Annotated in this window: 64 protein-coding genes and 2 riboswitches (2 of these 66 cut by a window edge); of the genes, 17 read left to right on the forward strand and 47 right to left on the reverse strand. The window is 41.4% G+C overall.

Translation table 11 applies throughout. The annotated features are described in order from the left end of the window. Nucleotides 1-355: the beginning of a bifunctional homocysteine S-methyltransferase/methylenetetrahydrofolate reductase gene (locus tag D0469_RS17410; protein ID WP_117327993.1), read on the reverse strand. Its footprint begins 1,499 nt before the window's first position; 355 of the gene's 1,854 nt are visible here — the first part of the coding sequence; the start codon lies at nt 353-355; its stop codon lies off the left edge, out of view. A gap of 376 nt (nt 356-731) precedes the next feature. Further along, nucleotides 732-830: riboswitch (SAM riboswitch) on the reverse strand. Nucleotides 831-1,067: 237 nt separating this feature from the next. Between D0469_RS17410 and D0469_RS17415 the strand changes: the two genes are divergently transcribed. Continuing rightward, entirely contained in the window at nt 1,068-1,691 is a 624-nt protein-coding gene (locus D0469_RS17415; RefSeq protein ID WP_117327994.1) for a class I SAM-dependent methyltransferase, read from the forward strand. 22 nt (nt 1,692-1,713) lie between these two features. Here the strand turns inward: D0469_RS17415 and D0469_RS17420 are convergent, their stop codons facing one another. The 3 genes from D0469_RS17420 to D0469_RS17425 form a co-directional block, all read right to left on the reverse strand. Beyond that, nucleotides 1,714-2,370: an MOSC domain-containing protein gene (locus tag D0469_RS17420; protein ID WP_117327995.1), complete on the reverse strand. Its 657-nt coding sequence runs from the start codon at nt 2,368-2,370 to the stop codon at nt 1,714-1,716. 181 nt (nt 2,371-2,551) lie between these two features. Beyond that, entirely contained in the window at nt 2,552-2,641 is a 90-nt protein-coding gene (locus D0469_RS22175; protein WP_407675752.1) for a putative holin-like toxin, read from the reverse strand. 346 nt (nt 2,642-2,987) lie between these two features. After that, nucleotides 2,988-3,254: a phage holin gene (locus D0469_RS17425; protein ID WP_117327996.1), complete on the reverse strand. Its 267-nt coding sequence runs from the start codon at nt 3,252-3,254 to the stop codon at nt 2,988-2,990. A 475-nt stretch (nt 3,255-3,729) separates the two neighbouring features. Between D0469_RS17425 and mscL the strand changes: the two genes are divergently transcribed. Then, the gene (mscL, locus tag D0469_RS17430; RefSeq protein ID WP_199478561.1) at nt 3,730-4,188 is read left to right on the forward strand and encodes a large conductance mechanosensitive channel protein MscL; all 459 of its coding nucleotides are present in this window, start codon (nt 3,730-3,732) and stop codon (nt 4,186-4,188) included. Between the two features lie 159 nt (nt 4,189-4,347). On the opposite strand, the gene D0469_RS17435 is transcribed toward mscL, so the two are convergent. Beyond that, a complete protein-coding gene (locus D0469_RS17435; RefSeq protein WP_117327998.1) occupies nt 4,348-5,040 on the reverse strand; it encodes a phosphatase PAP2 family protein in 693 nt (230 codons plus the stop codon). Between the two features lie 318 nt (nt 5,041-5,358). Next, nucleotides 5,359-6,216 carry a non-homologous end joining protein Ku gene (ku, locus tag D0469_RS17440; RefSeq protein WP_117328064.1) on the reverse strand — a complete coding sequence of 286 codons (858 nt, stop codon included), beginning with the start codon at nt 6,214-6,216 and terminating at the stop codon, nt 5,359-5,361. 205 nt (nt 6,217-6,421) lie between these two features. On the opposite strand from ku, the gene D0469_RS17445 reads away from it, so the two are divergent. Further along, the gene (locus tag D0469_RS17445) at nt 6,422-8,263 is read left to right on the forward strand and encodes a DNA ligase D (protein WP_117327999.1); all 1,842 of its coding nucleotides are present in this window, start codon (nt 6,422-6,424) and stop codon (nt 8,261-8,263) included. 290 nt (nt 8,264-8,553) lie between these two features. Here the strand turns inward: D0469_RS17445 and dapF are convergent, their stop codons facing one another. Continuing rightward, nucleotides 8,554-9,540, reverse strand: a complete 987-nt coding sequence (gene dapF, locus D0469_RS17450; RefSeq protein WP_117328000.1) for a diaminopimelate epimerase — start codon at nt 9,538-9,540, stop codon at nt 8,554-8,556. A 98-nt stretch (nt 9,541-9,638) separates the two neighbouring features. On the opposite strand from dapF, the gene D0469_RS17455 reads away from it, so the two are divergent. Then, the gene (locus D0469_RS17455; protein ID WP_117328001.1) at nt 9,639-9,929 is read left to right on the forward strand and encodes a hypothetical protein; all 291 of its coding nucleotides are present in this window, start codon (nt 9,639-9,641) and stop codon (nt 9,927-9,929) included. Nucleotides 9,930-10,289: 360 nt separating this feature from the next. Here D0469_RS17455 and D0469_RS17460 read toward each other — a convergent pair whose 3' ends face one another. Then, entirely contained in the window at nt 10,290-11,549 is a 1,260-nt protein-coding gene (locus D0469_RS17460; RefSeq protein ID WP_117328002.1) for an EAL and HDOD domain-containing protein, read from the reverse strand. Nucleotides 11,550-11,770: 221 nt separating this feature from the next. Between D0469_RS17460 and D0469_RS17465 the strand changes: the two genes are divergently transcribed. Next, entirely contained in the window at nt 11,771-12,223 is a 453-nt protein-coding gene (locus D0469_RS17465; RefSeq protein WP_117328003.1) for a DUF2269 family protein, read from the forward strand. 60 nt (nt 12,224-12,283) lie between these two features. Here D0469_RS17465 and D0469_RS17470 read toward each other — a convergent pair whose 3' ends face one another. The 4 genes from D0469_RS17470 to D0469_RS17485 all read right to left on the reverse strand — a co-directional run bounded on the left by D0469_RS17470 (nt 12,284) and on the right by D0469_RS17485 (nt 15,865). Next, nucleotides 12,284-13,585: an NCS2 family permease gene (locus D0469_RS17470; RefSeq protein ID WP_117328004.1), complete on the reverse strand. Its 1,302-nt coding sequence runs from the start codon at nt 13,583-13,585 to the stop codon at nt 12,284-12,286. Between the two features lie 404 nt (nt 13,586-13,989). Next, nucleotides 13,990-14,556 (reverse strand): beta-class carbonic anhydrase, encoded by a 567-nt coding sequence (locus D0469_RS17475; RefSeq protein ID WP_117328005.1) that lies wholly within the window; start codon nt 14,554-14,556, stop codon nt 13,990-13,992. A 71-nt stretch (nt 14,557-14,627) separates the two neighbouring features. Next, complete coding sequence (locus D0469_RS17480) at nt 14,628-15,440, reverse strand: hypothetical protein (protein ID WP_117328006.1); 813 nt, start codon at nt 15,438-15,440, stop codon at nt 14,628-14,630. A 104-nt stretch (nt 15,441-15,544) separates the two neighbouring features. Further along, a complete protein-coding gene (locus D0469_RS17485) occupies nt 15,545-15,865 on the reverse strand; it encodes a DUF4870 domain-containing protein (protein WP_117328007.1) in 321 nt (106 codons plus the stop codon). A gap of 157 nt (nt 15,866-16,022) precedes the next feature. On the opposite strand from D0469_RS17485, the gene D0469_RS17490 reads away from it, so the two are divergent. Together D0469_RS17490 and D0469_RS17495 are read left to right on the forward strand one after the other, a co-directional pair. Beyond that, complete coding sequence (locus D0469_RS17490) at nt 16,023-16,805, forward strand: undecaprenyl-diphosphate phosphatase (protein ID WP_117328008.1); 783 nt, start codon at nt 16,023-16,025, stop codon at nt 16,803-16,805. 706 nt (nt 16,806-17,511) lie between these two features. Continuing rightward, nucleotides 17,512-18,072: a GNAT family N-acetyltransferase gene (locus D0469_RS17495; protein ID WP_117328065.1), complete on the forward strand. Its 561-nt coding sequence runs from the start codon at nt 17,512-17,514 to the stop codon at nt 18,070-18,072. A 120-nt stretch (nt 18,073-18,192) separates the two neighbouring features. Here D0469_RS17495 and D0469_RS21415 read toward each other — a convergent pair whose 3' ends face one another. From D0469_RS21415 to D0469_RS17505, 3 genes are all read right to left on the reverse strand, one after another. Further along, complete coding sequence (locus D0469_RS21415; protein WP_199478557.1) at nt 18,193-18,351, reverse strand: hypothetical protein; 159 nt, start codon at nt 18,349-18,351, stop codon at nt 18,193-18,195. A gap of 128 nt (nt 18,352-18,479) precedes the next feature. Next, on the reverse strand, nt 18,480-18,629 hold the full coding sequence (locus D0469_RS17500) for a YflJ family protein (protein ID WP_117328009.1): 150 nt from the start codon (nt 18,627-18,629) through the stop codon (nt 18,480-18,482). A 65-nt stretch (nt 18,630-18,694) separates the two neighbouring features. Continuing rightward, on the reverse strand, nt 18,695-19,774 hold the full coding sequence (locus D0469_RS17505; protein WP_117328010.1) for an undecaprenyldiphospho-muramoylpentapeptide beta-N-acetylglucosaminyltransferase: 1,080 nt from the start codon (nt 19,772-19,774) through the stop codon (nt 18,695-18,697). Nucleotides 19,775-19,953: 179 nt separating this feature from the next. On the opposite strand from D0469_RS17505, the gene D0469_RS17510 reads away from it, so the two are divergent. Together D0469_RS17510 and D0469_RS17515 are read left to right on the forward strand one after the other, a co-directional pair. Continuing rightward, complete coding sequence (locus tag D0469_RS17510) at nt 19,954-21,072, forward strand: mechanosensitive ion channel family protein (protein ID WP_117328011.1); 1,119 nt, start codon at nt 19,954-19,956, stop codon at nt 21,070-21,072. 274 nt (nt 21,073-21,346) lie between these two features. Beyond that, complete coding sequence (locus tag D0469_RS17515) at nt 21,347-22,705, forward strand: MATE family efflux transporter (RefSeq protein WP_117328012.1); 1,359 nt, start codon at nt 21,347-21,349, stop codon at nt 22,703-22,705. 114 nt (nt 22,706-22,819) lie between these two features. On the opposite strand, the gene D0469_RS21925 is transcribed toward D0469_RS17515, so the two are convergent. The 4 genes from D0469_RS21925 to D0469_RS17530 form a co-directional block, all read right to left on the reverse strand. Continuing rightward, nucleotides 22,820-22,954: a hypothetical protein gene (locus D0469_RS21925; protein ID WP_267897320.1), complete on the reverse strand. Its 135-nt coding sequence runs from the start codon at nt 22,952-22,954 to the stop codon at nt 22,820-22,822. Nucleotides 22,955-23,088: 134 nt separating this feature from the next. After that, a complete protein-coding gene (locus D0469_RS17520) occupies nt 23,089-23,862 on the reverse strand; it encodes an SDR family oxidoreductase (RefSeq protein WP_117328013.1) in 774 nt (257 codons plus the stop codon). Between the two features lie 323 nt (nt 23,863-24,185). Beyond that, a complete protein-coding gene (locus tag D0469_RS17525; RefSeq protein WP_117328014.1) occupies nt 24,186-24,929 on the reverse strand; it encodes a CAP domain-containing protein in 744 nt (247 codons plus the stop codon). Between the two features lie 372 nt (nt 24,930-25,301). Continuing rightward, nucleotides 25,302-25,586, reverse strand: a complete 285-nt coding sequence (locus D0469_RS17530) for a hypothetical protein (protein ID WP_233523102.1) — start codon at nt 25,584-25,586, stop codon at nt 25,302-25,304. A 92-nt stretch (nt 25,587-25,678) separates the two neighbouring features. Here D0469_RS17530 and D0469_RS17535 point away from each other — a divergent pair, with 92 nt between their 5' ends. Then, complete coding sequence (locus tag D0469_RS17535; protein WP_117328015.1) at nt 25,679-25,927, forward strand: DNA alkylation repair protein; 249 nt, start codon at nt 25,679-25,681, stop codon at nt 25,925-25,927. 73 nt (nt 25,928-26,000) lie between these two features. On the opposite strand, the gene D0469_RS17540 is transcribed toward D0469_RS17535, so the two are convergent. Further along, complete coding sequence (locus D0469_RS17540; RefSeq protein ID WP_117328016.1) at nt 26,001-26,912, reverse strand: CobW family GTP-binding protein; 912 nt, start codon at nt 26,910-26,912, stop codon at nt 26,001-26,003. Nucleotides 26,913-27,152: 240 nt separating this feature from the next. Between D0469_RS17540 and D0469_RS17545 the strand changes: the two genes are divergently transcribed. Together D0469_RS17545 and D0469_RS17550 are read left to right on the forward strand one after the other, a co-directional pair. Beyond that, on the forward strand, nt 27,153-27,872 hold the full coding sequence (locus tag D0469_RS17545; RefSeq protein ID WP_117328017.1) for an AlbA family DNA-binding domain-containing protein: 720 nt from the start codon (nt 27,153-27,155) through the stop codon (nt 27,870-27,872). Between the two features lie 236 nt (nt 27,873-28,108). Beyond that, nucleotides 28,109-28,384, forward strand: coding sequence for a GNAT family N-acetyltransferase (locus tag D0469_RS17550; protein WP_233523103.1), 276 nt, complete (start codon nt 28,109-28,111; stop codon nt 28,382-28,384). A 250-nt stretch (nt 28,385-28,634) separates the two neighbouring features. On the opposite strand, the gene D0469_RS17555 is transcribed toward D0469_RS17550, so the two are convergent. The 18 genes from D0469_RS17555 to D0469_RS17635 form a co-directional block, all read right to left on the reverse strand. After that, on the reverse strand, nt 28,635-29,567 hold the full coding sequence (locus tag D0469_RS17555) for an LCP family protein (protein WP_117328019.1): 933 nt from the start codon (nt 29,565-29,567) through the stop codon (nt 28,635-28,637). A 182-nt stretch (nt 29,568-29,749) separates the two neighbouring features. Continuing rightward, nucleotides 29,750-31,222, reverse strand: coding sequence for a lmo1851 family serine protease (locus D0469_RS17560; RefSeq protein ID WP_325048976.1), 1,473 nt, complete (start codon nt 31,220-31,222; stop codon nt 29,750-29,752). Nucleotides 31,223-31,282: 60 nt separating this feature from the next. Further along, nucleotides 31,283-32,143, reverse strand: a complete 861-nt coding sequence (locus tag D0469_RS17565) for a M15 family metallopeptidase (protein ID WP_117328020.1) — start codon at nt 32,141-32,143, stop codon at nt 31,283-31,285. 26 nt (nt 32,144-32,169) lie between these two features. After that, on the reverse strand, nt 32,170-32,871 hold the full coding sequence (gene deoD, locus D0469_RS17570) for a purine-nucleoside phosphorylase (RefSeq protein WP_117328021.1): 702 nt from the start codon (nt 32,869-32,871) through the stop codon (nt 32,170-32,172). 546 nt (nt 32,872-33,417) lie between these two features. After that, nucleotides 33,418-34,188 (reverse strand): sporulation protein, encoded by a 771-nt coding sequence (locus D0469_RS17575; protein WP_117328022.1) that lies wholly within the window; start codon nt 34,186-34,188, stop codon nt 33,418-33,420. Nucleotides 34,189-34,439: 251 nt separating this feature from the next. Further along, entirely contained in the window at nt 34,440-34,610 is a 171-nt protein-coding gene (locus tag D0469_RS17580) for a YozD family protein (protein ID WP_117328023.1), read from the reverse strand. 105 nt (nt 34,611-34,715) lie between these two features. Further along, on the reverse strand, nt 34,716-35,417 hold the full coding sequence (locus D0469_RS17585) for a hypothetical protein (protein WP_117328024.1): 702 nt from the start codon (nt 35,415-35,417) through the stop codon (nt 34,716-34,718). Nucleotides 35,418-35,652: 235 nt separating this feature from the next. Then, entirely contained in the window at nt 35,653-35,874 is a 222-nt protein-coding gene (locus tag D0469_RS17590) for a YozE family protein (RefSeq protein WP_117328025.1), read from the reverse strand. Nucleotides 35,875-36,223: 349 nt separating this feature from the next. Further along, a complete protein-coding gene (locus D0469_RS17595) occupies nt 36,224-36,415 on the reverse strand; it encodes a hypothetical protein (protein ID WP_117328026.1) in 192 nt (63 codons plus the stop codon). A gap of 118 nt (nt 36,416-36,533) precedes the next feature. Then, entirely contained in the window at nt 36,534-36,809 is a 276-nt protein-coding gene (locus tag D0469_RS17600) for a YokU family protein (RefSeq protein ID WP_117328027.1), read from the reverse strand. Beyond that, nucleotides 36,799-38,256: a lysine 2,3-aminomutase gene (kamA, locus tag D0469_RS17605; RefSeq protein WP_117328028.1), complete on the reverse strand. Its 1,458-nt coding sequence runs from the start codon at nt 38,254-38,256 to the stop codon at nt 36,799-36,801. Before kamA ends, D0469_RS17600 begins: the two co-directional genes overlap by 11 nt. A gap of 169 nt (nt 38,257-38,425) precedes the next feature. Then, entirely contained in the window at nt 38,426-39,865 is a 1,440-nt protein-coding gene (locus tag D0469_RS17610) for a sigma-54 interaction domain-containing protein (protein WP_117328029.1), read from the reverse strand. Nucleotides 39,866-40,350: 485 nt separating this feature from the next. Continuing rightward, nucleotides 40,351-41,196, reverse strand: coding sequence for a putative beta-lysine N-acetyltransferase (gene ablB / locus D0469_RS17615; protein ID WP_117328030.1), 846 nt, complete (start codon nt 41,194-41,196; stop codon nt 40,351-40,353). Continuing rightward, complete coding sequence (locus tag D0469_RS21215; RefSeq protein WP_158553561.1) at nt 41,193-41,366, reverse strand: hypothetical protein; 174 nt, start codon at nt 41,364-41,366, stop codon at nt 41,193-41,195. The genes ablB and D0469_RS21215 overlap by 4 nt, the downstream gene beginning before the upstream one ends. 16 nt (nt 41,367-41,382) lie before the next feature. Then, on the reverse strand, nt 41,383-42,654 hold the full coding sequence (locus D0469_RS17620) for a peptidase (RefSeq protein ID WP_117328031.1): 1,272 nt from the start codon (nt 42,652-42,654) through the stop codon (nt 41,383-41,385). 38 nt (nt 42,655-42,692) lie between these two features. After that, nucleotides 42,693-43,358 (reverse strand): 3-oxoacid CoA-transferase subunit B, encoded by a 666-nt coding sequence (locus D0469_RS17625; protein WP_117328032.1) that lies wholly within the window; start codon nt 43,356-43,358, stop codon nt 42,693-42,695. Then, on the reverse strand, nt 43,337-44,038 hold the full coding sequence (locus tag D0469_RS17630) for a CoA transferase subunit A (protein ID WP_117328033.1): 702 nt from the start codon (nt 44,036-44,038) through the stop codon (nt 43,337-43,339). The genes D0469_RS17625 and D0469_RS17630 overlap by 22 nt, the downstream gene beginning before the upstream one ends. A 14-nt stretch (nt 44,039-44,052) precedes the next feature. Next, the gene (locus D0469_RS17635) at nt 44,053-45,408 is read right to left on the reverse strand and encodes an aspartate aminotransferase family protein (protein ID WP_117328034.1); all 1,356 of its coding nucleotides are present in this window, start codon (nt 45,406-45,408) and stop codon (nt 44,053-44,055) included. Nucleotides 45,409-45,723: 315 nt separating this feature from the next. Here D0469_RS17635 and D0469_RS17640 point away from each other — a divergent pair, with 315 nt between their 5' ends. Further along, entirely contained in the window at nt 45,724-45,906 is a 183-nt protein-coding gene (locus tag D0469_RS17640; protein ID WP_117328035.1) for a hypothetical protein, read from the forward strand. An 86-nt stretch (nt 45,907-45,992) separates the two neighbouring features. On the opposite strand, the gene D0469_RS17645 is transcribed toward D0469_RS17640, so the two are convergent. Further along, nucleotides 45,993-46,442 carry a hypothetical protein gene (locus D0469_RS17645; protein ID WP_117328036.1) on the reverse strand — a complete coding sequence of 150 codons (450 nt, stop codon included), beginning with the start codon at nt 46,440-46,442 and terminating at the stop codon, nt 45,993-45,995. A 126-nt stretch (nt 46,443-46,568) separates the two neighbouring features. Further along, nucleotides 46,569-46,697, reverse strand: coding sequence for a YjcZ family sporulation protein (locus tag D0469_RS17650; RefSeq protein WP_117328037.1), 129 nt, complete (start codon nt 46,695-46,697; stop codon nt 46,569-46,571). 434 nt (nt 46,698-47,131) lie between these two features. Between D0469_RS17650 and D0469_RS17655 the strand changes: the two genes are divergently transcribed. Together D0469_RS17655 and D0469_RS17660 are read left to right on the forward strand one after the other, a co-directional pair. Then, nucleotides 47,132-48,235: an SGNH/GDSL hydrolase family protein gene (locus tag D0469_RS17655; protein WP_117328038.1), complete on the forward strand. Its 1,104-nt coding sequence runs from the start codon at nt 47,132-47,134 to the stop codon at nt 48,233-48,235. A gap of 28 nt (nt 48,236-48,263) precedes the next feature. After that, the gene (locus D0469_RS17660; RefSeq protein WP_117328039.1) at nt 48,264-48,836 is read left to right on the forward strand and encodes a DUF502 domain-containing protein; all 573 of its coding nucleotides are present in this window, start codon (nt 48,264-48,266) and stop codon (nt 48,834-48,836) included. Between the two features lie 180 nt (nt 48,837-49,016). Here the strand turns inward: D0469_RS17660 and D0469_RS17665 are convergent, their stop codons facing one another. Next, on the reverse strand, nt 49,017-50,138 hold the full coding sequence (locus tag D0469_RS17665; RefSeq protein WP_117328040.1) for a 5-methyltetrahydropteroyltriglutamate--homocysteine S-methyltransferase: 1,122 nt from the start codon (nt 50,136-50,138) through the stop codon (nt 49,017-49,019). Between the two features lie 72 nt (nt 50,139-50,210). Continuing rightward, nucleotides 50,211-50,323: riboswitch (SAM riboswitch) on the reverse strand. Between the two features lie 525 nt (nt 50,324-50,848). On the opposite strand from D0469_RS17665, the gene D0469_RS17670 reads away from it, so the two are divergent. Beyond that, nucleotides 50,849-51,763, forward strand: a complete 915-nt coding sequence (locus tag D0469_RS17670; RefSeq protein ID WP_117328041.1) for a TIGR01777 family oxidoreductase — start codon at nt 50,849-50,851, stop codon at nt 51,761-51,763. 281 nt (nt 51,764-52,044) lie between these two features. Here D0469_RS17670 and D0469_RS17675 read toward each other — a convergent pair whose 3' ends face one another. Genes D0469_RS17675 through msrA form a run of 3 tightly spaced genes read right to left on the reverse strand, consistent with a single transcriptional unit; the run spans nt 52,045 to nt 53,564 of the window. Further along, nucleotides 52,045-52,545, reverse strand: a complete 501-nt coding sequence (locus tag D0469_RS17675) for a PTS sugar transporter subunit IIA (RefSeq protein WP_117328042.1) — start codon at nt 52,543-52,545, stop codon at nt 52,045-52,047. Between the two features lie 49 nt (nt 52,546-52,594). Then, nucleotides 52,595-53,029, reverse strand: a complete 435-nt coding sequence (gene msrB, locus D0469_RS17680) for a peptide-methionine (R)-S-oxide reductase MsrB (RefSeq protein WP_117328043.1) — start codon at nt 53,027-53,029, stop codon at nt 52,595-52,597. Nucleotide 53,030: 1 nt separating this feature from the next. Then, nucleotides 53,031-53,564: a peptide-methionine (S)-S-oxide reductase MsrA gene (gene msrA, locus D0469_RS17685; protein WP_117328044.1), complete on the reverse strand. Its 534-nt coding sequence runs from the start codon at nt 53,562-53,564 to the stop codon at nt 53,031-53,033. Nucleotides 53,565-53,854: 290 nt separating this feature from the next. Here msrA and D0469_RS17690 point away from each other — a divergent pair, with 290 nt between their 5' ends. Further along, nucleotides 53,855-54,613 carry a DUF4397 domain-containing protein gene (locus tag D0469_RS17690; RefSeq protein WP_158553563.1) on the forward strand — a complete coding sequence of 253 codons (759 nt, stop codon included), beginning with the start codon at nt 53,855-53,857 and terminating at the stop codon, nt 54,611-54,613. Nucleotides 54,614-54,656: 43 nt separating this feature from the next. Here the strand turns inward: D0469_RS17690 and D0469_RS17695 are convergent, their stop codons facing one another. From D0469_RS17695 to D0469_RS17705, 3 genes are all read right to left on the reverse strand, one after another. Continuing rightward, nucleotides 54,657-55,238, reverse strand: coding sequence for a YpmS family protein (locus tag D0469_RS17695; RefSeq protein ID WP_117328046.1), 582 nt, complete (start codon nt 55,236-55,238; stop codon nt 54,657-54,659). A gap of 27 nt (nt 55,239-55,265) precedes the next feature. Then, complete coding sequence (locus tag D0469_RS17700; RefSeq protein ID WP_117328047.1) at nt 55,266-56,072, reverse strand: SGNH/GDSL hydrolase family protein; 807 nt, start codon at nt 56,070-56,072, stop codon at nt 55,266-55,268. A 183-nt stretch (nt 56,073-56,255) separates the two neighbouring features. After that, a protein-coding gene (locus D0469_RS17705) for an SCO family protein (protein ID WP_117328048.1) crosses the window boundary here: on the reverse strand, nt 56,256-56,657 show its 3' portion. The gene runs 189 nt beyond the window's last position; 402 of the gene's 591 nt are visible here — the last part of the coding sequence; the start codon falls outside the window, past its right edge — the gene reads right to left on this strand; it ends in the stop codon at nt 56,256-56,258.

Consider the following 56,657-nt stretch of genomic DNA (forward strand, 5'->3'; position numbering starts at 1 on the left):
CAATGCTCAGGTCAGATTTACGGAAACTCCTTGAAGCGCCAATCGTACCAAAAACAAAAGCATCCTTTCCTGCTGCCTTTCTGGCAATCTCGACCCCTCTCCGGTTGATTTTGCTAACCTTGTCCTCAAGTCCATACCTTTTCAGTTTGATATAGTTGGCTCCATAGGTATTGGACTGTAAAATATCAGCCCCGGCTGATACGTAAGCTGAGTGAATCCTTTCGATCCGGCCAGGCTCCTGAATATTAAACTCCTCATAACATTGGTCAATCCCATTTATAAAAAGAAGTGTTCCCATTGCTCCTTCACCAATCAGAATTCTGTTTTGCAGTTCGTATCTAAAATCCACTTCCATTCCCCCCTCTTAGAAAAGTGCAAGCATCCTGATCAACATCCTGACAAAAGGAAACATCACTAAATTCTGGCAGGGTTCCAAATGTAAGACCATTTCAACCCTAGTCCTGTACCAAACGCCAGCACATCCTGGCAGAGGAAGAACGGCTAACGCCGCCACTTCCTCATAAAGCTGTCGCTTTGTTTCGTACGATGTTTCACCGCCGCCTTAGTTCCTTTGTGTACTTAATCGCTATTATTGTACTTCTTAAAATAAGCTTTTTACTACACGAAAAAAGTTGCTGGGCACTTAAGCTAGACATCCGCAATTTTAAAAAGTTGTCCTTTCTTGTCTTATAAAAAAGGCCTTCAAAAATGAAGGCCCTCGTTTGTCAAAACCCTCATCTATCAAGCAATGCTTGCTGGAATTAGCACCTTGGCATCCGCCGGTTGCTGAGGCTTCAAAGGGCCAGTCCCTCCACCTCTCTCGATAAGATTATTAAATTTTCGGCAAATTCAAAAAATGATTACATTTAATTTACAAGAACTATGGAAAAAATTCAATACTTTTTTATTAAAATGAAAAAAACTTGACCATTATATAGGAACTCATATTGAACATTATGAGCTCGCCGTTAATGGAAAAAGAGAATGCAGAAACTTGACAGGTTATGTTTTACTCATTCTATTTGAGTGAATAATAGTGAAAAAGCAAAAAAAATGGGGGTGAGAAAATGCTTGAAGCTTTTGCAAAGCAATTTTGTAAACCTGAAGGAATGCTCGGCAAACTAGCAGGGAAAATTATGGCGGTGGAAAATCGGAAAATAAACCGCTGGACATTGGGCAGGCTTGGGATAATGCCAGGGGATTATGTTCTCGAGATCGGGTTTGGCCCGGGCTTTTCATTAGAGGAAATCTGTCGGAAAGAGAAAAATGTTATGGTGGATGGCGTCGATGTTTCAGATACAATGGTGGAGACTGCTGCAAAGAGAAATGAAGCTGCCATTGAAAATGGGGATCTTAGGCTCTACAAAGGCGATGTTTTTACCTTGAAGCAGCAATGCCATCAATATGATAAAGTGCTCTCTGTTAATAACTACCCTCTATGGGAGAAACATGAGGAGTCATTAACAAGGATTCATCAATTAATGAAGGACGGCGGGCGGATCGCAATTACTGTCCAGCCGCGCGAGGAAGATGCAACCCCGGAAAAAACGATGGCCCTTGGAATTAAGATAGAACAGGATCTTTTTAATGCAGGCTTTCGCGATATCTCAGTTAAATTTAAAAAAGTAAGGCCCATGCTGACAGTATGTGTGACCGCTGAATGTAAAAAACAGGATATACAAACCCATTAAGCCAAGCCTAATGGGTTTTTTTCTATGCTTTATTTTTTGATTGAAGCTTTTTTCGTTTCTTTTCCAAATTATTGCGCCACACCTCAGCAAGATATCCCATTTCCAGGAGTTTTTCAATACCACCCAGGCCATCTTGGCCTTGCAGGAGGATTTGGTTAGCATAAAGGACGCTAACTTGATCCTGCTTCCTATCCATTAAATGAATGGACTGCCCTGACTGGATAGCCCCTTCAGCAAGCACCCTTCCGAAATAGCCAGTAAAACCTGTTTTTAATACAGATTCCAGAAACTCCGGTACCCCATTATTGTGAGAAATTTTCGCGCAAGGAACACGTCCTTGAGTGATTTCCACAATGGCACCGCCTATCCGGTAAACATCTCCAATGAATACTTCTTCTTCCTTCATCCCTTCCACTAAAACATTTTCACCGAAAGCAGGGGCTGACAGTGTCCTCCCCCATTTAGCTTCCCAAAAGCTGTAATGTTCGATTGGATAAAAACAAATCGCCCGGTCCGGCCCTCCGTGGTGTATCTTATTCGCTACTTCGTCTCCATCTAATCCGTTTACCGTAAGGAATGCTTCAGCAACTGCTGGCCGTTTGATTGCTGTTTCAATTGTTGCTGTCTCATAATGTTCCTGCTTTGGTTTCCCTACATGCAGTGAAACAATGTACCCCATCCTCTTTCCCCCGCTCTTCCGTGACAGATCTTTAAACTTATGTTATCCTTTAGTATATATAAATCCTGATAAAAAGGCCGTAAATGTTGCAGCATTCACGGCCTGCAGATAGACGTTCCCTCAGGGGATCGGCCTATTATCGATAAATAGACCTCTCCCTCAATTTACGGTCAAGGGAGGTCTATTTTTTGTTATGAAACGATAAAACAGCTATCATTAATGTCGCAAAGGAAAACATAGCCATTAAAGCTTCAAACATTGTCATAGGCATCACCCCCTTTCCGGGGTTAGCCGACCGCCCTCGGGGATACTCTATCGCAATTCTATTATAACATATTTAACAACAAAATCGAACAAGTGTTCCTTTTTGTTGCAAAAAAGTGACTTTTTCCCTAAATTTGGTTCATAAATCTCTTATTCTGAGATAGTTCTTAATGAGTCAGAATCTATTTCTAATTCCTTTATCCCTGGCCCTAGTTTACCTTATTTTGGCATTATCCCGCAATATTAAGCACTGTATCGCGAGAATTACCATAATCTTAATGAAAAAGCAGCCATTCATTATAAAAAGGGACTTTTTCAAAGGTCTGCACGACCTTAGAGAAGTCCCTAATTTATTAGCGAGGTTCTTTATATGATTGAGCTTGCTGGCTATCGGCGAATCCTTGTGTAGTCGGATCCTGAACATTAGTAAGAGTGGCCAATACTCCGAAAACAGCGTTCACGACTGCAAGTACCCATCCCTTTATTTCCTCAGTCAGTTGAAAATCTGTTAGGCCAATTGCATTTGCTCCAATCAATAGTACTTCGGCCAGGATAAAAAGCTGAGCTATGAATCCTGACACCCAAAAACGGTTTTTAAAGCGTACTCCCCAGTTAATCATCGTTTCACCCCCTAATTTACGGCGGCAAAGTTAAGAAAAATCTCGCCTTGATTTGCTGATGTTCAAGGACTTGAACGCCCTTCTCTTTTCAAGTGGTTAGGGGGAGTCCCTGTCCTATTACAGTATAGTTTTGATCTTGTTTTTCGTTCATAAATTCTTCTTTATCAGCAAAAAAAGGCTCTTACCACGCCTTAAAATTAATGGTCTTGGGGGTTTTATTCGCAAGGACAGTTAAATGATTGCATGTTTAAAAAACTGATGGTAGAATGCAGGCGCAATATATAGTCAAAATAACAACGAATCCTCCTATATATTGAATGATCACTATAGTTTTTCCTCTTCTTTCGCTCTCAATGGGCTAATTTTTTTGTTAACCAGTCAACTTTCAGCAGCTTAAAAAGGCAAGCGGCTTTACTTTACTTGAAATTTTGATTAAAAATGTAAGAAAGAAAAAGGATGATAGGAAGTGATGAGAGTGATACAGGAATTTAAAAAATTTATCATGCGGGGAAACGTGATTGATCTTGCAGTCGGGGTGATCATAGGGGCTGCTTTTAGTAAAATTGTGACCTCGCTGGTTGATGATGTATTAATGCCGCCAATAGGACTGATAATTGGAAAAGTAGATTTCAGCGATTTATTTATCAGTCTTTCAGGAGAGAAATATGATTCACTGGCAGAAGCCAAGGCTGCAGGTGCCGCTACGTTGAATTATGGATTATTTTTGAATAATATCATAAATTTTTTAATCATTTCTTTAGCCATCTTTATTATCGTGAGGCAGGTAAATCGATTTCATAAAAAAGAAGAACCAGAAACTCCTTTGAAAAAACCCTGTCCAGAATGCTTCACAGATATCCATCTTGAAGCGAAAAGATGCCCGTCCTGCACCACTTATTTAGCTGAGCCCTCAGGAGAGTCTTTGAAGGTGTAAGGAGACTCAATAAGAAGGATTATCTTGTAAAAACATAAAATGAACTTTCCTGAGGATGAAAGAACACTTTCCGGATGAAACCAAATAATCTTGTAAAGCCCTAAAAGGCGTTTTTTGCAAAAAAAGCCGACTTAATCATCATTGAGCCGGCGTTTTTCATCATTGCCCGCGTAATTCTGCTTTTAGACCCCTCTTTTGTTTCTGGTATTCATATATCCGCAAACCAAGCCTGCAGAGTATGAGCCATGCAGCTCCAGCAGCGAACCCGGCGACTACATCACTCGGATAGTGAACCCCCAGATAGATCCTGCTCAGACCCACCATAAAAATAAGGAAAAAAGCTCCGGCCCCAGCGACAACCTTATAGCTGCGCATTTTAACAATTTTAATGACTATGATGGCCAAAGTTCCATACAGGACTATTGCCCCCATAGAATGTCCGCTGGGAAAACTGAAGCCATGTTCTCGTATTAACGGAAAAATATCTGGACGCTCCCTTTGAAAGACTCTTTTTAGCATCTTATTAAATATGGCACCGAGGCCAGAACTTAAAGCGAGATAGACCGCATAACTAACTTTTTTATATATTACTAACAGTGAGCAGGCAGTTATAACGGCTATCATAATCCAATCATAAGAGCCCAAAAAGGTTATGGCTTTCATCAAAACCGTTACCTTTTCAGAAACAAAACCTTGGACAAATCCGATAATCCTTGAGTCGAATTCAATCAATTGTTTCTCTTGTATTTCTTCTGCAAGTTCAACAAAAATTACAACATACGTCCAGAACAAAATTAGAACGGCAATGACATAAAGTATCTGCTGCTTTGTTATTGTTTTATAAAAGTGCATTAAGATATTCACCTGCTGTGCCTTGGATTTGCTATTTTATACCTCGCGGCTATGGCCGCCAAACCCTGGACATTACAATTGGCTGGACTTCAAACATGAATTGGCAATCTGCGCGGATATGACTGAAAAAAGGCGATTATTGCTTTCCGTTAATGGATTTTTAATCCGCTATTGAAATAGAGCCATATACTGATGTTTCGGCACCAAACTTGAATAGCATCATAATCAAATGGTGCCAGAACCCAACTTTAACAGTGCCATAAATATGGGCTGGCTTCAGTAAAGATGGGCCTGCTGCAAAAATGGTTCAACAAAGCCTTAAGCTTCCTTCTTTTCTCCAACAACCTTCTTTCGAGTTGTTCTTTTCTTGACTGCTGGCTTTTTGACTGGAGCTGTGGCTGGTTTTGTTTTATCAATAGAAGCCTGAAGTGCTGCCATTAGATCAGTAACCTTTGCAGCCGCTGGCTCTCTTTCCTTTGGTGTTACTGCTGCCACACCATTCTTCTTCGCTTCAATCAGTTCCAGAAGCGCCGTTCTGTAGTCATCATTGTATTTTTCAGGTTGAAAATCGGTTGTCAGCTGATCAATCAGCATAATGGCCGTAGCGGTTTCTTTGTCAGTTACCTGGTCCCCTGAAGGAATATTGGGGACGTCAACCGCCGGCCTCACTTCGTCCGGATAATGGATAGTTTCCATCAGCAGTGTATTTTGATAAACACGCACCACAGCCATTTGCTCTTTAGCACGAATAACAATTTTGGCAAGCCCGACCTTTCCTGAATCCTCCAATGCCTTCCTTAACAAGGAATAAGCTTTGGATCCTCCGTCATTCGGTGATATATAATAACTTCGGTCAAAATAAATCGGATCAATTTGGTCTATTTTTACAAAATCTATAATCTCAACTGCTCGAGCCTCGTTCTCCTGTTTCAGCTTCTCTAAATCCTCATCCTCCAAAACGACAAACCTGCCCTTTGTATATTCAAATGCCCTTACGATGTCTTCCTTTCCAACCGGCTTTTCACAGACCGGGCAAATTTTTTCATATTTAATCGGAGAATGGCATTCCTTATGCAATGTACGCAAGGAAATATCTTTATTTTCAGTGGCTGCGTGAAGCTTGATCGGGATATTTACAAGCCCGAACGAAATACTTCCCTTCCAAATAGTGTGCAAACCCTTCACCCTCTTTTTTTTCATTAGTTTCCCTTTGCCGGGCAGCTACACTCCAGAAAACTTTTGGGAATAACGCAATATTTAGCAGTTTTTGTCCAGACTATAATCAGTAAGGCTAAAACCTGTCAGACATTCCTCCATTATTAAGAAATCAATGCACTATAAATACAACCAAAACGGAAACATTAGAAAGTGGGTTTTTTCAATGAAACCAATGCTTCCAACACTGGCACCTGATCCTCCAATAGGGGGCCAATGGACTTATGAGGTCAAATACGACGGTTTCAGGGCCATCCTAACAATTGACCAAAACATCGGTGTTTCCTTAATAAGCCGGAACGGAAAACAGCTAATTGATATATTTCCGGAAATCTCATCCTTTGTTAAAAAAAACACAGAGATACTGGCGGATTTTGTGCCTTTGCGTCTGGATTGCGAGTTAGTTTGGCTCGCCAACCCTTTTAGCTCGGACTTTTCGGAAATACAGTGGAGAGGACGTCTCCGGGCAAAACAAAAGATTCAGGAAGCTACATCTATGTCCCCATGCCGGCTGATTACCTTTGATTTACTTGAAATCAATGGAAAGCCACTGACAGCAATGACATATACCGATAGAAAGAAATTACTGGCTGATTTTTTTCAGGATGTTGACTGGCCGGCTTTTCCGGATCCTCTCAAGGAAGACCTTATTCAGCTTGTTCCAGCCACTAAGAATTTTTCTGCCCTTATGGATAAGGTTATTTTGTATGATGGTGAAGGAATTGTTGCCAAACAGGACAATGGCTTATGGGAAGAAGGCAAAAGGACAGCCTCCTGGCTTAAGATAAAGAACTGGAAAACGGCTGCCTGTTTCATAACCGCCATGCACAAAGAAAATGGCTATTTTTCGCTGGGAATATTTAAAGACGGAGACATCATGGAGATCGGACAGGTTAAGAATGGCCTTCCGCCACATGAAAGAAGTTCGCTTGCTGCAATCGTACGCGGAAATTCATATGCTGAAAACAGCATGTACCATTATATTCATCCCTCAATATGTATTGCGGTCAATTTCCTCCATGTTTATGATGAGCAGGAGCTGCGGGAACCACAGTTCAAGGAATTCCTGATGGATATGAGGCCCGAAGAGTGTACTTGGGAGCTATTTTGCTCCAGCCAGTACACTTTTCCTGAGTCTGTAAACATTACCTCCCGCGACAAACCTATTTGGAAAATAGGATCGGAGATATTTACAAAAATAGATTACCTTCATTACCTCAGACAAGTTTCGCCCTGGTTTTTGCATAACCTGGAGGACAAGCCGGCGACTTTGATCCGATATCCTCATGGTGCCGGCAGTGAGCGGTTTTATCAGAAAAACGTCCCTGAATATGCCCCTGATTTCATTAAGACCTTTAAGGAACATGATATTGAATATATTCTTGTTAATGACATCCAGACTTTGCTTTGGCTCGGAAACCAGCTTGCCATTGAATTTCATGTTCCGTTTCAAAAAGCAGGCCGGGTGACTCCAGATGATATTGTCCTTGATCTGGACCCGCCGACACAGGAACAATTTGGACTGGCTGTGAAAGCTGCTTTGGAAATTCGCAAGATTACCGATTCACTCAGTCTTCACTCCTTCATTAAGACATCGGGAAACAGAGGGCTCCAGATTTATATTCCCCTGCCTTTTCATTCATTTTCATACAGTGATACAAGGAAATTCACTGACTTTCTGGCAGACTTTTTGACGAATAAGTTCCCGGATGATTTTACAATTGAAAGACTTAAGAGGAACAGAGGGAATAGGCTATACCTTGATTTTGTCCAGCATAGTGAAGGGAAAACCATTATCGCCCCCTATTCACCAAGAGGAAACGATTTCGCCGGTGTAGCTGCGCCTCTTCACTGGGACGAGGTAAATGAAGGACTAAAGCTTGCTGACTATAACGTATACACAGTACCAAAGCGGCTTCGGACAGTAGGATGCCCCTTTGCCATGATGGAAACTGCAAGAAACGAGCAGCCCTTTACAGATATCATTAATTTTTTGAATAAGCAGTGAAGTGAGAATTTCACTGCTTGTTTTTTGTGCGCCGCTTGCGGTGTTATCATGCGATGAACTGCTGCCGCAGCGTTGGTTACTCCTGTGCTTTAAGGCTCAATTTCCTACGGAAAAACCTGCATGATTAAACTATAGAAAAAAAGGTAGCTGTATTTTACTACTAAAAAAAGTTGCTGAGCGCTGGAGCTTGAGATGGATAGACACTTACGTTCGTTATCTTACCATCTTATAATTTGCTAACAAAACGAGCAAAGGCGGACATTCAAGCAACTGTATGTCCGCCTTCTATATCACTTCATATGTTCTGAAACAAATTGTTTTGCATATTCCTGCAGCTTGGCATATTTGCTGGTTTCTTCTTCAAAAATTTCTTTATTAACCAGCTTAAAATTCTGAAAGTCTGCCGGGTTTACTTCAATCTCTGCCCTATATTCATATGTTCCATTTCCAATAAGATCGATCTGGTATCGGCCATTTTGCTGGTGGACCATACACTTTACCATGCCTCCGTCATTGTAAACAGAAATTTCTTTTTCCGTTTCATTTAAGCCGTTAAGACATGTAACAAGGCTTGAAGCACTCATTGCCGTTCCGCAAGCATTGGTAAATCCTACACCTCGTTCAAAGGTCCTCACAAAAATATGTCCCTTCTTCAGCTCATGTACAAAGCTGACATTTACTCCGTCAGGGAAAAGATCATTTGGTCCATTTACCAAAGTAGCTATATCCTTCTGCACTGACGATTTAAGGACATCACTTTCCACAATAGAAACCAGGTGAGGGTTAGGAACAGCCAGCGCTGTAAAAAGCAATGTATCGGAAAGTTCAACAATTCTCTCATTTTTCAAAGTTTCCCAACTGAGATTCAGTGGTAAATCTTTAACATTAAAAGATACTGGAGAAATTTCAACCTTAAAGGTTGGGATACCATCAAAGATTTCCTCTGTCTTTTCAACAGCCAGATTTGCCTTCATTGTTTCAATGATTAATTTAGATTTCCGAAGCTTGTCCGATGCATATCTGGCGACACAGCGAAGCCCGTTGCCACACATGGAGGCTTCTGAACCATCTGCATTGAACACTCTCATTCTCGCATGGGACTGTTCACTTGGCATAACAAACAGAATGCCGTCGGCTCCAAGCAGGCTGGTACGGCTGCACAGGGCCATGGCAAGGCTGCTTCTCTCATCTTCATTAAAGGAAATATCCCCTTCCATCTCGTCAATGATGATGAAATCATTTCCCGAGCCATGGCATTTTACTAATTCAATATTCATCATTATTTACTCCCTGTCTGCTAATCTTTTTGCTGCACAAAACATTTTTAACTATCTATAATTAATGATAATAGCATCAAGGCAAAGGAAGTGCCAACGTGAAAGTCTATTCGAAATGGAAAAAGTCGGTTTACTTATTTAACTTTTTTATAGCTGATACGATTGAGCCTGCATCCGATTCTGATTCCAAACAAGCTCTTGTCACAACCTCTGTCCTTACGGTGGAAGGCCAGGAAATTTGGTCTGGATCCATCAGGGTTGCCTTCAATGAGTTTGGCATTTTTCCGGTTCCTGAGGATTTGCAGGCGGTAAAGGGGCCAGACTCAATGAAAAGGATGCTATTGATCGAACTCCGCCGCTATATCAAGCCTCAATGGCGATTTTTATAATTGCTGATTCTAAGCAAAAGAGAGTAATCGTCTAAATTTAGAGGAGGAGCGGCTAAGATTGCCCCGTCTTCACAAAGCAGGTCCTATGTTACCTGCGATGAATCGCTGCCGAACCATGTGTCCTGTGGTGAAACAGGCACTAGCAGTTCAGTACGTCTGGGCTTGAGCTAGAGATAGACCCGCTATTATTATTTTCCGCAACGTAAGAATTTTATTTAATCCAATTCAGAATTTTTACCATTTCATAAAGCAATTAAAATGGCTACTCTTCATAGAAAGATAACCTTTTGCCAGTATGAAGACCGGATATTGAACACGTAATGCAACAGCCCTTTGGTTGCTTTTTGGCACACTGTATTTTTATATTGTACTGCTGGTCAATCCTTCGTCTTCCCTTTTCAGCAGATGGTTTGCCCAGTCCAGCGATTTTTTATAGTACGTAAAAACATCTGCTTCTGTGAGATCCAATCCCAAACATCTCTTCTCAATTCCATCCCAGTTTGCTTTTTCGACATCTATAACTAAATCAAGGATGCTTCTGAGTATATTTTGTTCGCCAAGCAGTGCGCGGGTAATGTCTTCATGAAGCGGCAAATCCTTTAGCACGTCCTTCATTGGCAATGAAAGGATCGTGTCCATAAGCGAAAACATACCCGCCATAAAATACCCTGCTCCAACGGCGGTTTTCTCCAGATGCTTACCAATGCTTTCAGACATTTTCCCGCGGGCCAGGCAAATGTGTATTGTTTCTTCAAAGCTTTTCGGCCTGTCTCCGGTCATTTCTCTTACCGATAAGACGTATATCCATTTTTGAATTTCAACTAGCCCAAGCATTACAATTGCCTGCCGGATTGAATTAATCTTATTCCGTGGACGAAATGCTGGTGAATTGATCAATTTCAATAATTTATAAGAAAGGGATAAATCCTGTTCTATCAGTTCTGCAATTTCTGCAATGCTTGGCTCAGCCATCGCCAGGTTCTGAATGATTCCGTAGTAAGAATGAAAATATGTGGGAACATCATGTGTCGACACAATGACTGGCTTTGAAAAGAAATATCCCTGGAAGTAATGGTAACCGCTTTTCCTTGCTTGCTCAAATTCAGCACGGGTTTCCACTTTCTCTGCGAGCAGCTCCAAATGCAGCAGCTTGCCGAGGGATTCTATCCGCCTCCGGTTTTCTCTGGTGGTATTTCGGAAATCAACCTTGATAATATCTGCAAAACGCAGCAAATGCTGTGAATACGGATTCTTCTCGTTAAACACATAGTCATCAAGGGCAATCAGGTAGCCAAGTGACTTTAATTCCCTGCAAATTTTTAAAAGGTCCTCGTTCAACGGAACTGATTCCAATATTTCAACTACAATTTCCCTTGGCCGGAAATAAGTCGGCAATCTTAGCTGTAGTAGTTTTTCTGTAAAATTAATAAAGCAGGGCTTTCCATTAGAGAGCTGATCAATGCCTATATTAAGAAAACTATTCACAATTACCTCTGCAGTTGCATGATCATGATTAACGCTGTTATATGCATTTACAATACTGCTTCGATATAACAGCTCATATGCATGAACTTCTTCCCTGCGGTTGAAAATAGGCTGCCGGGCGACAAATACTTCCATTAAAAAACCTCCACCAAATTCTAACTATGGAAATCTCCCTTCATTTTACCTTAATTTTAACAGGTATTTTGTCGAAATTTGCAAAGTCGCTGTAAAACCTGAAGAAAAATGAAGGTTTTGCACAACTTTTGAACTGAGACAAAGGTCACTTTTTATTTTTCCGCTAATAACTTTTTGAAAAATAATTATCATATCATCTAAAAAGAGGGAGGGTTTCAATCATGATAGTTTACAATTTAATTGTAGCCATTCACGTCATAGCTGCCATTTGCGGGCTTGGGGCTACATTTGCACTGCCTATTTTAATGAGAAGGATACAAACTGTCAGCCAGGCAAGGTTTGCCATGACTGTATATGATGGGGTAGAAAAACTGGCCAAAATCGGGAGCATTACACTTCTTTTAACCGGTATAATACTTGGAGGATTTAATACAGGCTTGTTCACAGAGTTTTGGTATATTGCTTCCCTCGTCATTTACGTAGCAGTACAACCAATAGTTGCCGTAATACTCCCAAGAAAGCTGTCTGAGCAGATGAAAATACTAGAAGACCATAAATCTGAGGAGTTACCCGTTGCTTATATACAAATTGGCAAACAAATTGCGCCATATAATACAAGTACTCAAATAGCGGCTATTGTACTGATTGTGTTAATGGTACTTAAGCCTTTTTAAACGCAAAAAAGCATAGTACAATCAGGAAATCCTGTTTGCACTATGCTTTTTTGGTCAAAATTACCCCATTATATGCACAAGGAAATTAGTCAGAAACAGCCCTGCAATAATATACATGATGATTGAAACTTCTTTTGCCTTGCCAAGCGTGATTTTTAATATTGGGTACATAATGAACCCCATTGCCATCCCATCTGGAATGCTATAGGTAAAGGGAATGAGCGTAATCGTCAGGAAAGCCGGAATCGCATCCGAAATATCCTTCAATTCCAAATGTTTGATGTGTTGAAGCATCAAAATCCCAATGATGATTAATATCGGAGCAATCGCGCTATCCGGTATTACTTTTATCAGAGGAATAAAAAAGATGGAAAGCAAAAACAAAATCCCTGTTGTAACTGTGGTTAACCCAGTCCGTCCCCCAGATGCTACACCCGCTGCCGTTTCCACTGTTGCAACCGTTGGGCTGGAGCCAAAAACTCCGGATAACAAAACCGATAAGCCTGTAGCCTGGAAAGCCTTTTGAAATAGTTCCGGTTTTTTTATACTGTTTACATGTCCATGAACAAGGCCAATGTTCTCAAACACCAACACCATCGTCAATGAGAAAACTGCCGTCCAAAACGGCAGGCTGGCTGCTTGTTCAAACGAAAAGGCTGCAAAAACCTCTCCGTACGCTTTGAAATCCGCTTGCTGAAACGTTAGCTGTGACAGATCCAGGGTTCCAAACATAAATGCAATCACACAGCCTGCAACAATTGTGATCAGAAAATTGCCGCTTATATTCCTGCTGAAAAGGACAAAGGCAATGATAATGGTAAGGATGGAAGCCATTACCTGAGGCTGGCTGAAATCACCCAGCGCCAGAATTGCAGCTTCCCCTTGAACAACAATTCCTCCCTTTTCAAGTCCCAGCAGAATCAAAAACAACCCAAGCCCTACCGTAATAGCTTCTTTTAAAGAAGCAGGGATGGCATCACTTAGCACTTTTGTAAGCCTGCTGAAGGAAAGAACGGTAAAAATTAATCCGGAGACAAATACCACACCTAGAGCTGATTGCCAGGAAAGGCCCATGCTTTGTACCATAGTATAGGAAAAGAAAGCGTTAAGGCCCATGCCCGGGACAAGAATGATCGGAACATTTGACCAAACCCCTACTAATATACAGCTTACCGCAGATAAAAGAATCGTTGCCAGTATTGCGCCATCTAATGGAAGGCCTCCCTCAGACAGAATTAATGAATTCACCGCAACAATATACAAAATCGTAAAATAGCTGACGAATCCTGCAAGTACTTCACGCCCGAGGCTAGTCCCACTATCCTTTAGTCTAAATACCCTCTCTAATAATGAATTTTTCATGCTCCACCTTATTCATTTGTATCCCTCTCCCACCCGTTTGTTTACGTGACAAACCACTATGTGATTTTAGCAGAAAATGAACGGTAAGCAAGAAGAATGCTTAAAGTTTATGTTATAACAAAGTTTCCCCTGTGCTTACCGCTATTATTAGTTGCATTTGGATTAAGCCTGCTACTATGATTTCTAATATATGTAAGAAACTTCATCGGAAGGAAATAATTTTTCTTCAAAGGAGTTTTTTTTAAAAAAGATTGGTCATACCTTTGTCAGTTTTTTACAAGTAACTTCTTAAGGCACTAGAACGGACACGGAATCATTGATTTATCGGAATATAAAAAGGACAACCCGAGTGATTACGGGCCGTCCTTGTGCAGCATAGACATTTTAAAAGTACTTAGATAAAATTAGTCTTTTTGATAACCATCAACAACTACATCCAGTTTACCTGTTTTCGGTGATACCACCAAACCATGAATTGCTACATCTTTTGGCAGCAGCGGATGGTTTTTGATGATGCTGACGCTGTTCCGCACACTGTCGGATACATCATCGAACCCTCTAAGCCAGTGTTTTAAATTAATGCCGGAGTGTTCTAATGTAGATATTGTTTCCTCAGAGATTCCTCTGTCGACCATTTTCTCGAGAAGTGCGTCTGCATTAATAGCCGACATGCCGCAATCATAATGGCCAATAACGAATACTTCATCCGCCTTTAATTCGTATGCAGCCACCAGAACACTTCGCATGACGCTCCCAAAAGGATGGGAAACAACCGCACCGGCCGTCTTGATGAATTTCACATCGCCATTGCGGATATTCATTGATTTTGGCAAAAGTTCTACAAGCCGTGTATCCATGCAGCTTATAATGATCATCCGCTTGTCTGGAAACTTGTCTGTACTGTATTCCATATATTCTTTGTTGTTGACAAATGCTTCGTTGTACTCAAGAATTTCATTCAGTAAAGTCAATTTTATCACCACAGTTTATGTATTTACTTTTTATTATAGCAGAGTCTACAGAAAAAATCCCTTAAAAAGCCTTAATTGCTCCGATGGTGAAGGGCCGCTGCGCAAAATCCAAGTATCGCAATTTTATCATTATACGTTGCGCTGTTATGAAAGGAAAGGATAGGAGTATTAGCATCCTTAAAACGGTTTCCCCATTCGAATGGCATCCATCCTGTTTTATATGATACGAGCTTTATCCCATCTGCATTAGTCATTTGAAATTCCTGCAGCAGGCCGCCCGCATAGGCAGAAATCCATGGTTTGCCCTCTGGATTAACTATCATTCCCTTTAGCCTGAATAAGGATTCCTTTTTTGCTTCTCGATAATAGCCAATGTTATCGCCGTATTGGTTTAGAATAACTGCTTTATTGAAAAGCCCCCATTTAAATTGGTAAGACCCAATGAGTGTTCCATCGCTGCTGTATAAACCATATCTTTTTGGAAGCAAAAGTGAAACCGAATTAGGGATCAGCCACATGTACCATTTCATGTTTAGATCCCGGATTTCTCCGACGGCGTTGCCATTGGGAGCAAACAGGACCGCCCGGAGCGTTGGAGCCGGCAGAAATGCCAATAAAAGATGACTATGATCCAAAAGTTCACTTTTTTCAGTCAATGGGCACAACAAACGTTCAGGAATTTCCTCAGCTCTCGTATCGAACATTCTGAATCCTATATAATTTGCGATGCTTAAAATAATAAACGGCAGCATAATCGCCAGGATGTTGCCTGACAAAACGCCTGCCGCATGTAAACCAAAGAATAAGATTGACAGCGTGAGTGAGATCCATGCAACTTGAAAGCAAATTCCAGAGGTTTTTCTGTAATACTGTCTTATATCCATACTCCACTCCCCAAGAGCCCAAAGGTTCGGGCAGTTACTCACAAAATTATATGAGCCTGAACATGGGAATAGTACCTTTTCTAATCTTTAAAGACAAGCATGGATTACAAAATCCTGAAAACAAATGGGATCCTGTATTCTACTCCTTCAGCAGCCTTCACGGCCCCAATGATGGTAAAAATGAACCCTAGCAGCGCGACTATCGGCAACAACAGCCACCCGATGAAGATTAAGGTAAGCAAGCCGCCAATAAAGCCATACAACGAATAGGAAATCAGAAAATTTAAATACTCCCTTCCATGATAATCGATGTATGCTGATTCATTTTTCTTGATAAGCCAAATGATTAGCGGCCCGATAAAGGCCGTAAAAAAGCTGATTACGTAAATCGCTGCTGCCAGCAGTTTTTCACTTTGATCCGCCACATTTTATCCCTCTCTTTCTTCTGTTTTTATTAGGATAACTTTTTCGTAAGGTTTCATTTTATACCCATTCACCTTACTGAAATATAAGCATGTTAAGAAAGGTTATGCATAAAAATGGGAAAAGGATGTCCAAATTATAAGAAATTAGGTGAAGAAATTGTTATCTGAATTTCAGGCATTTATTCTCGGAATTATTCAGGGACTTACCGAGTTCCTGCCCATTTCAAGCACGGGCCATTTATATTTAGGGAGACATTTGTTCGGTCTTGATGAAGCGGGTCTTACCCTGGATACGATGCTGCATATCGGTACCCTGATTGCCTTGATCGCTGTTTATAAGGACGATCTGTTTACACTAATGCGAAAACCCTTTTCCAGGCTGACCTTGCTTCTTATCGCCGGGACGATTCCTGCGGTGTGTGCCGGACTGCTGCTTGGCGATTGGTTTGATTCACTTTCGAAATCCGGAGTCACAATCGGCTGGGAGTTCGTCGCCACAGGGTTCATTCTTTGGTTCGCAGACAGCGCTAAAAAGGGAAAAAAGCAAATAGATGACATCACGGTTAAGGATGCACTGATTGTAGGCACGTTTCAGGCTGCGGCCATTATGCCGGCACTGTCGCGTTCAGGACTAACGATTGCGGCGGGTTTGTTATGCAAATTCGACCGCGCGACCGCAGCCTACTTTTCATTCCTATTATCCATCCCGGCCATCACTGGCGGTATAGTCCTCCAGCTTGGCGATGTCATAAGCGGGAAAGCGGAACAGGTAAGCTTTATCGGACTTCTTGTTGCTACATTGTCATCTGCCTTTTTCGGCTACATTGCTGTTGTCTGGATGATCTCTTATCTTAAAAAGAAGTCACTAAAAGTCTTTTCCGTTTATGTTTGGGCTCTGGGAGCAATCGTTCTGGCTCTTCAATATTCGGGGAAGTTTTAGATGGTACAAAGAAGAAGTGATAGTGACTGGTTGGGAAAAACAAGCAATGTTCTTTCTTATCAATCTCTTTTGCCCTTGCATCTACAAAAAAAGAAAGCACATTATGTAGTCTGATTTCCATGATTTGCTTTCCCCTTTTTATGCCTAAGAAAATATAAACAGAAATAAGTTCCAGATTTAAAATTCTTCCATTCTTTTTTCTAATACTTCATGTCTTAATAAATGATGAAAGCAAACATTCAAAGTATGAAAGTGGCAAGGTTAAATAAGCACCAATTTTTATATTACAAAACCAAAACTCTGCTACTGTCAAATACTCTCTAATCGATCTATTTTCATGCGGTATCCAGAAATAACTTTAACTTATTTCAGTAAAAAAAAGCGGCAAAACCCCTGTCCTTTCTAAATATTCCGCTAAAAACATACCGGATCAAAAACGGGCAAATTTTGGCGAAAAAAATATTATATTTACCTATTTTCTTTTTGAAATTTTTTTAGTATTATACTTTCGTGAGGTTAATTTTTTCTATATTAACTTTGAATTTTTGAATACAAACAATATAGGGAAGGCAAATGGTGCGCCACCGGATTCTCCGGTTCTAGTGGGTTCGATTCCCACCCCGAAATTTTTTGATGCTCGTTTTAAAAAATTTCGAGGGTGGAAGGCAGACGCATGAGGACTGCCCTCATTTTTGGAGGGGAAAAAATGTTAAAAAAGAGAGAATTCGCCGACTGTCATGTTCTTTTTGATTTAATGAAGCATCCAGATGTCTTCCCTTTCGTGCGCCATAAAGCACACTCATACGAAGAATATGTGTTCGTTACAAAACATAACATAGAGCAAGAAGGAGCCGGCGAACTAATTTCCCGGACAATCCTGGATGAATGGGGATCCCCAATCGGGACAATATCCCTTTTTGATATAGAGGACAAAGCTGGATTTCTCGGCACTTGGCTTGGGAAGCCGTTTCATGGCAAGGGCTATAATTCTATCGCCAAGGAAGCATTTTTTAAAGAATTATTTTTTGAGCTGGATATAGAAACAGTCTTCATGAGAATCAGGAAGGTGAATCTCCGTTCGATTAAAGCTGCGGAAAAGCTTCCATATGTTATAAAAGCCAATGAATCACGGCAATCACTGTATGAAACACTGAATAGCATGGAAGACATTTACGATTTGTATGAAATCCCTCGAGATCTGTTTCACTTATACATTATGCGCCAGGACAGCAGCCAGGACGACTCACAGCAGCTGCTTGAGGCATAAGCTTCCGAGTGCCTTTTATCGCACAGCCACAACCCTGTCGCCATCGGACAGGGTTTCTTTTTGCCTTTAGAAAATTATTAAATTATCGAGTTGTGGTTAACCTGGGTGCTATGCTTTTGTTTAGTGCTCTAAAGGAGAATCCTTCCCCAATTCGCGTTCTGAGGACCTTTCGGTTAACATCAAGTACTCCAATTCTTCATTCGTAAGAGTTTCAAAGCGTCCATCAGAGAAAATAACCTGAGTCTGGTTTGGATTAATACGATTCATCGAATACTCCATAATAAACTCCTCCCTCCATAGGTTCTTATGTCTATCTTCCACAAAGGAGAGCATTTTCATAACAGTTATTGTTTAAATTGTATAATAAAAACCTGAAACTGATTATACCTGTTTCAGGTTTTTCTGCTTTACTGCTTATTCTCAATTTTATCTGCATAAAGGTTTCTGAGTATGTAAGTTTTATACGATTCAAGCTTTCTTCTTTCAATTGGATGCTTTGTAATCCCCATTGCTTTTAATTGCTGGATGAACCAGCCTTTTGAGTATTGGTACGCCATTTCTTCTCCCCCTTGAGAGCTTGTCTGCTATAACGATATGCGGGAAAAAGCTTAAATATGACATTTTATTTTTTGGGCTGAACAAGACTTACCAGCATTTTATACATTTCATCTGCTCGTTTAAATCCACGGAACTCGTTTATCCGGGCAGAAAAATTACTTCTGCGGCTATACAAATCTGAAATCTCTTTGAGGAGTGCGGTCCCAGTCAGCGCTTCCTCCTTCAAAATACTTGCAAAACCGGCTTGTTCAAAGCTTTGTGCGTTTAGGATCTGGTCACCCCTTGAGGCTTTCGCACTTAGTGGGATTAGCAGCATCGGTTTTTGAAGTGCCAGGAACTCAAAAATGGAATTTGATCCCGCACGTGAGATAACAATATCTGCGGCAGCCAGAAAATCAAAAATTTCTTCATGTACGTACTCAAATGCGGCATATCCGGGCTGAATTAAATCACTGAACACATTTCCCTTTCCGCAAATATGGATAATCTGATAAGCCGCAAGCAGCTGCGGCATTATTTCAATGATTGCTTCATTAATCTTTGTCGCCCCAAGGCTGCCTCCCATAATAAGCAGAACAGGCTTATCCTTTTTAAATCCGCAAATCCTTTTGCCCTTCACCGCATCACCTTTAAAAATTCGGTCCCTAAGGACAGCTCCTACATGAATCGTTTTACCCATGGGAAGAAAGCTTGCCGTTTCTACAAAAGTGGTGCAAATCTTCGCTGCAAAAGGGAAAGCAATCTTATTCGCCAATCCAGGCGTAATATCTGATTCATGGATAATAACCGGAATTTTAAGAAGCTTTGCCCCTAGGACGACTGGAACGGACACGAACCCGCCCTTTGAAAATATAAAATCAGGGCGTTCCCTTTTTAAAATTCGAAATGCTTGGCCAATTCCCTTGATTACACGGAAAGGATCCTTGATATTTTCAATTGAAAAATATCTTCGCAGCTTCCCAACCGAAATAGAATGATACGATATGTCCGGAAACTCCTTTTCAATTATTGTTTTTTCAATTCCTTTCTCGGACCCAATATACGTCACCTTCCATTGGTTTTTAAGGAATTCAGGAATGAGCGCCGCATTAACTGTCACATGGCCTGCTGAACCGCCCCCTGTAAAAACCGCCTTTTTATTCAAGAATGCTCACCATCCATCAGCCCTTTCTCCCTTAATTATAGCTTTGTTCTTGATGCGTAAGCGCCCTTTAGATGAATCACATTAACCGCCACAAAATTTACCAGAATCTCCAACTAGAAACTCTCTGATAACTCTGCTATTATAAAAATTTCATTGTATATCTTTAGGGGGGCGTGTTTATGAATCAAGCCATAGAATCAATAAGTGAATTAATTAATGCGAAAATCTGGATAGACATTGTAATTTCTCTTGGAGTACTCTTTTTGTTTCTGGCTATTAGAAAGATATTCACTACATATGTATTTAAAATAATCTTGCGTTATGCTCAAACAAGGAATACAGAAACACTTGCTCAAGTCCTGCTCGCTTTCGAAAAACCGTTCCGCTGGCTAATTGCTTTCCTTGGCATCATGCTGGCCATTAAATACTTCCCGTTTGAACTGATAGCAGAATCAACAGCAACGAAGATTATCCGAACCGTTTTTATCATTCTTGCAACATGGGGACTAATAAATATCAGTGCGATATGGTCCATTCTGTTCCCTAGGGTAATCAAACGATTCGACCTTGAAGTGGACCAGATTGTACTTCCCTTTTTCACAAAGCTGATGAAGGTGATTCTATTTACTTTGTGTGTTAGCATCATTGCTGAGGAATGGGGCTTCAATGTTAATGGATTCGTTGCAGGACTCGGGCTTGGCGGTCTGGCCTTCGCGTTGGCAGCCAAAGACACTGTCAGCAACTTTTTCGGCGGGTTAGTCATCATCACTGAAAAACCTTTTACAATCGGAGACTGGATCAAAACCCCAAGCGTCGAGGGTACAGTAGAAGATATTTCATTCCGGAGTACCTCGGTCCGTACGTTTGCGCAGGCACTGGTTACTGTGCCTAATGCAACCCTTTCCAATGAGTCAATCACCAACTGGTCGAAGATGGGGAAACGGCAGGTCGCTTTCCATTTGGGGCTTACTTATGATACTCCAAGAAAAAAGCTGGAAACGGTTGTGAGGCGGATCGAATTAATGCTTAGCGAAAACGAGGAAGTCGATAACGATACGATCCTCGCACGCTTTGACCGCTTTAATGATTCAAGCCTTGATGTTTATCTATACTTTTTTACAAAAGCAACTTCCTTTAAAGATTATCTGGATATAAAAGAAGATGTAAACTTTAAGATTATGGATATATTGGAGCAAGAAGGTGTAAGCATTGCTTTCCCTACCAGAACGCTTGTAGTCCAGAGCGCTTCCGCAAACGTGGAAGAGGAATTGCTAAAGCAAACCCGGCAACAGGGCTAACTTGATACTTTTTTTAGACTGCCTGCATTTTGCCGGCGGTTTATTTGTTAGATAAGAAATTATACTTCTTTAACACGGTACAGGTGTCCAGCTCCAGCACCCAGCAACTTTTTTTCCGTAGGAAAATAAATCAACCCTCCCAGAACTTAGCCGATGTTCCTTTTACCAGGGTGCTTGCGCTTTTCTTAATTATTGGAGCAAAATAGAAACAGGTTGGATATGTAAGATGATATAATTCCATTCATTGAAATTTAAACCCCGAGGTATAAAGATTATGCAGCAAACGTTTACGATTAACGAAAAGCTTAAACAATTCATCTTGATTGTTGTCCCCATCCTCGTGACCCAGCTTGGAATGTTTTCCATGAACTTTCTCGATACAATGATGTCCGGAAGATTCAGTGCCGCTGATCTCGCTGGCGTGGCCATTGGAAGTTCTATTTGGACTCCGGTTTTTACAGGTTTGAGCGGGATATTGCTGGCTATCACTCCAATTGTTTCCCAGCAGGTTGGTGCCAAGGACACCAAATCAGTCCCTTTTTCCGTTACACAAGGTGTCTATCTGGCAGTCTTTATGTCCCTTATCGTTATTATAATCGGAGCTTTTGTAATAAACCCTATCCTTGATGGAATGAATTTGGATCGGAAGGTGCGTACAATCGCTTTTGACTATCTGGTCGGGCTTTCTTTTGGAATGATTGCCTTATTTGTTTTCAATGTCCTTCGCTCATTCATCGATGCGCTGGGACAAACGAGAATTTCTATGATGATCACACTGATTTCACTTCCAATTAACGCTTTACTAAATTACATGCTTATATATGGAAAATGGGAATTCCCCCAGCTAGGAGGCGCCGGAACCGGCTACGCCACGGCCATAACTTATTGGCTTGTCACCATTATCGCTGCAGCAGTGATTATGAGGATGGAGGGTTTTGCAAAGTATAAAATCTTTCGGAATTTTTATAGTGTCTCTTTAAAAGAATGGAAGGCAATTCTTAAAATAGGAGTACCTATCGGTTTTGCCATATTTTTTGAAACCAGTATTTTTTCTGCTGTTACTTTGTTAATGAGTACCTTTGATACTGTTACCATTGCCGCCTATCAGTCTGCCCTTAATTTCTCATCCTTTCTCTATATGGTTCCGCTCAGCATTTCTATGGCCTTAACCATTGTTGTTGGATTTGAAGTGGGGGCAAAACGGTTGAACGATGCCAGAGTATACAGCAGAATCGGCATTGCCATGTCCATTGTTCTCGCTGCATTATCTGCTGTCGGCTTATTCTTTTTCAGGGAACAGATTGCCTCTGTTTACACCGAAGATCCGGATGTACTGGCCATGACAGCCCATTTTCTTGCTTATGCACTGTTTTTCCTGCTGTCTGATGCAATCCAGGCACCAATCCAGGGGGCACTGCGCGGTTATAAAGATGTCAATTTTACTTTCCTGATGTCGTTTATTTCATTTTGGGTAATTGGCTTGCCAACAGGTTATCTTTTCGTCCATTTCACCGGCTTGGGGGCATCAGGCTACTGGATTGGACTAATAGTCGGACTAGCCGTGGGTGCCCTCGGAATGTCCAGCCGCCTTTATTACATCCAAAGGGTGAGATATCGAAGCAATGCCAGTTAAACAAGTGGCCCGTAAAGCCTTTGAATAAATACTTTACGGGTTCTCCTTTTGAACATCGTTCTGCGGAATTTTGCTTTTATTTCATCAATCCTAGCTTTATACCTGCTCCGGCATTTATTTAACCTGCCTTCCGGGATATCCTATCCTGCTAGTTCCAATTTTAGAAAGGACTTTTCCCCAGTAATCATCTATTGGTGTTTTACGTTCGTTGCACACTATTTCAATAGAATTTATTGTAAAACTTCTCATTCACCATCACTCCCTTTTGCAGAAACCATAACATTGCCTTTTTTTATGAAAAATAATGACAAATTGTGTTATCATATGTCATAACCTTTTCTTATTATTCAAATAAAAAAAGCATGCCACTCGGCACGCCCTCTTTAATCTTGATATATTTTTCCAAGAACATCCTTGCCGCCGGTTACCGGAATAACGCTGCCGGTAATAAAATCCGAGCGGCTGTCACAAAGAAAGGCAATCATCCGAGCAAGGTCTTCACCGGTGCCAGGACGGCCTACAGGGACATCCTTATCTGTCTCCTTCTGGGCATCCTCGATACTTCGCTCCTTCCAGCCCCCATAAATATCTCCAGGGCATACCATATTTACAGTTATCCCGTTTGCCGCTTCTTCCATTGCCAGTGTTTTGGTCAGTGATGTTAGCCCCGCTTTTGCGGCGGCAAAGGCCGATCGGTAAACCCAGCCGGGAGCTGTTTCGCTTCGTTCGAATCCTAGCGTGATGATTCGGCCCCACCTTTTTTCCCGCATTAACAAAACGGCTTCCTTTGCCAGATAAAAAAAACCATTCAGGTTGCCGTTGATTAAATAATTCCATTCCTCCGAGCTATAATCCGCCATGGATTTCCGTTCGTGGATATACGGACCGGCGTTATGTATTAAAATATCAATAGTGCCCATATGCTCTTTTACGCATTCAATTAAGTCATTGCAATTGCTTTCGTCAGCGGAATCACTTTGAAACGCAAATGCCCTGATGCCGAATTTCCCTTCCAATTCGGTAACAAGCTCTTTCGCTTTCTGCTCGCTTGTACGGTAGGTTACTGCAATATGATTGCCTGAAGCAGCCAGTGCTTCAGCAGTTTTCTTCCCTATTCCAGTTGCCCCGCCAGTAATTAATGCCACTTTTCCATTCACAAAAGTTTACCTCTTTTATTTGATGATATTTTTGTCTATCAGCCTATTCATATTATACATAATTTTATCCCGCGGGCTAAAAATAATGCAATGCAGGAGGTTCGGTATGCTTTATATTTAACTTACTTCTGTTTAGGAGGCGTTGTTTAACATTTCTCAGCTAATACTGGTTTCAAAGAACAATATTTCCTGATGAAGGATTATTTTCATTCCGATGCGGCATAAGCTTTCTTTTCATTATTGGGTATGATGTCTGCAATATTTATGCACACAAGAAAAAAACCTTGCCGCGTAAGGGCAAGGCTTTCTCTGGCTTATGACTATTATTTTCCGATGAACATTTGTGTCCAGTAGTTACCGCTTGAAACATGGCCTACACCAATGTGAGTGTAGCTAGAGTTCATGATATTTTCACGGTGTCCAGGGCTATCCATCCAAGCTTGTACTACCTGTTGTGGAGAAGTTTGACCTTGAGCAATGTTTTCTCCAGCTGAGCTGTACTGGATTCCGAATTTCTTCATCATATCAAATGGAGATCCATAAGTTGGGCTGTTATGGTCAAAATAGTTTTTATCCTTCATATCCTGAGATTTCACACGAGCAACTTTGCTTAGCTCAGTATCTAATTGCAATGCTTTTAGTCCTTGCTTCGCTCTCTCAGCATTTGTTAATTCAACAACTTGCTTTTCAAATGCACTTACTGCAGAAGTGTCTGCAGCTGCCGGAGCTTGCTTTGGTGCAGCAGCAGTTTCCTGTGCAGCAGGCTTAGCTGGTGCAGTTTGCTTTTGTACTGCCGGCTTAGCTGGTGCAGTCTGCTTTTGTGGCTGTTGAGCTGCCTTTTTTGTTGAAGGTGCAGCAGATTGATAATTATATACTTGTGGATTTACGTTATAATTATACTTTTGTTGAAGCTGTTTTAAAATATTATTATAATCCTGCTGGCTATTAACCTTGTAAGTGTACGTATTTACATTGCAGTTTGAAGCTGCATCAGCTTGATTAGCACCTGCACCTGTAAAAATGATAGCGGCCGCAGCTGCTGCGGAAAGTAGCATTTTCTTTTTCATGTTATATTTCCTCCTAATGAAATAGTTTTTGTCTCGCTTTCTCACAAACTCATGATAACATGCGTTTTTCGTAATAATCGGACCATCTATTTCCAGGAGGTTTAAAAAATAGAATCACTATTTTCATAAACTTTCGTTTTTATAAGTTATTCCAGTATAATGATTGTCATATCAGGGCTAGCAACGTATAGGAGAATTTTCCCTTGATTTCCGTGTTCTCACATTCAATGGAAACTATTATCCTATTTTTCCATTACTCTACTAATGAAACTGTATTGACAACTTTTAAAATAGCGTGTTTTTATGACAAATATTACAGAAAGATTACATCATTAATCTTAAGTAAATGCAGTTTTATCTTTTCATCGATTTTCATGTCTGTTTTCCTAAGGCGTCCATTGATTGTGAATAAAAGGCGATAAGGTTTATTTTTTCTTGTGCTGTAAGTGACGAATCCACAATCCGAGAAATACTCATATGGAATTTCTCGTATCTGCCTTTGCGTACGCGAGGATGGGAATTTTCGTCAAGAAGCTCCCGTTTTACGAGTTCAAACAGAATCTCTTCCTCTTTCATTTTGTCATTCTTAACTATTCGGTTGTTCCAAACCATTAGATATATCTCAAGCAGAGACCTTTCTTGTAAATGATCATTCACGCGCTAGTTCTCCTTCCCTTAGAAATGAATACATATTTTCCGTAATTGGACAAAACATAGTAGTAAATACAATAACCCAAGAGGTGAGAGAAATGGCAAGCCCGTACCGCTGTCCAAATTGTAAAACAAACAAATCTCGTTTTAATATCATTCAGCAGACTGCCTATCCTGTAAAAATGGACCCTTTTTCCGGCGAGGTGCTTCAGCAGCTGTCAAATGACGCACTTGAGCCGTTCCATATGCCCTACCGCGGACCGGAATACCGCATCCAATGCGGCACATGCGGCAATATCGAAGATGAACGGACTTTTTTGGCTTTTGGAAGCATGAAATCGCAATAAAAGTTCTCGGGCAGGGGATGGCAGTATTACGCCACTCCCTTTTTTAATCAGTGCCTTTACTCATTTCACCGGTTTATTGCTCCATATCCTTTAGCTGTTCGATTATCACTTCAGGTTCCAGGTTCTCTCCTATCACCACTAGGTTCAAAGGCATCTTCATTGACTCCTGCATAAAGAAAGGCATCCCATATGAGTATTGAAATAAATAAGGGTATTGGGAATTTTTAAAAGAAATATAACCTTTCATCCGGTAAACTGTATCAGGAAGATTTTTAAGCCAACTGTCAAAGTCCTCCATATTAATGGCATTTGAAAAATGGTGCACAATTGCCTTCAGATTCAGATGCTGGCCTATTTCTGTTTTTGCATGCTTTGCCTTTTTCTTCATTTTCAGGGCCTTCAGATCAGCCAGGGAAACGGCTGAGTGGCTGGTCAGTACAGTTGTTGCACCTGGGTTTATTCCGGCCATACTGAAGGCAATTTTGGCTGCCTCCATTTCACTGACTAAATCCTGCTTATTTAAAAGAATGTAGTCGGCATGCCTGATTTGTTCCATTAATAGCTGTTTTAATTGAGGAGAAAGGCTTTCACGATCCCTCCAGCGAAGCATATCAACCACTGTAATAATCCCTTTATATTCTAGACTTTCTGCAAATAAAGGAGATAGAATACCGTCAAGAACTTCAACGGGATGCGCGGCTCCTGTTGTTTCAATATAAATGGCATCCAAATCGTTAAGCAGCAGCTCCTGCAGCTGGCTTTCAAGCTTATCCTGAATAGTGCAGCAGATACAGCCGTCAAACAGCTCTTTTAGGGGTACATCATCTTGTATCATTCCACTATCAATGGAGATGCTTCCCATTTCATTTAAAAGCACTGCTATTTTCCTTTCCGCTGCCTTTTCCTGTTCAAGGATGTTCCGGAGCAGCGTCGTCTTGCCGCTTCCTAAAAATCCGCCTAAAATATAAATTTCAACTTTTTTCATTTCATTACACTCCTGCTACCCATTAACGTTTTTATACCATTATACACTTTGCAAAAGAAACTTTCCCTTTCCTATCCAAAGCTGAACACAAGCCTTTCTTTAACATATCCTATAATATAATCTAAAGAAATTCGTGATGGAATCTAATTATGAACAATAATTCTACCATTTTTATTACATGCTCCAACAGAAAGCTATTATAATGGTAAAAGGAAAACTCGAAAGGAAAGGGTCATATAAATGTTTTATGCCAACGTGCGTCCGCAGGGATTAAAGGAATTCCTTTTACAGCCCGGGCATGACCAGCTGAAGGAATTGCTTCTTCATAATACAGGAGAGACAGATTTTCTTGATTTTAAGTGGAAATGGATTGATTTTACGAAAATGGCGAAGCATATACTTGCCATTGCGAATTCAGGCGGAGGATGCATTATTGTCGGCGTAAATCAAACTGACGACGGCAAAATTCTCATTGACGGACTTTCAGAAAGGGAGTTCCTTGATAAAGCAGATGTTGATAATAAGCTCGAAAACCTGTTGCCTAAGTATCTCAAATACCATACAGAGGATTTTATTTTTTCAAAGCGGACCCATGCACTCCTTCAAGGCAAGCGATTTCAGGTATTAGTTATCGAATATGATCCGAAATATGTTCCCTATACATCCACCATTACCCGCGGGGAGCTCACATACGGGGCAATTTATGTCAGGCAGGGAACAAAATCAATAGAAGCAAGCAAAGATAAGTTGGTTGAAATTATACTCAGGAAAGCGGAATCTGGTGGATCTGACTATCATGAGCTGTCTTTAAAAGATCATCTGATGCAGCTAAAAGAGCTTTATGAAGAAGTGAACGCCCAGCCAAACGCAGGCTATACCGAGTTTGTAACGGATATGATTGAAAAAAAGAAACATAAAATCCAATCATTACTAGACTTGCAGAGTGAAAAAGATGTATAAAAACCGGATGGAAAAAGCATCTGGTTTTTTGTGTTTTACTCAGGAAATTTTTGTTAATATAAAAATATCTGATTCTGAGTAAGAGGGCCAACAATGAGTGAATTATTTACAATTGATTGCGGCGAGTTTATCTTGCGTGAATACATCCTTGAAGATGCAGATTCAATTTAACTCTTTCATTAGAGGAAGATATATATCATTACCTGCCAGAATGGAGAACCACCAAAGAACAACGGTTGCCATGGGTTAGTGATTGGGAAATACCAGGCAATAAAGCCTTCTTAAAACTAATATCGGAAGGAAGGCCAGAAGGTTATTTTCGATTGGGGATAGTTTTAAAGGAAACAGATAAATTCATTGGGTGGTGCTGTGCGGGACCTAAAGATCAATTACCGAAACCGAATACTGAGATATTTTATGCTATTTCAAAAAACTATGAAGGCCGCGGCTATGTCACAAAGGCAGCAAAGACGCTAATCGATTATTTATTCAGCGAAATTTTGCAACACTGAATGCACTAGCACACGTTGAAATGTTGGTTCCAATAAAGTAATAAAAAATGCGGCTTTCAATATGTTGGAGACATAGAGATTAAAAGTAAAATGAATCATCACTATAAATTAAATACAATCCGCAATTAGGAAATTGAAAGAGTAATACGAAAACAAGGACAGTAAAAAACCGCAAGAGAATGAATATTGTCTTACGGTTGTTATATGGGCTCAACTATGAATAATTAATAGCCTAAGGTGCAACCTCAGCTCAAATTTCCTTATTATTCTGCCCGCTCCGGCTAGAAAAAAATTCTGATAGAGCTTCTTGGTTTTCAGGAATGTTTATTTCAAGAACCGCCCCAGCATGCGGATAAAGTTTATCCTGGAATGTTCCTTTAAGCGGTATTGTCAGGTTTTCTGCAGACGCTGCATTGTTTAAAATGAGCTGGCTGCCGATACCAAGGATCGCATTTAACTGCATATCCGTTTCGATCATACCAAGGCCTTCTTTGATTATTCCTGGCAAAACTGTGATCCCTTCTACACTGCCAAGCCTGTTGGCAATCTCATTTTTTAATTTCAGGAGTACTTCCTGCTGACGCTGCACTCTGCCAAAATCACTGTTGTCATCATGCCGGTATCTGACATACTTTAGTATTTCTTCCCCATGAAGCCGATTTAAACCGGCTGAAGCTTCCATGCTCATGTCGTCAATCATCGTTTCACTCACCTGGACTTCTACCCCATCAGGGACCAGCAAATCGACCAAATTTTTGAAACCTTGAAAATCAATTGTAACCACATGGTCTATTTGCAAATTAAAATTGACCAGAATTGTTTCTTTAAGTAATTCTGTCCCGCCAAAGTAATATGCTGCATTTATTTTATGATAATGTTGCGGGTAACCGGGAATCTTCACGTAGCAATCCCTCATAATAGATGCTAGCTTCAATTGGTTATGCTTATGTTCATACTGAGCAACTAAAATTGTATCTGCACGTGATTGGTCTTCCCCTCTTGAATCAATGCCAACCAGCAGGAATGTCCCGGGAGGATTTTCTTTATACCCAACAGTATTATTTTGCTGGCTGTTTATTTGCTTAGGAGGTTCATCATCGCCGGAATGGTTCAGTTTGTCTGGCTGATGAGTACAAGCGGATAAAACCATCAAAAATAGAAAAACGAACTTTATTATTCCCAAGCAAACTCACACCCATTTCCGACAAGGATGAAAGTTATTCACCCTTACAAAAATTTCACTTACATTAATTTGCCCTCTTCAACGAGGACATATACGGTATTATTGGTAATTATTTCAAACTTCAGGCAAAATAAAAACCCTGCCAGCCTTTGTACTGACAGGGTAAAGTATACCTCTACGAGTTATTTGGTAATTTCTTTGTTGAGCAATTCCTGTGCTTTCTTAAGCTGTGTGTCGTTGCTGAGGATTTTATTCCTTAAACCTTCCATTAACATAAGGGTTGTTTTCCCCTTAACAACACCTGTAGCTTCAAGCTTTTTGCTTGTCTGGAATGCTTGAACAGCTTTTTTTGTTTGTTGGTCAAAGAATCCGTCAACCTGGCCAGGTGCAAAGCCAAGTGCCTCGAGCATTTGCTCCGCTGTTTTCACTTCAGCAGATGAATCAGACAGCTTCAATTCCTTATCAGGTGAAATGAAAGCAAGATTGGCATATTGCGGCAGAACCACCTGAACATCAGGTTTTATCCCCGTTTTGTGGATCCAGTTCCCATCAGGGGTCAGCCATTTTGCCGTGGTAAATTTGAAGTTTGACTTATCGTCGAAATCTTTGGCAGATTGGACAGTCCCTTTACCAAAAGTATTTTCCCCTACCAGCTGGATTCCAGCAGATTCCTTTACTGCTGCTGCAAGGATTTCAGAAGCACTTGCACTTCCTTTGTCGACAAGCACGACAACTGGGACATCCAACTCACGGTCATTTTTAGATTTAAAAACAGCCTTTTCTCCGCTCCTGTCCTCAACCTGGAAAATCACTTCACCCTTCGGCACAAACATACTTGCAATTTCTTCAGCCTGATCCAGCAAGCCTCCCGGATTTCCGCGCACATCGATTATGATTCCCTTCATGCCTTTGCCTGCCATATCATTGATAGCTGATCTTAGTTCTTGTGCCGTATTTTCTGAAAAACTGGTGATTTGTATTTTAGCGATTCCGTCTTTGAGCATTTCTGCATAAACCGTTTCAAGCGGAATGGTATCACGCGTAAGCTTGACCATTAGAGGTTCAGTATTCTCTCCCCTTTGGATTTCCAGTTCAACCTCTGACCCCTTTTTCCCGCGGATTAGCAGTACTGCTTCTGTTGAACTCATGCCCTGAAGGCTTTTTCCGTTAACGCTAAGAATAATATCATTAGGCTGCAGGCCAGCCTTTTCAGCAGGTGAGCCCTTAATTGGAGAAACAATGACAATACGGCCTTCCTGTTCCTGTATTTCAGCTCCAATTCCTTCGAATGAAGAAGAAATATTTTCATGAAAACTCTTTGCTTCTTCTTCGTTCATATAATCCGAGTATGGGTCCTCCAACGAATCGATCATTCCATTGATTGCCCCGTTAATCAGTTTATTTTCATCTACATCCTTGTAATACTCCTTGGAAAGTGTATCGTAAGTGGAAAACAGTTTATTGAATTCCTGCCTATCGCTGTCAATCCTTTGTGCGATGGGCTGTTCCGTTCCCCCCCCTAATGTCAGGGCAAGGACAGTAATTCCAGCGGTAACGAGTACCAGTGAAAAAATCAGCATTATAAACTGGAATTTTTTGATGCGGACAAACTTGGATCTGTCCTTCTGCTCTTCTTGATTCGTGCCTTCCTCCACAGTGATTCCACCACTTTCTTTGCCGATTACTGCGTTTTACTATATAAGCGCATTTTTTATTTAGATTTTTTCAACAATGTTAAAGTATTCCTCCAGCGTGAGGTCTCCATCAAAAATAACGGCTGCTGCTTCAACACCTACATACCGAAAATGCCAGGGTTCATATTTATACCCTGTTACCGATTCTTTACCTTTTGGGTAGCGCAGGATAAACCCATATTTGTGGGCATTTTCCTTTAACCACTTCCCCTCAAGAGTCATTTCAAACTGCTGGGTCAGCAGTAGCTGGTTGCTTCTGCTGGAAATATCAATTGCTAGGCCAGTCTGGTGTTCGCTCTGTCCAGGATTGGCAACTGCTTCAACAGCTTTTGCCTGGCCCTTCTGCTCAACCTCTGCCTCGAAAATGGCATGCTGGCGGTTATAGGAGCGATAGCCTGAGACAGCAAATAATTCTATTCCTGCTTGTCCAGCTTCACGGAATAGTTTTTCAAGTGCCATCGCTGCCTCATTCCTCAACAGGGCTTTTTCTTCCTGCTGATCGCCAAACGAAAAGGGGATGGATGGACGGACAAGGTCTGCTGGAATATATGACTCAGGCAATGTGAATTCTTTATTAACTAGAGCCATAATGTTATCGGGATTTTGAATTAGCCTTTTTCCGTCTGCCTCAATGACAGTATTAAAGTTGTCGGAAGGCAAAGATAATCCCGATTCTGAAGAAGCCTGCCGAGTTTCATCTTTCACCGAAATATCTTCCCGGTCGTCCATTTCGATTCCATCTTCCGCGGCACTAGAAGTCTTATCATTATCCTTTGCCGCCGCTGAAGGACCTTCATCGTTCTGCATTTTAAAGTGAAATGGCTGGCACCCTGACAGTAATACCGACATAACCAAGAAGAAGCTAATCGTCTTTTTTTTCATGATGATTTCTCTCCCCGTCTTCTAGGTCATTGAATGGCAGCGTCAAGTGCCACTTCAATCATTTCATTGAAGGTTGTTTGCCTTTCTTCTGCGCTCGTCTCTTCCCCGGTAAGGATATGGTCGCTTACAGTCAAAACAGAAATGGCTTTGCGGTTATATTTAGCTGCAAGCGTGTAAAGAGCTGCGGTTTCCATCTCGATCGCAAGAATTTGATATCTGGCCCACTTCTCCAAATCACTATTTTCATTATAAAAAGAGTCTGCCGTAAAGACGTTGCCTACTTTAAGCTGCAGCCCTTTGGCTACTCCTGCATCATATGCTTTTTTTAGCAGCTCAAAATCTGCAGTAGGAGCATAATCCACTCCGCCAAATGTTAGGCGATTGATCTGGGAATCAGTTGATGCGCTCATCGCAAGAATAACATCCCTGACCTTTACATCCTTTTGGATTGCCCCGCATGTTCCAACGCGAATCAGGTTTTGGACATTGTAGCTTTGCATCAGTTCATGGATATAGATAGAAATTGAAGGAACACCCATACCAGTTCCCTGCACGGAAATTTGCTTTCCTTTATATGTACCGGTATATCCAAACATATTTCGAACCTCATTATAGAGCTTTGGATTTTCCAAAAAGGTTTCAGCAATATATTTAGCTCGGAGCGGATCTCCAGGCAAAAGCACCGTTTCAGCTATCTCATTTTCTTTTGCACCAATATGTACACTCATTTTCATTTCCTCCTTAACAGGTATACCTATCATACTATATCATACCCGCCTGGCAGATGAAAAACTACTTTAAACCCCTCCTTCATGAAGAAAGGGAAAACATAAAATACAGTGCAGTGCAGCACCTGAACTTTGATGGGGAAAACGGCTAATGTCGCTACGTCCTCACATAGCAGCCGCTTTGTTCGTTCGATGCCTCGCTCCTATTGCATTCCTTGTCCTATACGTGGGGGCTTATTCTGTAAAAAAGCTGCTGGGCGCTGGAGCTAGACTTCCAGAAAAGCGAAAGCGCCCTGGTCAGAGGAAGAACGGCTAAGATCGCCACTTCCTGTGGCAACGCCGTTCTGACCCACATCGTGTGGGCCTCCGGCAAGCATAAGACAAGCGCTGACAGAAGGCTGTTTTTGCCTTCCGAAGCGCTTGGCTTATGACCTCGAGGGGCTGGGCGCTGGAGCTAGACATCTGTAGTTGTTAAAAAAGTTATACTTCTTATCATTCAAAAAAGGCTTCGCTGCAGCGAAGCCTTCCGTGAATAAAACTTTCTCGTTAAGCGTGAGCCCTAATAATGGAATCGAGCTTATTTTTCATATTGGAAATATCCGATGTACTCAGTACTGTCCTTACCTTTGTTTCATCCATTTCCAGTGCTTGTGCAAACAAACCAGCCAGCCCTCTTGCTTTACGGTCGACTTCCAATAGGACTTGCACCTCATTCTCTGATTCCCGGAAGAATACAAGCTCCAATTCATCAAGCCTTCCTCGATACGGTCCGCTAACCGGCACAAATTCAAATTCCTGCACAAATGGATACCTTCTTCGCAGACGGTGAGGTGCTTCCTCACAATCGGCATTCTTCAGTTTAAAACCAAGCTCCGTCAAGGACAGAAGTACGGAATGAAGCAAGGCATCAGGCTGGACGTGGATGAAGTCCTCATCAGTGGGATCTACTGCATTCTTGATATCCAGCCCTGTGGATATCCATACCTTTGTTTTGCCATAGGTTAAAGGTGTATCAAGCGGCAGCCGCAATTGAAAAGGAATTTCTTTTTTCATATTCGGAGCCACTTCAAATGGTGCAGTTAAGCGAAAGGTTTCGAAAACTGCTGTTTGTTTAATCTTTTTGTCATCATGCTCACGGATATATGTAGTAGCAAGTTTAAGGTGAATCTCTTCAATTTTTTGGGCGATATTCCCTCCCTGTACCTCCACAACTCCCTTAACATAATCACCGGGATAAAAACGGTCTTTCTCCAGACGTGTGTCTACCTTCGCACTTCCGATGCCAACACTCGCCAGCATCTTATTAAATAATGTCATTCTGTTTCCCCCTTAAAAGAAATTACTAATTCTCAATTATATACGAATAAACCTTTTAAAGGTTTCACGGCAAAACTGCCATAATAAAACGACGGTTGCACCGTCGTTAATAAGGGAAACATTAACTGGCATTTTTTTGTTTCTGGAGTTTAATCCTGGCTGCTCATCTCAATCCCACAGTTGCTAATGAAGTGTTTGCCAGGGCTCTGATAGGTTATGATACTTCCTCCGCTCAGAAGCTTGCCTGCTTGTCACTCATCCATATCCTCGTCGATGATGCACTTTTCAATCAGGTACTCGAATGTAATATCCGCAAGTTCTTCCAATTCGTCGTTGGAAGGTATATATCCCCTTCTAACAAGCTCTTGAAAGAAAAATTCAGCTATTTCTTCTGTGTCTATAAAAACCTCAATTTCCCGCATATCATCGCCCCCTTTGTTAAAGGTGTATGAAGACTTGGATAAGTTTATTCCACTCTTGGAAACCATTCCATTTATTAAAATCACTATTGAGACACGTACCTGATTTTAGTTTCCAGCATTCTTTTTATTTGGATAGAGCTCATCAGCTATTTTTTTAATTTTCATAACTACAAGGTTCATTACATGCTTAAACTCATCATCGCCAAACCATTTATATAGAATAGAATAGTCGTTATATAAATCAAGCAATCCATCAATTAGCTGTTTTTTTTCCTCTGTCTGCTCCATCCGTTCTGCCTCTTTTTTAAGCTTTACAACAGGAAGCTTATTTATCTCTTTTGTTACTGGTTTTTGGTTGATTGGATGAAGAAGCCCCAGCTTCTGAATTATATTATCAGCTCTTTCGGCATCAGCTATAAGAGTCATTTCTTCCTCGTGTGCTTCCAGCCATTCACCATCAGTAATCCTGGAAAGTTCATAAATAACATCTTCCCAGGCGTTTTCTTTGTAGCGCCAAATTTCAGTTCTGAACCCCACAACTTTAAAGTAATCCTGGCCATAACCTTCTACTTTTACTAAATCACCAAAAAAGAATTTATATTCAATATCAATATGCTCCTTAACCTCACCCTCGAACTCCGATATATGCTGAAGGGTGTTTTCCATATATAGTCCGTCACTGAAATTTACTTCGTACACATAAGTCTCATTAATGAATTTCACATCGGTAATCTTTCCGACAGTTCCATACATCGTGATAACGACTGTGTCATCTTTTTTAAATTTTGGCATTTTCTTTTTCCCCATTTTTACATCCCCTCGGGCACTGTTCATGAAGTTTAAGTATGATAGTATATGCAAAATGTACGATACTCGCCATTCAACTTGAACCTATTGGGTGGTGGAATGTCCGCAGAAAAAACTGTTTGCACGGCACCCAAAGTAAAACATTACAAGAAATGATTTTTTTCTGTTATAAGGAAAAACGCCAGAGATGAATTAATCCCGGCGTTTTTTTATTTTTAATAATTTTATAAAATTTTTAGGATTGTTCATGCTGTAGATATAGATCCCAGGCATGGTCAAATGTAGCCATATTATTTATATAATGTCCGTTCATCTCAAGATAGCTGCTGATTTCATGGTAATCAGCGGATTGCTTAGGAAAAGAATGATCTGTATATGCTTCGTTCGCAAATCTGGCGAGTTCAGACTTATCATCCGGCTGACGGTATCTCATTAAAAAATGGTAAAACGATTTCAAATCCCAAGCCCCCTATGCGTTATACGCTCCAGCATCATATGCCAGCCTTTCTCAAAATCAGCGGTCATAAGCCAGCATACGTTCGCAATGTTTTGGTTATTAATATAACGGAAGAATCAGGATTCGTCTACCGGCAATCCCGTTACCTATCTCACCAATAAAAAAGGACATTCTCCGTATGTATAATTGGAGTATGCCCTTAATTTAAAGATACGAAAGTATTTATTTATTACGAGTAGAGATATTCCAGTTCCAGCTTCCAGCAGCCTTTTTGATCTTAGGGCGGAAATTGCACCTATAAGTTGATGCACAAGCGTCCAGCCGAAAGAATCGTCGGGCAGAGCTATCCTTATTGCCACCTGCCGTCCTTTGACATTTCCATTAAAGCCCAAATAACATTAAACATGAGAATCGCTATTGTCACCGGTACCGCAAATAGCCAGTTTTTCCCATATTTTTCTTTGATAATGCCTACATAATAACCGCACAAAAATAATACAAACATCGCAGCAACCATCATAATAACCAATGCAATATACAACCTGTTCACCCCTCTATTCCTTTACTTTCCTTAAATATATTTTATAAAAGGAGACTTCGGGAGAACTGGACTTGAACATTTTGTGAATATATGAAAAAACATTTGAAAGAAAATGAACTTAAGAAGAAAAATCAAAATAATTCTTCTTTAGCAGTCGTGGCAATGCCATCAGCTCTTCATAACTAATTGTTTTTACTATCTTTTTTGTATCTATTAAAAACAGCTGATCCTCAATAGCTTTCGTTATTTGATCTGTCTGATAGGTCATTCCACATCCCATGCAGAAGACAGCGGGTGTTCCGGTTATTTCAATAGCCCTGGTTCCGTCCGGGAGTTCCCAATATACTGTATCTTGCCCTTTCCGTGCCTTACTTCCACACCAATCACATATCATCTTCGTCCCCGCCTCCTTTTGTATTTTTTGAGGTGCTGACAGTATCAGCTTTTTGGTCTACTGATGGCTTTCTCTGCTGTGCCAGATATTTCTTCTCCTTCATTTCATCCCGTTTTTCCCGTTTATCTTTCAGGGAAATATGAGAAGGATCTTCCTTATACTTATGGCGTCTATCCAAACGCTGCAGATCTTCCGGTATTAAGTTGAACCTTGTTTCATTCATCACGGCAGCAATTCCTGTGTTCGATTTTTCATTCCCATAATCTGGGTATATTTCTTTAAAATAGTCCTCGGCACGACCGGCAACATAGTTTTCGGGCTCTGGATATGAGGTAATAACGCCCTCAAAGTTTCTTAAAATGACTTTATCCGGGCTCTGCGAAATCAGGTAGTTTGGCTGAAGGGCGATTTTTCCTCCGCCGCCTGGTGCGTCTACGACGAAGGTAGGTACGGCATATCCCGAGGTGTGTCCGCGAAGCCCTTCGATAATTTCAAGCCCTTTTGAAACAGGAGCCCTGAAATGGCTGATGCCCTCCGATAGGTCACATTGATAAATATAATAGGGTCGGACACGAATTTTCACTAAGTCATGCATGAGTTTTTTCATGATGGCAACACTGTCATTGATCCCTGATAGAATGACAGATTGGTTGCCGACAGGAACACCGGCATTTGCAAGCATTTCACAGGCTTTTTTCGATTCTTCGGTAATTTCAATGCTGGTATTGAAATGGGTATTCAGCCAAATAGGATGATATTTCTTTAATATATTGCACAGATTTTCCGTAATTCTCTGTGGAAACACTACTGGTGCCCGAGTCCCTATCCGGACTATTTCTACATGGGGAATTTCACGGAGATTTTTTAAGATATACTCCAGTATTGTGTCATTGATAAGAAGGCCATCACCACCGGAAATCAGCACATCCCTGACCTGAGGGCTTTCCCTGATATACCCTATGGCAGCATCAAGCTGCTTTTTCGGAACACCCATGCCTATCTGGCCGGAAAAACGCCGCCTTGTGCAATACCTGCAATACATGGAGCATTGGTTCGTAACGAGGAAAAGAACCCTGTCCGGATAGCGGTGAGTCAGTCCAGGCACAGGGGAGTCCTCATCTTCATGCAGCGGGTCTTCCATATCATATTTTGTTTTATACATTTCCTTAGAAATAGGTACAGATTGCATCCGGATCGGGCAGCGCGGGTCGTCGGGATTCATTAGTGAAGCATAGTAAGGAGTAATATTAAGGGGAATTGTTTTGACCGATATCCTGACTCCTTCCTCTTCCTCTGCTGTCAGGTTAATTATCTTCTTTAAATCATCAACCGTCCTGATTGTGTTGGTCAGCTGCCATAGCCAGTTGTTCCATTGTTCATCAGTGACATCCTTCCAAAGTTCGAACTCCTTCCAGTGCTTTTTCGGTTTATATAAATCATGCAGCATGTCGATTCCCCCATTAGGTTTGTTACTTATATCTAATGCAAGATTCGCGCCAATTGTTTACCCTTATACATATAAAAATACAGACAGACCTAATACTCTACAAAATAAAAAAGGCCGTTCAAACGATATGTTTGAATTAGCCGTTCATGACCTGCTTGCAGGTATCGTGTTATCTTTTCGGATCATTTTCAAGCATTTTTTGCTGAAAATCCCCTTCCATGCCATGCTTTGCAAGCTTATACTGGAGCGTTTGGCGGGGAATGCCCAGCAGCTTCGCCGATTGCAAAATATTCCCTCTTGTTTCAAGCAGTGCTTTGTTTATCAATTCAAGTTCAGCCGCACGGAGCGCATCTCGCAGAGAAGGAAATCCTTCTGTACCAACTTGCTTTTTTCCCTCTGCAGTAAATGAACCGGGCAATTCATAGGCAGTAAGCACGTCAGAATCACATACATTCATCATGTATTCAATCGCATGCTTCAGTTCCCTTACATTGCCGGGCCAGTGGTAACGGGCGAACACAGCAGAAACTTGGTTATCTGCACCTTGTATTTTCAGATTGAGCTTTGTATTAAATTGGGATATGAAGTGCTTTGTCAAAAGCAATATATCAATTGGACGCTGCCTTAAAGGAGGAAGCTCGTAACGCAAAACATTCAGTCTGAAAAACAAGTCAGATCGGATGATCTTTTTTTCTAGTGCTTCTTCGGGCGGTATATTCATGGCAGCAATCACCCGTACATCCACCGGAATGCTCGCGGCCCCGCCTACCCTCCTTACCTGGCCATCCTCCAATACCCGAAGCAGCTTTGCCTGAAGCTCAACAGGCATGGAATTTAGCTCATCAAGGAATAAGGTGCCTCCGTTTGCTAACTCAAATAAGCCTGGCCTGTCCAAAGCCCCCGTATAACTCCCTTTTGAGGTTCCGAATAATAAGCTTTCAAGCAGAGATTCTGGAAGGGCGGCACAATTCTGAGCAATAAACGGCCCCTTTCTTCTAAAAGACTCATTGTGGATACCCTGTACAAAAAGCTCTTTTCCTACACCGCTTTCCCCATATACAAGCACAGGAGAGGATGTTCTTCCCGCTTTTTTTCCTCGCGAAATCACGGTCCTGAATCCAGGATCAGCCGTAATAATCGACTCAAATGTATAAATTGCACCGTTGTTTTGACTCTTCGGCTTTTCTTTCCTTTTTATTTTGCTTTCAAGGTCAAGAAGCCTTTCAGAAAGTATCCGCAGGCGCGAATAATCTTTGGCAATTTCAACAGCCCCGATCAATTCTCCTTTAACATATATGGGAAGGGTCGTGTTCATTGTTTCCGCTTTTTCCCCGTGAAGATTAAGATACGATTGGCTTTCATGGTAAATTGGCTTGCCCTTGTCGATGACCTGAAGAAGTGTGGAAGATTTTCTGGTCAGGGAAGGAAATACTTCAAGCAGCGGTTTCCCGAGCACTTCATCAATTTTCATCCCGTCAAGACGGGCCGCTACTTCATTATAAAAAATGGTTTTTCCCTGTAAATCAATTACATGGATACCTTCGTCAATCGATTTTAAAATCGCTTCCAAAACCTCATGCGTAATAATTAAATTTTTTTCCGGCACCATCCCACTCCTTGCTTAACAAAATAAGAAATGTACAGTTTTTTAAACAAGTACAGATGTCTAGCTCCAGCACCCAGCAACTTTTTTTACGAAGTAAAATAAAGCCCCTCGAATGTTGTGATCAAATGCCGTCACAACCCTTTGTTGCGATCAAGTACCATCGCAACCTTGGTTATAAGCCAATCACTTCTGAAGGCAAAAAGCGCCTTCTGCAGCGTTGTCTTATGCTTGTCGGAGGCCCACATGATGTGGGTCAGAACGGGCGTTGCCACAGGACGTGGCGACCTTAGCCGTTCTTCCGCTTCCGCTGCCACGATGTACTGGCGTCGACGTTTGGCACAGGACGGAGGTTGAAATGGCCTTAGATTTCAACCCTGCCAGTACTTAGTCGACGGTCCTCTGCTAGGGCGCTTCCGCTTTTCTATACTTGTTTACATATATATGAGACACTGCCGGAAAATTGTCACTTTTCTGCCCGATTTTCGCCATCATTTCGGATTTTTTACCCACACATTCATATCTTCCAGGCTGCTAAAAATATAACAGTTGTTTGCGAGCCGGCCACCATACAGATACCCGAGCTGATGCAGAGCTGCATTCATCCCGAAGGACAGGGAGCGGGCAATGGAATACGTACAAAAAATCCCCATTTGCGACAGTTCTTGTTCCAGGCCTGCGATAAGGAGCTTCATTAAGCCAAATTGCCGGTGTTCTGGCAAAGTTGCACAGTCTGTTATTTCCGCATTGAAGTATGTACGGTTAATTTCAGCTGAAGCAGCGCTGATGATCTGATTGTTGTACTGGTAAATGTAAAAAACGGTATCTCCTTCCATTACCTCGCGAATATAATCAGGGCTGTTCATAGGGACTGGATAAACTTGAAATACGCTCATATAAAGATCTGCAAGCTGCGGTGCATCAGACAAGTCCGCCTTTCTGATTGCGTATTCAGCAGGAGGAATGGCCATAGGTCCCCCTGATGGGAGCTTCTGAACATTTTTTACGATTTCATCTTCCTTTAACCAATTCAGGCTATCCCGACGAACTGCTTTAAAATACTTAACGAAAAAATAGGCATCACTTCCGGCAAAATATTTTGCTATTACCGCTTCCAGAGCAAATCCGGCCGATACCAATTGATTCAAATTTTCACTTCTCGCTTTAAAAATTAGTTTTTCCGCACCGAGTTGTTCCGCGAAACGCAAAGCTTCAATCAGACATCGTCCAAAATGGCCACGATAATCATCTACCCTCACCCGCTCATTAAAAGGGTCGAGATAAATGTCTATAGTATAATCAGGGCCATGCACTAGTTTATGTTCAGATTTTTTCATAACGTTGTGCAAGTAACAATGGCAGAATCCAGCCTATTGACTCCATTGCCCCCAAACACTTTAACAGTATTAAAAGGGCCCCTCTGAACATTTTTCCCCTTACTTTGTTGCGATTCCCTCGATTTCAGACTATAAGTTTCCTTTAATGCAATCGATTTTGCCCGGTTCATTATTCCTTCCCTCCTCTTATTTAACTCCTGCTTCCCCACACCAATCAATTAAGGTGCAGGCAATGATTTCTGCAGACTTAAAGATTTTACTGATTTCGATGTATTCATTTGCATCATGTGCTACAGCAGTTGTTCCGGGACCAAAAACAACGACAGGAGTGTCACCGATATTCGATAATAGCCCTCCGTCCGTTCCCCATGGAGAGGCTTCAATTATTGGATTGTCACCTAAGACAGAAGTATAGTTTTTTGACAGTGCTTCCATTAGAGGATGCTCCAGCTCAAGGCTTCCAGGGAGCCATCTTGCACCGAACCATTGCAGTTCGACCGTCTTTGCGACAAACCATGGATCCTCACTGTTTAGTCTGCTGATGCATTCTTCAAGATCTTGTTCAGCTTCCTTAACCTTTTCAATTGGGGCAATGCCCATCCTGCCTTCGATTACTGCTACATCAGGAACAGAGGACGGCCAGTCACCGCTTGAAAATTTCCCGATATTAATCGGTATCGGGATTGGAATATTTTTATAAAGCGGGTGGTTCAGCCTTATATTTCGTGCCTTTTCAAGCCGCTGTAACTCAGCGATAACCTTCATTGCCTGTTCAATTGCACTGACACCCTCATATCTTGTGCCGCCATGGGCAGACTTGCCTTTTACTGTGATTCTGAACCACATCGACCCCTGCTGCAGAGGGAACAGCTTCATATTGGTCGGCTCCGGAATGATTGCACCGTCTGCCTTATAACCGCGCAAAACGGTTGCCAGCGTACCAGCTCCCCCGCTTTCTTCTTCAATCACACTTTGGAAAATGACATCGCCCTTAAGATCAATCCCATTGGCAATGAGTGACTCAAGGGCAAGCAGCAGTGAAGCCGTTCCGCCTTTCATATCTGTTGATCCTCTCCCGTAAACCCTGCCATCCTTGACTATTCCGCTAAACGGATCATCGTGCCAATCTTTCAGATTTCCCTCCGGCACAACATCTATATGGCTATTTAAAATAATCGATTTCCCCCCGCCCTTTCCGGGTTTTACCGCTGCCAGATTCGGATTGCCTTCAAAATGGGTACGGTCACAATGAAAGTTTGCATGGCTTTTTAGTTTATCATCTCCAATTTCCCACAGATCAATGGAGAGTCCAAGCTCCCTGCATTTTTCCACGACGATTGCCTGAGCCTTCCCTTCCTGGCCTCTCTTGCTCGGTTCCTGTACGAGCCTCTGCAGGAACTTTACGCCAGTATTTGTATTCTCACTCAGCCATTTTTTTATTTTTTCCTTACTATCCATCCAACCCCTCCTCATAAAAAGCTGAACCACTATAAATTTTAATAGGTTAATGTTCTTAGGCTTTCTGAGATTCCGAATTGTACTTCTGTTCTAACTCTTATTTCATCAACTGAATAATGGCTGAAAATATCACTCAACAGCAGACCTTCAGGAGTCACTTCGAACACAGCCATTTCCGTGATCACCATCTGTACACATGACTTGGCTGTTAGCGGCAGGGTACACACTTCCACAATTTTTGAAGAACCGTTTTTGTCACAATGATTCATGACGACGATTACTTTTTTTGCTTTTGCAGCAAGGTCCATTGCCCCGCCCATTCCCGGAACTCTTTTACCGGGCACTATCCAATTGGCGAGATCCCCAGAACCACTCACCTGTAAAGCTCCTAAAATCGTAATATCAATCTTTCCGCTCCTGATCATCCCGAAGGCAGTTGCACTATCGCAATAAGATGCTCCTTCCTGCAAGGTAACCGGATATCCGCCCGCATTGCAGAGGTTTGAATCTTCCTGTCCTTTAACCGGTGATGGCCCCATCCCGGTTATCCCATTTTCGGCATGAAACATGACCGTTTTTCCTGAAGGGAGGTGATTAGGAACAAGCGAAGGAATCCCGATTCCCAGATTGACAAGCATGCCATGCTCAATCTCCTCTGCAGCCCGTTTGGCGATTTTATTCCTTATTTCTGCTCCCAGACCCACTTCCAATTGACCCCCTTTGACGGAATAATATAGTCTACAAACACTCCCGGGGTAATGATCCCCTCCGGGTCCAGCTCCCCGAGTGGTACTATTTCTTCGGCCTCTGCAATGGTAATCTTTCCTGCCATGGCTACAAGCGGGTTGGTGTTCCTGGCGCTTTTGCTGAATATTAAATTCCCGTATGGATCAGCCTTTTCGGCATGAACAATTGATACATCTGCTGTAAGGGCCGTCTCTATCAAAAATGTTTTCCCATCCACTTCGCATGTTTGCTTATTTCGCCTTACCACTTCAACATCAGCGCCTACATCCGTCAAGATTCCCCCCAGACCCATTCCGCCTGCACGGATGCGTTCAGCAAGTGTTCCCTGTGGCGAAAACTCTATTTCCAGCTCGCCGTTTGTCATGAATTTGCCGGCATTTGGATTGGAACCTATATGGGACACTATTAATCGTTTTACCTGTTTACTGGTGACAATCTTTCCTATTCCAATATCGGGAAATCCCGTATCATTTCCAATCAGTGTAAGTTCCTTTATCTTGCTTTCGATGATTGCGTCAACCAGTCCCGGCGGCGTTCCTATCCCGCCAAATCCCCCATACATAATCGTCATGCCGTCTTTGAAAAATCGTTTAATATAATCAATTTCCGTAATTTTTTGAAAGGTATTGGCAAGCATCTGCTCCACTTCCTTTATGCTTCACTGAGATAGGAAGCGCGAATAATCGTTTCTGCCTCCTCCAAAGTTTTCCTCAGCCTGCGGACAAGCTCTTCACATTCTCTTTTAGTGATGGTCAGGGGAGGAGCGATTATTACGGCATCACCGCCTATACCTTCCTTGCCTGCTGCTGAAGGATATAGTAATAAACCGTTTTTAGCGGCTGTTTCAATGATTAAAGATGTAATCCCTGCTGCAGCTGGGAAATGTTCCTTTGTATCTTGCCTGCGGACAAACTCAATACCAAGAAGCAGCCCTTTCCCTCGAAAATCCCCGATAAACCGAAAACCAGTGAGAAGCCGCTTGATCAAACTGCTCAAATATCTTCCCGTTTCCTCCGCTTTTTCTGCTATCCGATTTTCATCAACATAATTCAATACCGCAAGTGATACTGCGCAGGATTGCGGATTGGCACTAAATGTATGTCCGCTCATAATTGATTTTGACCCATTCAGGATTGGTTCTATAACCTTTTCACTGACAACAGCGGCAGCAATCGGGGTATATCCGCCGCTCATGCCCTTTCCAAAGGCAATAATGTCAGGCTCAGCACGATAATGATCACACGCCAGAATTTTTCCAGTCCTGCCAAATCCAGTCATGACTTCATCAGCAATAAATAAAATGTCATTCTCATCGCAAATGGCTTTTATTTTTTCAAAATACCCCTCTGGAGGCGCTATCGCGGCGCCTGCTGCTCCAATAACCGGTTCAGCAATAAACGCCGCGATTTGTTCGGACCCAATCCTTTTAATAGCCGTTTCCAGCTGGGTGGCACAAGCCAGGCCGCAGGAGGGATATGTGCTGTTAAAAGGACATCTATAGCAATAAGGTGCGTCAATGGCCGGATAATCCTCCAGCAAAGGAGTAAACCTTGCCCTTCTTGCCACATGTCCTGACATGGAGAGAGCCCCAATCGTAATGCCGTGGTAGCTCATCCACCGAGAAATAATCCGGTGCTTTGTTGGCCTGCCCTTTTCCTGCCAATGCTGAATTGCGATTTTCATAGCCGTTTCCGTAGCCTCTGATCCGCTGTTTACAAAAAAGCTATATTCTAGCCTTCCCTTCGTCATCTCAGCAATTTTTTCCGCAAGCTTTTCAGCAGCTTCACTCGTAAATTGCGAGCGGTATACAAAAGAAACCTTACTTGCCTGCTCAGCCATCGCTGTAATGATTTCCTGGACACCATGACCCAAGTTTGCCGTTACCGCACCCGAGGATGCATCAAGATAATCCCTGCCTTCCTTATCAAACAAAAAGACGCCCTTCCCATGGCTAATCACCGGATAGTCAGCATCTAGCACCGGTTTAATTAAGTATGATCCGTTCATCACACACTTCTCCTCTTTTCCAGCCGTAACGCAAGCAATTTAGTAAATTGTATGTACACCTGAAAGGAATCTTGCTTAGAAAGTAAAACTTCATGATGGAAGGGCCAGGCGATATTTCAATTGACTGGAAATAGATGATCAAAAAAATAGAAGTTCTCTAACGAATTTGCTGATTAAAAAAAGTGGATAAAAGAGTTTATGATATTGACAATGTTAAAAAAACAGGTTAGCGACTAATTCAAAAAGCAAACGCCTATTTGCGGGAACGAAAGTCTGATATAATAACAAGGTTAAATTTTACTTAAAGGTGATTCTATGGCTGAAGAAACAAAAGAGTATAATGGTTATGATACAACGATTCTTTATGACTATAATGAATATCCGGACATTAAAAGCGGCCGTTGCGATAACTGCGATAATGCCCAATTTAAGAGCTCTGTAAAGAACTTTATATATGTGAGAGAATGCCGAAATTGCGGTATGAAGAAAAGTATTTGACTCTTATGTAATTTTTTCTCCTCATGGCCCCTTTCAAAAAGGATTCCTTTGAGTGCTGCTGAAAGTTCCCTTTAATCTATGTTTGCTCACTCTACAGTTGCCTTCGCTTCAATCAGCAAACCAACATAAGAACGCATGCAATTTTCATTAATAGAATTTGCATGCGTTTTATAATGGTAAGAGAATATTTTAATTGGAACATCGCTTCTGTCAGCTTTAACAGAAGCTGTTACACCGACAGGAACCGGAGCAAATGGATGTACATGGCTAAAGTTCACATTTGCAATGACAGATACCCCAGCTAATTCCCGTTTTGAAGAAATATTCTTATCCAGTGCATACTCTGTCATCCCGCTGTTTTTCAAAAATAGTCCCATCCCATCCCAAGGCCTGAATACTTCCGGAAGATGGAACAGCGACTGCAGATCCCGGTCAAAGGTCAGCGGATGACTCCTCAATAAATAGGATACAGTCTTTAATTGATGGATAAATTCAAGACCCTGCAATAGGTTTAACACACCCAAATTTACTGCCAAACCTTGTCTTCCGCACTCCCCAAGTCATTTGGCATTTACAGTTGGCTGTAGTGTAATTTCTACAACTGGCATCACACAAAGAAGACCGGCTCCAAAAGGATAGCCGGTCACTTTTTAATCTGTTTATTAATGGACGAAGGACGCACCAATAATTATTAACAGGATGAATAAAACAACGATTAACGCAAATCCAGATCCAAATCCTCCACCATAACCGCCGCCGTATCCACAGCAATATCCGCCGTATCCGTACATACTATCCGCTCCTCATCTTGTCTGAATTGAGATTACACTAATAACCTATGTAATATTTCCCTGCCCTGTCTGTGCATTCGCCCATTTCCCCAATAAAAAGTAAGTCAAGATTTCCCTTTTTTACTTTTTAACTGCTCAGCCCTCTTTCTGTTTCCAAGAGAATTGCCCGGGTCATTACCCGGAGGGAATAATTCGTTTTAAATCATAAAATCTCTATCAAAACAAAATTCTGCACTGTATTAAAAGACACACAAAGCACTTGAAAATATGCTTACTATTGCAGGCAAGATAATGTATAATTTCATATCAGTACTGTTAAAAGCGGATAGGGAATGTGCCAAAAATACTTGCTGCGGTCCAAAAAATTTGACCGATAAACGCCCACTTTCATCTGCAGAAAAACAGAGCAATAATACAACGTTGGGGGATACGAAGTGAAAAAACGTTTTTTTCTTAAGCTTCTTTCGATTACTTCAGCAGCCATGGCCATTGTCATACTTTTCATCCTATTCGGAAGCACCGAAAAAACGTATGGATTTGATAAAAATAGCAGTGTGTATGAAAAAATGAACCAAAGAAAACCGGTTTCGTATCTTGTAATCGGTGATAGCATCGGACGCGGATCCGGCGCAGAACATCCCGCAATGCGCTGGTTTAAAATCCTCGAACGCCGGTTTTTTATAGAAAATGGCATCCGCCTGAATGGTGAATATATTGTTCAAAGCGGGGCTACAGCCTTCGAAGGCCTATACAAGCTAACCAGTCATCAAGAAAATAGTCCAGTGGATTTAATTTTTATTGTGTTTGGTGAAAATGACAGAAAATATATGAATGCAGACGAATTCGGCCGTATATATGAAGCATTGATAAGAGAAGCGAAAGCATTGCATCCAAATGCGGAGCTGATCACCATAACAGAAAGCTCGCTCACCTTCGAAAATTTCGCGAAGCAAATAGCAGCAATTTCGAGCCATTATCAGGCTTCAAACATCGATATGCGCCCTGTTTTCCGGGCAAGCGGTTTTACAGCAAAGGAATTAACAAGGGATCTTGTGCATCCTAACGGCAAGGGTTATCAGCTCTATTCAGACACAATTTACAGTAAACTGTGGAATAACGCAGGAAACAGCAAGAAAATAGCTCTTCTGGCGCCACCTTTGTATGATAATAGCTTTCAGGGATTCCATGAAATAATAACACCGAACCGGCAAAACGAATTCGTTCCACAAGGTCTCTTTCTGGCATCCAATCACATCGGTGCCATTGTGGAATATGATTTTACAGGAACATTTGTAGGAGCTAAAGTATTAAGGGGACCTGCTGGAGGCATCTTCAATGTTTATATAGATGACAAATTCGTCACTTCCTTAAGCACATGGTGGCCTTTCGATAAAGAACGGGCATTATATATTGCAAGCGGCTTGGCGGACGGACCGCATAAAATACGGATTGAGGTCTCTGAAAAAAACTCACCATACACCACAAAAACTGAAACATTAATTCGAATCTCCTCTATTATTACTAACAAGACTCAGTAATTTTAGAGTTTTTGGAGGAATTGCTTGCATGAAAGTTTTACTGAAAAACTTTATTAACGGGATCCTGACTATTGTCCCTATCATTTTAGTGATATATGTGGTTTTCAAGACATTTACTTTCCTTGACAGCCTGCTGGGAAGCTATTTGCGGCCTATCTTAAAAGAAACCTATATACCTGGAATCGGTCTGGTATTAACCATTGCATTAATTACGTTGCTTGGCTGGCTATCAACGCAGCTCATTACCGGGTCACTAATTAAATTGGCCGATCGCATTTTAACACGTATCCCTATTGTCAAAACAATCTACTCATTCATTAAGGACACTGTCCATTCTTTTCTCGGCGATAAAAAGTCTTTCTCGAAAGTGGTACTCGTAACTCAGCCTGGATCAGAACTAAAAAGCATCGGGTTTATCACAACTGAAAACCTGGAGGAATTTTATAGCCCATTAAAAGAATATGCAGCCGTTTTCGTTCCGCAAACCTTCCAGGTGGCAGGCTTCACCTACTTTGTTCCAAAAGAGTTTATTGAAGTCATTGATGTAACACCAGAAGAAGCAATGAAATTTGTGCTTTCCGGCGGCTTAACAACCAAATAGTACGAATAACCCGCAAGCCAAAGGCTGCGGGTTCTATTATGCTTATTTTTAGAAGTAGCCTTAATTTCAAACATGGATAATATAGAAAAATATTACGAAAATCAAAAAAACAATCATACTTAAAACTGTACGTTCACTATCTATTAAGATAGTAATCTTTACCCGATTGCCGGACAATCCTTACTTCCAAACATCCTCAGCAATCTCAACCACATGACGAAGCTTATCCCACTGCTGTTCTTCAGTCAGAAGATTTCCTTCTTCTGTTGAAGCAAAACCGCATTGCGGACTTAGGCAAAGCTGGCTTATATCAACAAAACGAGAAGCTTCATCTATCCGGCGCTTGATTTCTTCCTTGCTTTCCAAATCCCCGAATTTAGATGTCACTAATCCAAGCACGATCTGCAAGTCAGGACGCTGTACGAAACGAAGCGGTTCAAAGCCACCAGCACGGTCGCTGTCATATTCGAGAAAGAACCCATCAATATTCAGGCTGCCAAATAACTTTTCCGCTACAGGCTCATAGCCTCCTGATGAAATCCATGTTGAACGAAAATTGCCCCGGCAAATATGCATAGTAATCTTCATATCTTCCGGACGGTCCGAAACCGCGTCATTTATTGTTTTAAGATACAATTCACTGAGCTCATCAGGATTCAGGCCTTTAGCACGAAGCTGTTCTTTTTGCTCTTCAGAACATAAATAAGCCCATGAGGTATCATCAAGCTGGAGATAACGGCATCCAGCCTCATAAAAGGAACTGATTGCTTTTTTATAAGTTTGAGCCAAGTCACTAAAAAATTCATTTTGGTCGCTGTATGCACTTTTCTCTATTTCGCCCCGAAAATGAAGCATGCTTGGACTTGGAATAGTCATTTTAGCAGAATGGTCACCGGAAATACTATGTAAAAACTTATAATCTTCCAGCATTGGATGATCGTTAAAATCAAGTTTACCGGTTACTTTAATAGAACGGGATTTTGTTTGTTTTTGATGAAATTGAATCCCGCCTCCAGTCTGATATCCTTCTACACCGGTGAGGTTTTCAAGGAAATCAAAATGCCACCATGACCTGCGGAATTCTCCGTCTGTTACTGCCTTCAGACCAACCTCTTTCTGCTTTTCAACAATTCGGCTGATCTCTTCGTTTTCGATGGCCCGCAGCTGATCTAACGTAAGCTCGCCTGCTGATTTTTGCAAACGTGCCTCTTTTAACCGAGCCGGTCTTAACAGGCTGCCAACCTGGTCTGCCCGAAACGGAGCTTGCTTTAATACAGTTGTTTGATTTGTGTTGTTCACCATGATTCATTCCTTCTTTCCAAATTAAAAATAAAAAGCTCCTCCTGTTAAGGAAGAGCTTGGTTTGCAATCTCTTCCTCATCTCTAAGATCACCATGGTGTTCTTACGGACTTGGCACCATTCTGTAATCTTACAGCGGTTGCCGGGCTTCACAGGGCCTTTATCCCTCCACCTCTCTTGATAAGGAGTTATCATATAATTTATAGTATTCCTTTTTTTTAGTCATACGTCAACCTTTTAGAGAATAAAAGTACTTGAAACTTTTTTTATAAGGCATACGTAATGTAATAATATACATTTTTTTCCTACTAGTGCGATAGATAAAATAAAAAAGATATATTAATATTTAATGGTAGGTACTATTTATCCAGTCAAATTAAATCATATGAAACGGAGAAAATAATCCGCTGCCACGAACTGTATGGCCTTCATACCCTCGTTAATAATGCCTACAAATTTAGTTTTCAAGTAAAAAATAGGTTTTTACAGCCAAATTATATTTTTGTAGAGGATCGTAATCACCTGGAGCGAATTATTAGTTTACTAGATGGACAAGGTATAAAGGGCATTGAATTGAACTGAAATAATTTTATTCTGTGAGTTCCATTCACAGCCAGCATTTTCAGCCGTGATTCGGAAGACTTTACATTGAAACTATCAATATCCTGCCGAAAGCAATCAAATGCCAAAACACATATTTGGAGATGATGAAATGAAAAAGAAAGTAGTACTGGCTGGAGGAACAGGGTTTATAGGAGAGTATTTTAGAAAGAAGTTTTTAAATCTTGGATATGATATAAAAATGATTTCCAGGCATTCTGCTCATATTTCATGGGATAATGAGCCCGTAATCATAGAAGCTCTGGAGAATGCTGAGATCCTGATCAACCTGGCCGGCAAATCGGTAAATTGCCGCTATACAACCAAAAACAAACATGAAATTATGAAATCTAGAATAGAAACGACCAACATTCTAGGAAAGGCAGTATTGGCTTGCCAAAATCCTCCCCGTTTATGGATTAACTCAAGTACTGCAACCATTTACCGGCATGCGGAAGACCGTCCGATGACAGAAACAGATGGGGAGATCGGCAAAGGCTTCTCTGTTGATGTAGCAAAAGCTTGGGAAAAGGCTTTTTTCGCATTTAATTTGCCTCACACTAGACAGATTGCCTTGCGCATCGCCATTGTACTGGGACCAGAGGGAGGGGTCATGACCCCGTATAAAAACCTGGTGCGATTTGGCCTTGGTGGAAAGCAAGGTTCTGGAGACCAAAGGTTTAGCTGGATTCATGTAGAAGATCTATTCCGGATTGTTCTCTTCCTACATGACAAAGAAAATATTAGCGGAGTGATCAATTGTTCTGCTCCTGAACCACTTTCCAACCGGGAGTTAATGAATCAATTAAGAATCGCAATGCATGTTCCATTTGGTCTGCCATCTCCTAAATGGCTTCTTGAACTGGGAGCAGTAGTAATTAATACAGAAACAGAATTAGTTTTAAAAAGCCGCTGGGTAATTCCGGAAAGACTTGAAAGTCAGGGTTACGAGTTCACATTTCCTAAGCTTCAAAATGCCTTGGATGATATACTGCACAATGAAAGAAAGTTGACTAATGATATATAACAGGCTTACCGATCCCTTTAACCGGGTATTAGCCTAAGTTTCAAAGCGAATTCTTGTGACCCTATCGATGAAAAATCGAAAAAGGGCGTTGATACGCTATTTCACATTCAAAAGGTATGGTGCATAGAAATAACGCCATCCTAATGAAACCGTCCACAATGAACGACTTGAAAAGTTTATCAAAGAGACCTAATGCTTACCCACGACTTGCCGGCGTCACCCCATGCTGACCGGCTTACAAAAAAACCGGACCCAATTTAAGTCCGGTTGGTAATTCATTCTTATTTTTGAGTAACTGTCAACAAAACAGTTTCTCCTCTTGTAAGTGTCTGTTCACTTGTTTTTTGCAGGCCGCCAAAATCGTCGCCATTCGTGATGATGATTGGTGTAACTGTACTTTTTGCCTTTTCACGAATCAGGTTTAGATCAAAGGAGATTAGCTTGTCCCCTTTTTTTACATTATCGCCCTGACTGACATGAGCTTCAAAGCCTTCACCGTTCATAGATACTGTTTCAAGACCGATGTGAATCAGGATTTCGATCCCATCTTTGGATTTGATACCAACTGCGTGCTTAGTAGGAAAAATCTGAACGATTTCGCCAGCTATCGGTGCTACTACAACACCTTCGGATGGATCAATAGCAAGTCCGTCCCCCATCATCTTTTGGGAAAAAACCGGATCTGGCACATCTGTAAGCTGAACGGTTTTACCGGTCAAAGGTGCAGCCAGTTCTCCTGTGAATGGTTCACTTTCTTTTTTCCCAAATAATTTCTTAAACATAATCAATGTCCTCCTATTCGATGCTGTTCATTTCTGATAATGATTAACCTTAGGAAAATAATTTTTTATACTCGCCGTATCCTTCCTTTTCAAGCTCGCCGGCAGGTATAAACCGCAATGCTGCTGAGTTGATGCAATAGCGCAAACCGTCGGGACCGGGGCCATCAGGAAACACATGACCTAAATGAGAATCCGCCGTATTGCTTCGTACTTCGATCCGACGCATGCCATAGCTTAAGTCCTCTTTTTCGAAAACTTCCTCAGCTGCTAGCGGTTTGGTAAAGCTGGGCCACCCGCAGCCAGCATCATATTGGTCTTTAGAAGAGAATAAAGGCTTTCCTGAAACGATATCTACGTATATACCTTCCCTTTTATTATCGTAAAATTCGTTTCTGAAAGGCGGCTCAGTACCATTGTTCTGAGTCACTTCATACTGCATTGGTGTTAGCTTTTTCTTCAGTTCCTCTTTGTTAAACTTAGACATCTTACTTGCTTCCCCACTTTCTTTCTAAAAATCCAGCCCTGCCTGATCCATGACGGTATGCCTCATAATGTGCAGGATTTTTCTGGTAATAGTCCTGATGATATTCCTCAGCAGGATAGAATTCCTTGGCCGGGAGGATTGGCGTGACAATGGGACTGCTGAATTTACCGCTTACCTCAAGCCTTGCTTTTGAACGTTCAGCAGTTTCCCTTTGTTCTTCATTATGGTAAAAAATCGCGGTCCGGTAGGAATCTCCGCGGTCACCAAACTGTCCGCCGGCATCAGTTGGATCAATCAGCTTCCAGAAAAGTTCAACTAGCTGTTCATATGGATATATTTCAGGGTAGAAAGTAATTTGCACGGCTTCAAAATGGCCTGTCGTATCGCTGCAAACCTCTCGATATGTAGGGTTGGGCTTGTGTCCTCCTGTATAGCCGGAAATGACCGACTCAATTCCTGGCTGCTCATGAAATGGCTTTACCATACACCAAAAACAGCCGCCTGCAAAAGTTGCCAATTCTGCTGCCTCAGGCATTCGAATTATCCCTCCCAGTAAATGATATTTCTTTAACTATTCCCTATCTAAAGCATTTTAACGCTTTTTTACTGGTAAAGAAAGTTTTAAGCTTTTTAAAATTGCACTTACCGGTGATCACAAAACCGACAGCTTTTTATCATCATGTGAGTATTCAGTTCATGCACTGGCCACAGTACTCTCACAGCCTGATTTTATCAGTTGATCTGGATCTGTACTTTTTACACGACGCACTTGCCCAGGTGACTTTGCATATTCTGGTTTGTAAAAAGAAGGGAGGAGATCAACACTTGTCAAGGAATCCTGATGTTTATTTTCAAAAAGCCAATATGTATCAGATGCTTGCCGAATATTATAAATACGTAAACCCTGAACTACATGTGAAGTATTATTATAAACATCTTAATCATTTAAAAAAAGCCACCCAGAGCTTTAGAATCAATGCCTGGCAGCATCAGTTCGTACAGCCCGTCCCTGGGAGACTCCGATTCTTGCACGCCTCTCCAGATGCCCCAAATGTAGACGTGTATCTGGATGGAATGCGCATACATCAGAATGTAACATACTTGGAAACTGGTGACTTTTTGCCGCTCCCTGAAGGGCAATATCAATTGGATATTTATCCTTCAGGTCAAATGATTCACACGATTGTAAGCAGTAAAATTACAATAGGCAGAGGCAGATTCCTTACAGCGGCTGTCACGGGGCATACTGACAATCCCCGCTTGGTTACCATAACCGAAGATTCATTAATCCCTGCCGGAGAGGCCAAAATAAAATTTATCCATTTAAGCCCTGATGCACCATCCCTTGATATTGCCGTTAAAAAGGGAGATGTCATTTTTCCAAATCTCTCATACCGCAAGGCAACAGATTATTTAGGGATTATGCCAATGACTATTGATTTGGAGGTACGCCTGTCTGGAACTGCTGATGTTGTACTTAACCTGGAACAGTTCCAATTTAATAAAGACAATGCCTATTCTGTCTTTTTAACCGGCCTCACCGGACAGGATCCTGGGCTTAAGCCTCTCATTCTCACCTCATAGACGATGTTCAAACCGGTGCTGTCCCCTCCACCGGTTTGTTTTGCTACTTTGGAACGGAAAGAATAAAGGAGATTCGGTCATTTTTCAGATTAAATTCTTCAGCCTTGACCCGGACATTACTTTTCAGCTTCAGATTTTTCAACGAAAGATAAACCTTTTCCTCATTCGGCTGAATGCTCACCCAATTAGGCATTTTGTATTGTTTTTTTATGAAGCTTAAAATATACGAAACTGGCAGATTCAGCTGCCCGAGCGAAACGGACTTTTGCTTTAATAGCAAATTGCCATTATCTAATGCTTCCGGCTCAAAAGTAAGCTTCATCTTAAAATCCCGGCCAAATGCCGGAACAGTCCCGAATAATTCTACTTGATCAGCCAAGATGACATGATAATCAACTGGTCCAGTCAAGCCTTCATTCTCAAGATACCGATTAATCAGGATATTGAGGTCACTTTTATTGGTACGGACTTTAAATTGCACATCCTCATCATCTGCCCAGCTATTCTGCTTCAGCTCATTTTTATCTGCCGGCAAGCTAATAAGAATAACAAAAAGGGCGATAGCAATTATATTTATTAAGAGCAAACCAAAGAACAATGTCCTCCATTTTTTTCCTCCTGCCATCCGCAAGCCCCCTCTGCTTCAGCTGTATTATTTGTACGCATATTCTTTGATGGAATACTGCTCCATCTGTCTATATATTTGAGTTGCTATAAGTTCATAGCCTCTATCATTTGGATGAAAGTAATCCTCTGTGAACAACAAATCTTCCTTGGAATTTTTAAAAACATCACCAATCTGAATGAAATGCGTGTTTTCAAACCCTGAGAGCACCGCTTCACTGCTGGAATTCCAAGCACTCATAATAACGTCCAATTCACCGAGGTAGCGGGAGAATGGGTTATATAAGCCTACCAGGTAAATTTCAGCATCAGGATTGCTGCTGCGCACTTTAGCTATTATGTCCTTAAGCCTTGATTCATATTCAACCCTTGCATCAATAAAAGGTTCCATCTTCAGGTTCATGATGTTGTCCCGGACAACCTTCATAACATCATTTCCCCCGATAGTGATTATTACTGCATCGCTTTTCTCTATTTCCAGCTTCAGTTCGGCTGTATTTAACCGCTTCAAAAGCTGGTCTGTACGGTTCCCCTTTATTCCAAAATTGCTAATATCAGCTGAATGGAGCAGGGTTTCTTCCACCAGCATCGTTTCCAGGTATGGCAAATAGCCGCCATTTCTCTTACTGGAACCTACTCCTTCTGTCAGGGAATCACCAATCGCCACAACCTTTAACGGCTCTGGAAAAAAGGACGCAGGTATAGCTTCTTTCGTCCGTAAATCTATTTCGCTTTGCTGCTGATGTTTCGGTTCGTCCAGTAAAACTGCCGACTGCCTGTTACAAGCAGCCAATGTCATTGTGCATATGAATAAAAGGAATATTTTCCTGAACATTAAATTCACCTGCCCATTACCTATTTATATTATATCACCTGGCTAAAATTCGAAACCCAGGCGATATTCTGGTCCCTAAAAGATAAAGAGGCTCTATCCCGCATCCATGCCATTAAAAGGCATCAGTTCTCCGAATTTCAGAGTGGCTGACTTGTTTTAATGGCAGTTTTGCTGGATAGGCCCCTAATTACTTTGCAATATCTTGATATGTTTAACGATTTCGTCAAACGGCATTTTATCCAAACCTGAATAATAGTTGATTATTTTTCCTTCTTCATCCATCAGATAGAAATCTGTTCCATGTATTACCTGGTCTGAGCCTTCCGGTTTTTGCACAATAGCCTTAAAGCTTTCCTTGGCTAAACTTTCAATCTCCTCCTGCTTGTATCCAGTCAGAAAATGCCAATTTGAAAAGTCAGCATTGAAATTTGAACCAAATTCTTTTAAGACCTCAGGTTTATCTACTTCCGGATCGATAGAGAAGGAAACCAATTCTACATCTTTAATTCCTTCATCCTTCAGTTTCTCCTGTAGCTTGGCCATATTTGCTGTCATTGGAAGACAAACATCTTCACAGCTTGTAAA

Origin of the sequence: Peribacillus saganii (assembly GCF_003429095.1) — a bacterium.
GTDB lineage: Bacteria > Bacillota > Bacilli > Bacillales > DSM-1321 > Peribacillus > Peribacillus saganii.

Excerpts from the sequence above, each read along its gene's own strand:
- D0469_RS17415 (WP_117327994.1), top strand. The coding sequence starts at position 1,068 with ATGCTTGAAGCTTTTGCAAAGCAATTTTGTAAACCTGAAGGAATGCTC.
- D0469_RS17420 (WP_117327995.1), bottom strand. The coding sequence starts at position 2,370 with ATGGGGTACATTGTTTCACTGCATGTAGGGAAACCAAAGCAGGAACAT.
- D0469_RS22175 (WP_407675752.1), bottom strand. The coding sequence starts at position 2,641 with ATGCCTATGACAATGTTTGAAGCTTTAATGGCTATGTTTTCCTTTGCG.
- D0469_RS17425 (WP_117327996.1), bottom strand. The coding sequence starts at position 3,254 with ATGATTAACTGGGGAGTACGCTTTAAAAACCGTTTTTGGGTGTCAGGA.
- D0469_RS17435 (WP_117327998.1), bottom strand. The coding sequence starts at position 5,040 with ATGCACTTTTATAAAACAATAACAAAGCAGCAGATACTTTATGTCATT.
- D0469_RS17445 (WP_117327999.1), top strand. The coding sequence starts at position 6,422 with ATGAAACCAATGCTTCCAACACTGGCACCTGATCCTCCAATAGGGGGC.
- dapF (WP_117328000.1), bottom strand. The coding sequence starts at position 9,540 with ATGAATATTGAATTAGTAAAATGCCATGGCTCGGGAAATGATTTCATC.
- D0469_RS17460 (WP_117328002.1), bottom strand. The coding sequence starts at position 11,549 with ATGGAAGTATTTGTCGCCCGGCAGCCTATTTTCAACCGCAGGGAAGAA.
- D0469_RS17465 (WP_117328003.1), top strand. The coding sequence starts at position 11,771 with ATGATAGTTTACAATTTAATTGTAGCCATTCACGTCATAGCTGCCATT.
- D0469_RS17470 (WP_117328004.1), bottom strand. The coding sequence starts at position 13,585 with ATGAAAAATTCATTATTAGAGAGGGTATTTAGACTAAAGGATAGTGGG.
- D0469_RS17480 (WP_117328006.1), bottom strand. The coding sequence starts at position 15,440 with ATGGATATAAGACAGTATTACAGAAAAACCTCTGGAATTTGCTTTCAA.
- D0469_RS17495 (WP_117328065.1), top strand. The coding sequence starts at position 17,512 with ATGTTAAAAAAGAGAGAATTCGCCGACTGTCATGTTCTTTTTGATTTA.
- D0469_RS21415 (WP_199478557.1), bottom strand. The coding sequence starts at position 18,351 with ATGGAGTATTCGATGAATCGTATTAATCCAAACCAGACTCAGGTTATT.
- D0469_RS17500 (WP_117328009.1), bottom strand. The coding sequence starts at position 18,629 with ATGGCGTACCAATACTCAAAAGGCTGGTTCATCCAGCAATTAAAAGCA.
- D0469_RS17510 (WP_117328011.1), top strand. The coding sequence starts at position 19,954 with ATGAATCAAGCCATAGAATCAATAAGTGAATTAATTAATGCGAAAATC.
- D0469_RS17515 (WP_117328012.1), top strand. The coding sequence starts at position 21,347 with ATGCAGCAAACGTTTACGATTAACGAAAAGCTTAAACAATTCATCTTG.
- D0469_RS21925 (WP_267897320.1), bottom strand. The coding sequence starts at position 22,954 with ATGAGAAGTTTTACAATAAATTCTATTGAAATAGTGTGCAACGAACGT.
- D0469_RS17525 (WP_117328014.1), bottom strand. The coding sequence starts at position 24,929 with ATGAAAAAGAAAATGCTACTTTCCGCAGCAGCTGCGGCCGCTATCATT.
- D0469_RS17535 (WP_117328015.1), top strand. The coding sequence starts at position 25,679 with ATGGCAAGCCCGTACCGCTGTCCAAATTGTAAAACAAACAAATCTCGT.
- D0469_RS17540 (WP_117328016.1), bottom strand. The coding sequence starts at position 26,912 with ATGAAAAAAGTTGAAATTTATATTTTAGGCGGATTTTTAGGAAGCGGC.
- D0469_RS17545 (WP_117328017.1), top strand. The coding sequence starts at position 27,153 with ATGTTTTATGCCAACGTGCGTCCGCAGGGATTAAAGGAATTCCTTTTA.
- D0469_RS17565 (WP_117328020.1), bottom strand. The coding sequence starts at position 32,143 with ATGAAAAAAAAGACGATTAGCTTCTTCTTGGTTATGTCGGTATTACTG.
- deoD (WP_117328021.1), bottom strand. The coding sequence starts at position 32,871 with ATGAGTGTACATATTGGTGCAAAAGAAAATGAGATAGCTGAAACGGTG.
- D0469_RS17575 (WP_117328022.1), bottom strand. The coding sequence starts at position 34,188 with ATGACATTATTTAATAAGATGCTGGCGAGTGTTGGCATCGGAAGTGCG.
- D0469_RS17580 (WP_117328023.1), bottom strand. The coding sequence starts at position 34,610 with ATGCGGGAAATTGAGGTTTTTATAGACACAGAAGAAATAGCTGAATTT.
- D0469_RS17585 (WP_117328024.1), bottom strand. The coding sequence starts at position 35,417 with ATGGGGAAAAAGAAAATGCCAAAATTTAAAAAAGATGACACAGTCGTT.
- D0469_RS17600 (WP_117328027.1), bottom strand. The coding sequence starts at position 36,809 with ATGATATGTGATTGGTGTGGAAGTAAGGCACGGAAAGGGCAAGATACA.
- kamA (WP_117328028.1), bottom strand. The coding sequence starts at position 38,256 with ATGCTGCATGATTTATATAAACCGAAAAAGCACTGGAAGGAGTTCGAA.
- D0469_RS17610 (WP_117328029.1), bottom strand. The coding sequence starts at position 39,865 with ATGGTGCCGGAAAAAAATTTAATTATTACGCATGAGGTTTTGGAAGCG.
- ablB (WP_117328030.1), bottom strand. The coding sequence starts at position 41,196 with ATGAAAAAATCTGAACATAAACTAGTGCATGGCCCTGATTATACTATA.
- D0469_RS21215 (WP_158553561.1), bottom strand. The coding sequence starts at position 41,366 with ATGAACCGGGCAAAATCGATTGCATTAAAGGAAACTTATAGTCTGAAA.
- D0469_RS17620 (WP_117328031.1), bottom strand. The coding sequence starts at position 42,654 with ATGGATAGTAAGGAAAAAATAAAAAAATGGCTGAGTGAGAATACAAAT.
- D0469_RS17630 (WP_117328033.1), bottom strand. The coding sequence starts at position 44,038 with ATGCTTGCCAATACCTTTCAAAAAATTACGGAAATTGATTATATTAAA.
- D0469_RS17635 (WP_117328034.1), bottom strand. The coding sequence starts at position 45,408 with ATGAACGGATCATACTTAATTAAACCGGTGCTAGATGCTGACTATCCG.
- D0469_RS17640 (WP_117328035.1), top strand. The coding sequence starts at position 45,724 with ATGGCTGAAGAAACAAAAGAGTATAATGGTTATGATACAACGATTCTT.
- D0469_RS17650 (WP_117328037.1), bottom strand. The coding sequence starts at position 46,697 with ATGTACGGATACGGCGGATATTGCTGTGGATACGGCGGCGGTTATGGT.
- D0469_RS17660 (WP_117328039.1), top strand. The coding sequence starts at position 48,264 with ATGAAAGTTTTACTGAAAAACTTTATTAACGGGATCCTGACTATTGTC.
- D0469_RS17665 (WP_117328040.1), bottom strand. The coding sequence starts at position 50,138 with ATGGTGAACAACACAAATCAAACAACTGTATTAAAGCAAGCTCCGTTT.
- D0469_RS17670 (WP_117328041.1), top strand. The coding sequence starts at position 50,849 with ATGAAAAAGAAAGTAGTACTGGCTGGAGGAACAGGGTTTATAGGAGAG.
- D0469_RS17675 (WP_117328042.1), bottom strand. The coding sequence starts at position 52,545 with ATGTTTAAGAAATTATTTGGGAAAAAAGAAAGTGAACCATTCACAGGA.
- msrB (WP_117328043.1), bottom strand. The coding sequence starts at position 53,029 with ATGTCTAAGTTTAACAAAGAGGAACTGAAGAAAAAGCTAACACCAATG.
- msrA (WP_117328044.1), bottom strand. The coding sequence starts at position 53,564 with ATGCCTGAGGCAGCAGAATTGGCAACTTTTGCAGGCGGCTGTTTTTGG.
- D0469_RS17695 (WP_117328046.1), bottom strand. The coding sequence starts at position 55,238 with ATGGCAGGAGGAAAAAAATGGAGGACATTGTTCTTTGGTTTGCTCTTA.
- D0469_RS17700 (WP_117328047.1), bottom strand. The coding sequence starts at position 56,072 with ATGTTCAGGAAAATATTCCTTTTATTCATATGCACAATGACATTGGCT.